This window comes from Nostoc sp. (assembly GCF_036916575.1).
Taxonomy (GTDB): domain Bacteria; phylum Cyanobacteriota; class Cyanobacteriia; order Cyanobacteriales; family Nostocaceae; genus Nostoc.
In genome coordinates, this window is sequence record NZ_JBALGC010000024.1 from 1 (window position 1) to 56,187 (window position 56,187).

Here is a 56,187-nt window from a genome sequence, read left to right on the forward strand (position 1 = left end):
TGTAAATTATACAGCTATGATTACGTTCGTCGAAGACGTTGGCGCAGCCATCGCCTCCATTTTATTATGGTTATAGTTTGAAAACACGCCCTAGTGCTTTCGTTCGTAACACGATTAATCCAGATGGAGACCTTATTGAAGGCCCCATTACAATTGAATAATAAAAAATACAAGTGCGATCGCTCCCTTCGCTAGTTGAGAAACAAAACCCAACATTTATGACCAATGTCCGATTAACAAATGAGGAAGTACAGCTTAACTGTGCTGCAAAAACTCAACCTTGGGCAATAACGGGTCAGTCACAATACCCACACCGCTAAAACCCCAGCGTTTGAGCAAGTTTCCCAACTGTGTACGCGCAATAGATTCTACAGCAAAGCGATTTGCTACTTCTGCCGCATGGGTGTTGAGATAGCTTAAGGCATCAAAGTTTTCCTGAAACAGTAATAAATAACCTGATGTTTCGGCGTCAGGACGAGCTATAAGATAATTACCGTCAGTTTTTGAGCGCACTAAGTAATAGACTTCGGACAGCATGGAGATGAAAAAGATAAGGGAGATGAGGGGGATGAAGGGGCACGGGGGGCAGAGGTGCAGGGGAAGCAGGAGAGGACAACTAAACCAATGCCCCATACCCAATGACTAATGACTAATAACTAATTGAGATTTTCTAGGCGAATACGTGGATCGGCTGCTTTTAACATTAAGTCGGCGATTAAATTACCAGCAATCAGTAACACTGCGCCCATTACCAAGCTTGCCATTAACAAATATAAATCTTGAGCTTGTAAAGCCTGTAGAGTCAATCTTCCTAAACCAGGCCAGTTGAAGAAATATTCAGCAATGAAGGCACCGCTTAATAAATTAGCTAATTCAAAACCCAATAAGGTAATCAAGGGATTTATCGCATTGCGAAGAGCATGAACGTAGATCACACGGTTTTCTGGCAGTCCTTTAGCACGAGCCGTTTGGATATAATCTTGACGCAAAACATCCAATAATTCGCCGCGAGTGATGCGTTGTAAACCAGCAAAACTAGTAATTGAGAGGGCGATCGTGGGTAAAATCATGTGCCAGCCAATATCTAAGATTCTGCCAAACCACGACAGTTCCGAGTGATTAATGCTAGTCATACTACCCACTGGGAATAAAGGTGAGGTGATTTGGGCTAAAACCAGCAGCGCTAAAGCAGTGATGAAACTGGGAAAGCCTTGTCCGGTATAACTAATTACCTGTAAAATCCGGTCTGCTAGCTTATTTTGTTTAACAGCCGCAAAGATCCCTAGAGGGATGGCGATCGCCCATGTGACAATTAAAGATGCGATCGCTAATAGCAAAGTCGCTGGTACCCGTTCCCACAACAGCGATGCCACTGAACGTTGATAAATAAAACTCGTGCCAAAATCCCCTTTTGTCAAGATTCGCCATAGCCATAGCCAAAATTGCTCTGGCCAAGACTTATCCAGACCAAACTGTCGCTTAATTTCCTCAATTCTTTCAGGGGATATCTTTGGGTTTTGTCGCAGCGTATCTACATAATCACCAGGAGCGAGTTGAATAATGAAAAACGACAACGCTGACGCCAAAAATAAAGTCAGTAGTGCCTGGAATAGCCGCTTTGCCACATAAACAAAAGTTTCGCTCGTGACTAGCCTGATTAGCCAATCCCGACCTGTTTCCAAGGAAATTCTCGTAGATGTCATTAGTCATTAGTCCTTTGTCATTAGTCATTGGTCATTGGTCATTAGTCATTTGTCGTTTGCTAATGACCAATGACCAATGACCAATGACTAATATTCAATTAGAGAGATAATCGGCACGTCCGGCAGATATTTACGCCCTTGTAAATCCCGTAGCTCGATAATAAACCCAAACCCCACCAGTTCGCAGCCAATTTTCTGCACTAACTTTGCTGTTGCACTCGCAGTTCCACCCGTGGCTATCAAATCGTCCACAATCAAAACTCGGCTACCTTCGTGTAAAGCGTCTTGATGCACTTCCAGGCAGTCGATACCATACTCTAGTTCATATTCAATTGAGTGAACCACTCCTGGTAACTTCCCCTTTTTGCGGACGGGAATAAAACCAACTCCTAATTTATAAGCCAGAGGTGAGGCAAAAATGAATCCCCTCGACTCCATACCAATAACATAATCTGCCGTTATCCCAGCTTCATTGCATTTTTGTGTTAAAAAGTCAATAGTATAGCGCAGTCCCTCTGGATCGCGCAGCAGCGTAGTAATATCCCGAAATAAAATTCCGGGTTTGGGGAAATCTGGGATGTCACGAACGAGAGACTTCAAATCCATAAAATAGGGTATGGGGAATGGGGATTAGGGATTGGGGATTGAGGATTGGGGATTGGGCATAAGAGGCACACAGAGGTGCAAAGGGGCAAAGAGGAAAAACTTACTGCAACTTCTCCCTCATCCCTCTCATCCCCCAGTCCCCAATCCCCATTTTCAGATACCTGAAAAATCGTACACTATAATGTCATACGCTGGGGGTCGAGGCTGAAGCTTCGCCCTTGATTGACGATAATTAGAATCTAAACCAAGCTAGAAAAAGGATTGCACTCACAAATGAGGTGAATTAACTGATGTTTTAAAACTTTGATTTCAATATAGGGAAACCTTTGAGTAGAAAGAGTTAACTAATGTATATATCAGGTAGTCATGCCTACTGCTACAAGTCTAATGTTGTTGTTTGGCTACCGATCTTAAATTTGTTTTACCTAGTCTGTTGGAACCGCACAAGGTATTTATAGAATGAATGTCTCAGCAAGTTTAACGCCGTTCAACAGTCCAACCCAAGAGTCACTGCCGATGGTTCTAGACACTTTACCAGATCCTGCGATCGCTTCCAAGACATGTCCTCGGAGAACCCGGTTGCAAATTGACCTGATTTTACTGGCAATTGAAGCTTTAGAGCTTGGTGGTTCTGAAGCAATTCTGGCTTTTGCTCAAGAGTTGGATCTAAAAGGAATTGTTAAAGACAGGGTGAATTTATGGCGGATGCGTAGCTCTAACCCGCTACGAAGAGCGCACATGCGCCGTCCTTTAACTATCATGGAAGCAAAAGCTCTGGTGGTTATTGCTTGCTATATAGCGCGACGTTTAACTGTTGTCATCCGCCAGTTACTAATGATATGTCAACAAATGGAAGAAAAACAGATTCCATTAGAACAGAATTTGCGGCTATCTAATTACCTAGAGCGGTTTAGAGCGCATTTTAAGAGCCGGATGAATGCTCGACGTTCTGGTGTACTAGCATTAACTTCCGATGAAAAATTAGATGAGCTAGCGATAAATTTGTTAGGACAACTACTATTTTGTACTGGTACAGCTGGAATGCAGCGGTTCTGGATTAGTCTTTTTGACGGTGAAGTGGAATGAATATTCAACGTAAGTACAGTCTACCTAATTGTACACTGCTTTTAGAAGGGTTAAGTGATGTCACTAGGGCTGCACACTTCCAGGAAATGCGCCCAGAATTATCAATATTGGTAAATGCAGAATGCTATTTATCTGGTTACAATCAACCCTTAACGGGAGGGCGGGAATTTTTTGAAAGTTTGGTGAGGGCTGTTAGTGGCTATGCCCAAGAATTTTTAAGTAGTGTACCCAATCCGCAAGCACATAACCAGGAATCGGAGCTAGTAGAGTTTCAGAAAGTTGACAGCAACCGACACAGGCTAATTATACATTCAGAAGGTGCTCCAGAGGGGTTTGAACACTCTAACAATTCCAAGCGTCCGCCTATTGAAATAGATTTAAATACAGTGCAGTTGTTTGATTTAGTGGAAGCAGTGGATCAGTTTTTTGCTGATACCCAAACTTTACCAGAACTTTCCTTAGAACTACAACCAGTTACTAGACGCTATGGCGGTGCTAGTCAGGCTTTGATCAGGCAGGCTGTACCTGCTGCTGTGGGAGTATCAAGTTTAGCAGTAGCAGCGATCGCCTTTAACTTGATTCCACCTCCTCAAATGCGTCCACCACAGCCTAAAGCAGATGAGCAAACTAGCTCTACAACAAAAAGCATTACTCCTCCAGCATCAGCGGCTGCAACTCCCATAGTCGCTGCAACGCCCATACCAACACCCACAGCTAGTGCAAAGCCAGCAGTTAACGATTTAGAAGCACTTTTAAATACAGTTCCGGAAATTACTGATCCATCCCAACTGCGTGCATTGAATCGCCAAGTGTATAATCAAATTCATCCAGCTTTGACTAATCGCTCAGGATTGCAACAGGATTTGATCTATCGTCTAGGTGTAGCTGCGGATGGGGCGATTGTCGGTTATAAAGCGGTGAATAAAGAGGCGAATCTAGGAGTGGGGCAAACTCCTCTGCCTAACCTACTTTATAATCCTGCTAACCGCGCTCCCATTTCTAATGAACCAATCGCCCAATTTAGAGTAGTATTTACTACACAAGGTGTGCTAGAAGTTAGCCCTTGGAGGGGATATGCTAGCACACCAGAGGTAGTCGGCGCAAAAATTACTGACTCTAATATAGTCAAAGGTTTAAACCAAAAGCTTTATAGTACAGTTCGCCAAACCTGGAGTGGCACTCCCACATTTACGCGAGATTTGAAATATCGGGTAGCGGTCAACAAAGATGGTGTAATTGCTGACTATGAACCACTCAACCAAGTCGCTTTTGACTATTTCCAAGAAACACCCCTTCCCAAGATGTTCAACGCTATCTACGGTTCCAATGTAGCAGCTCCCAACAATAAAGAACCTCTGGCTCACTTCCAAGTGATATTCAAGCCTAACGGCAAACTGGAAGTCACTCCTTGGCAGGGATATCAGTAATTGGGTATTGGGTATTGGGCATTGGGCATGGGTAAGAGAATTAAGTTTCTATTGCCTATTGCCTATAGATTTTAGATAAGCATTGAGCTTGGGTAATAGTTCATCAAGAATTGGTTTAAATCTGCTTACCTGTTCATTTGTCAATAACTGTCTGGCGTAGGCTAACCTTAACCAGTTGATAGTTTCATATAAAGACCCTCTCGCAATCTTGACAAAACGTCGATTGTCTTGATCGTTGTATTTATAGCAGTCGCCAAAGCCATTAGGACAGTTCGTGGGAAACGCGCCTTCAACAGGGTACTATGTGATTTTATTGCTGTCCTAAGCTCCCTGTCCGTTGCTATACCTCTACTTTCTGCGATATTCGCACAAATACTATCAGCAGACCGAACAATTTGCTTGCCCAGTGTATCTTTAGTGAAATTGTCCCATTCTTGAACAATACGCCAAATTTCATTAGCTAGCTTTTGGGCGAGTTGATAAACTTTTAAGTCCTCAAAATCAGGTCTTCTCACAAAAGTCCATTGATCATTTATTGATCAATAGTTCCCAATCCTCATGCCTCATGCCCCATGCCCAATTTACCTTGTAACCCGTCTCATATAATTCCCCCACAACTGAGCTGCTTGAGCGCTGCTACCAGATGTAGGGGAATTATTGTCATTTCCTAGCCAAACACCAGTTACAAGCCGCCGACTGGGGATAAAACCTATAAACCATAAGTCAACGTTTTTATCAGTCGTGCCAGTTTTACCAGCTTCCCCCAGCCCAATGGCAGCACTACGACCAGTACCTCTTGTGATTACGCCGCGCATCAAACTAGTCATCTCATCGGCGACACCATTTGTCAGCACTCGTTTGTTGGCATCCGGATCTTGGTCAAAGGAGTAAATTACACGGCAGGTTTTTATATCATTGCGATCGCGGCAATCACCACTGTCTAAAATTCGGTTAATCGCATGGGGAGGATTCCACACACCACGATTGCCAATAGCGCCAAAAGCACCAGTCATTTCCAAAACATTGACGACACTTTGACCTAGTACCAAGCCAGGAACTGGATCAAGGGTTGATTTTATTCCCAAATTCTGTGCCATTGACACCACTTTATTCAGCCCGATTTCTTTAGCAACTCGTAGGGCGATCGGATTTTCTGAAAGAGCCAGCCCGGTGGCAATATCTAAACTAGTGTCAGCACCAGCACGACAGGGTTTATAAGTAAAGCCTTGCCAAGTTAAAGGGGCGCAAGAATAACTTTTTGATTCTGAAATCCCCTGTTGAATAGCAGCAGTATAAGTAAATATTTTAAAGGTGGAACCTGGTTGTCTTTTGGCTTGAACAGCACGATTGAACTGACTTTTTTTGTAATCAGTGCCGCCTACCATTGCCAGGATACTACCAGTACTGGAGTCAAGAGTGACCATCGCCCCTTGAGAAAAATTAAAATTTGCGCCACCGTTGTTGACTGAATTCCGTAACGCTGCTTCTGCTTGGCTCTGGATCGCTGGATCAAGCTGGGTTTCAATGATATAGTTCCCTTCATTTGCGGCTCCCTCCCCCAAGATTGATTCAAGTTCAGAGAAGACGTAACTGTAAAAATAAGGAGCGATGGTCTTAGCTTGCTGTTCACAGACTTTAGGACTAACTTGAACAGTGGAGCGTCTAGCTCGGTTCGCATCCTCAGATTTAATTTTGCCCATCTCTAGCAACCGCTTAATTACGCGATTTCGGTATTCAGCTGCTTCTAGCTTATTTGCCCCATCCCCACAGAAATCGAAAGCGTTGGGAGCAGGTAAAATTCCTACCAACGTTGCTGCTTCTGCCAAAGTTAATTTTTTAGCCGACTTCTCAAAGTAATACCGGGATGCATCTTCAAAGCCAGAGGTATCTCCCCCCAAAAAAACTCGATTTAAGTACATCAGCAAAATTTCATCTTTGCTGTAAAAGGTTTCTAACTTCAGGGCGACAATTGCCTCCCGCAATTTGCGTCCAAGGGTATCCTGTCTGCCTACATACTCGCGGAACAAACTGCGGGCAACTTGCTGGGTAACAGTGCTGGCTCCTTGTTGTACATCTCCGCTGCGGCTATTGATCAACACGGCTCGTAAAATCCCTAGAGGGTCAACCCCAAAGTGCCAGTAATAACGACTATCCTCCGAAGCCACCACCGCAGCAGGCAAATAAGGGCCAAATTCCTCTAAACGCTTCATGTCTACATGAGAGATAGTCCGAGGCTCTCTCAGGGGGGTGGCTCCATCACGGGCGTAAACAACTACTGGAGCGCGTGTAGCTGTAGGTAAAGGTTTAACTGAAAATTTCAGCCATTCGACGCCAATCACTAAGGCTAACAGGGCACTGGCACCACCGACACCATAAGCTGTCCAACTTGCAGCTTTGACATACCAGGCTGGGGGATCGACGTATTGCAACCGCACAGAAGCGGCGAGTTCTGGGGGTCCCAGAGTAAGAATATCGCCGTGACGCAGTTCTAGGGAATTAACACGACGCTTGCCACGATAAATGCCATTGGTAGAGTTTTCGTCTTTGATTACGAAAACTGGTGTACGCTGAGAAGAATTTCGCGATAGCGACAGGTGAATTTGGCTGACAACAGGGTTACGGATAACGATATCGCTGGATTTGGAGCTACGACCTAGAATATAGCGATCGCCCAACAGTGGATATACCTCTGCCTTATCCGCCCCCGCGTCCTGCACCCAGAGTTCCGGTACTTTGGCATTAGGCTTGAGCGCCAATTTAGAAAAATCGACCCTAGCTTGGATAGTATGTACCGCTTGAGTCAGTTGACCAAGTAACGTTTGTGGCTTTTGAGGGGGTTGGGGAAAACTCATCGGCTATTCACATCACAGTTTTTAGTAAAAAATCGGGCGAATTACAATAATTACAATTTAGATGTTAGTCTTTCATCATTTTACTCATAAGCCAAAGCATAAATTAACTATACGGAAAGACTTGAGCTAATTTATACTAAAAACTATTTTACAACTAGAATTAATTTGTTATTTTCGTCACTTATTTTCAAAAATACAAATCTTTTATACATTCTCAAAGGCTTATTATATCAGTCTTACTAGTTCAATAACTACAACCATAATTTTTGCTATTGTATTTTTAAACACTAATCATCAAGAAACAACAGATTTAATTTTTACCAATTTTACAGATCCACATATTTTGAAACAAACCTAAATATCTTCATTTAGGAAGATTTTCTAAATCTTATTGTCTGTTTTAATAGGGCGAGTGTTCCGTTGAGGTTAATTTTAGAATGTTGGGAAAATCTCTGACTATGATTGGTACAGCTCTATCTTTGGCGCTCACCGCTAACATTGCTGTAGCCGGATCCAGTAAATCCCCCATAGCCCAATCCAGCAGCGACTCCACTAGTACACCAACGGAAATCAAGATGTCGCCAGAAGGGATGAAAATTCTGTGCGAGTATTTTCCGCTCAACTCCCGCTGTCCCGGTGGCACAGCAGCCACGCCTAGCGCTCCTAGTAGCACAACTGCACCAGCAGAAACCACGCCCAGTAGTACCACTACTCCAGATAGTACAACTGCACCAGGAACCAGACCAGGAACTAGAACACCACGTGGATCTAGCACTCCCGAAACCACTCCAGGATCAGGAACCATCACCCCATCTGAACCTAGCACTCCTGGCAACTTAACTCCAGGATCAGGAACCATTACCCCATCTGAACCTAGCACTCCTGGCAACTTAACTCCAGGATCAAGAACCATTACCCCATCTGAACCTAGCGCTCCTGGCAGCCCTACCCAACCAGGAAGCGTTACCCCAGCTCAACCTGGCGTTCCTGGTAGCAATGTCGTACCAGGAAATTCAACTACACCGGAGTCTGGTACTACTGACAGCAATCCTGAACCAGGAACCTCAACTTCACCGGAGTCTGGCACTCCTGGCAGCACTACCGAACCAGGAAACTCTCCCAGTACTCCAAGTTCGCCAACAACTCCTAGCACAGGCAATTAAATTAAAAGCTGAGGCATAAGAATACTAGTTTGCTCTTAGCGATTCTCAGTGCATCTTGATCTCTTGCACCAGTTATACGAACTGGTGTAAGATAATAAATCAAAATCTTTGCAACCTATAGGTCAAGTCTTCGCATATAGGACTGAGCAAAAGTTTCAGTAGTCAATAGCCTGGGATTAATCATCCCAGGCTTAATAGTTTAATGCAACCTGCCAGTTGAAGTCGGCGTTTTTTGCAAGGAACCAATTAACAGGCAAACAATACCGATACTAATAAATGAATCTGCCACATTAAATACAGCAAAGTTAATTAGGCGAAAATCAAGAAAATCAACAACGTAGCCTAAAACAAAGCGATCAATACCGTTGCCCATAGCTCCACCTAAAATCAAGCCATAGCCTAGCTGATCCCACAAATTTAACGTTGGACCAAACAAGGCTAACGCTATCAATACTAAACTCACTCCTAAAGATAGCCAGCGCAACCACTCTACTTTCCCACTTAACAAACTAAAAGCGGCACCAGTATTAGTGACATAGGTGAAGTGAAATATCCCAGGTAAGAGTGGTAGTGTTTGCCCTAAGCTGAAGGTTTGCACCACCCAGTATTTTGTTATTTGGTCTAAGAAAAAAGCTATGAAGGCAGCGATCCAGAAAAGGCGATTTTTTAAACGCATGGCAAATTAGTCATAGGTCATAGGTCATAGGTCATTGGTCATTGGTCATTGGTCATAAGTCATTGGTCATAAGCTTTTGACAAATAACAAAGGACGAAGGACAATAAACTAATAAAACATTAAGTGACGCAATACATACGCTATTACAGTAACGGCACAGACCACAGTTAGTTGCCCTGGTAGTGCAAACCATGAGTATCTGAGGATTGCTTGCATCAAGGATAGATTTTCCGTACCTTTCCACTGAAAAATATAGCTAATAATCAAATAAGCAATACCGCATAGGTGGAGAGTTAACAGGCCACAGATGCAACTAAAGGCGAGAGTTTCTAATCGAGGTCTAGCTTTAAAAGCAAACAAGCCACAAATCCAAGCTCCAGGAATAAAGCCTAGTAGATAGCCAAACCAAGATAGCTTGATATAACCAATACCGCCGCCATCGGCAAATACAGGTAATAAGGTTAACCCCATTACTAAATAGGCAATTTGCGAAAGCGCACCGGCATTTTTGCCCCCTAAACAACCCACCAACAGTACTGCGCCAATTTGAAAATTGACGCCTAAAGAAAAAGTCTGAATTCCGTGCTTACTCCAACTCCAAGGTAAGGTGATGCCATAAGCTTCTAGGAAGGTGCCACCCATTGTTAGAAGTAAGCCAATCATTGACCATAATAATTGATTGGAAGCAGCAAACATTTATCAGGCAACCAGGGAAAGGCAAAACGGAAAACCAACAAAAACCAGTATAAACATTAATATTGAAATGAAATTTGTGCTGATATCTTAAGAACTAGCATATTTCCTTTTGCTTTTTTGGTATATAATTTTTCAGTTCTGCAAATTGCGGCTTAGGTGTCTATTGTCTGATTTTATTGACTGAGGCATGTTCTGATTATGGTATTTTACTTAAAATATGGTAAATTAAATATCATTTAGCTTAGTATTTGTACTAGTTTTTTAGATCACTGCCTAAATTAGGCTACAAAGTGCTGAAAATATTTCTTTAATTCACTTTTTTTAAGCGATCGCCCCGCCTATTCTGCTATACATAAGCAATTTACTGTTTCTTTTCCCCTGCTTTGTCTAACAATAATTTCCCTGTCTAGATGAGATTGTTTAGTTATTTGCTTGATGTCTGCTTTAACTGGTAAGCACAAACAGTTTTCCATAAGCTCCCAAATTTATAAACCTTTTGTTTTACGATGCTTAATTATCTATTTACATAATTTTTTCATGACTTGACCAACGAAATTACACTACCAATAAAGTTTTGTAAATACGTGTAACCAACTTCACTATGGTACTATTTGTAGCTTAAAATGAAAATAAGAGTATAAAATTTATCAAGCATAACTAGAAATAAGGGTTAGGTATTCGTCAAATTACATACTTTTTTTATGACTTGAGCAAAGAAATTATACTAACAATAAAGTTTTGTAAATACCTGCAACCAACTTAACTGTGGTGTTATTTGGAGCTTAAAACTCAAGCAAAAGTATAAAATTTATCAAGTAAAACTAGAAATCAAGGTTTGCTCTTTATCAAAAAAACAAGTATTTTTTTTACTTTGTTAACCCATTGTTAATCTTTATCGTTGTCCTTTAGGAGTATCTTAGAAACGCTCACCTGGAAAGTTACTAAAAAATTGATAGCGATGCTCTCACATCTTAGTGTAATAAAAACTCATCGCCTCACAGGTTCAATTTCAGTGTTAGCACTGACAATCAGCCTAGCTGCTTGTGGCGGACAGCAAACCTCAGATAATACAGCCACCAAGGATAGTCCTTCTGGCACTGCTACAGATACTACTGCCTCTAGTCCAGCTAAATTAGACCTTGGTGGAAACATCAAGTTAACCGGGGCTGGTGCGTCTTTTCCGGCACCTTTGTACGATACCTGGTTCACAGATTTAAACAAAAAATATCCAAATCTGCAAGTTGACTATGCATCAGTTGGTAGCGGTGCTGGAGTTGAGCAATTTATCAAAGGCACTGTAGACTTCGGTGCCAGCGATGTTGCTATGAAGGATGAAGAAATCCAGAAAGTACCACCAGATAAGGGTGTTATTTTACTGCCTGTGACTGCTGGTAGCATCGTACTGGGTTACAACTTGCCAGATGTTCCAGAACTCAAGCTACCACGAGCCGTTTATGCCGATATTCTGCTAGGCAAAATCAAGTCTTGGGATGACGCGCAAATTGCCAAGGCTAACCCAGGTGTCAAGCTTCCTCAACAGCAGATCACAGTTGTTTATCGTTCTGATGGTAGTGGAACCACGGGTGTGTTTACAAAACACCTCAGCGCTATTAGTCCTGAGTGGAAGAGTAAAGTTGGTGAAGGCAAAACTGTCAACTGGCCAACGGGAGTGGGTGCTAAGGGTAATGAGGGTATTACCGCCCAAATCCAACAAACTCAAGGTTCTATTGGTTATGTAGAGTATGGCTATGCCAAACAAAATAGTCTTAAGTTTGCTGCTTTGGAAAACAAAGGCGGTAAGTTTATTGTACCTAGTGAGGAGTCAGCCTCTAAAACTCTGGAATCAGTAACTCTACCGCCAAATCTCCGCGCCTTCATTTCCGATCCAGAAGGGGCTGATTCCTATCCTATTGTCACTTACACCTGGATTTTGGCTTATAAGAAATATCCCAACGCGGCAAAAGCTAAGGCAGTTGAAGCTGCGATCGAATACGCTTTAACTGAGGGTCAAAAGCAGGCTACTGCGCTAGGGTATGTTCCTCTACCCCAAAATGTCATCACAAAGGTGGCTGCTGCTGCTGACCAAATCAGTCCAGAGTATAAAATTTCTGTTGCCAGTGGTAGTAGCGCTAGTAAGTAAGCAATCAAACATGCCTAATCAATAGTAACTTGGAACACGGAGTTGCTATTGTATCAGTTTAAATAAATGAGAGGCGACAATTTTACTAATCTGTTTGCCTCCTACATCTTTCTCTGATTTAATTGTTAAAGTCGGTATTCATGACTACAAATTCTCAAAATCTGTCATCAGCGATAAAAAATCGCTCTGACTCAGAAAAGTCCCTAGATTGGGGTTTTATTTGGCTGACTAAAATTTTCGCCTTTGGGGTTGCTGCTACTTTATTATGGATCGGGTCGCAGGTTGCAATTGGTGCTTGGCCTGCTATCCAAAAGTTTGGTGTTAGCTTTTTAGCCAACACCACTTGGAACCCGGTTAATGATAGCTATGGGGTGCTACCTCAAATTTATGGAACTCTGTTGAGTTCTTTTATTGGTCTAGTGATAGCAGTACCAATTGGGATTGGTACTGCTATTGTACTGAGCGAGGATTTTTTGCCCGCTAAAGTGAAGCTGGTACTGGTTTTCGCAGTAGAACTGCTCGCAGCTATTCCCAGCGTTGTCTACGGCGTGTGGGGTATTTTTGTTTTAGTGCCAATATTAACCAACTTGGGAAAATGGCTCAATAGTTATTTTGGCTGGCTGCCATTTTTTAGCACTTCTCCTACAGGGCCAGGAATGTTGCCGGCGGGAGTCATATTAGCAGTAATGACTTTGCCCATCATCACAGCTCTATCCCGCGATGCCTTAATTTCTATACCCCCCAGTTTGCGCCAAGCTGCTCTAGGACTAGGAGCAACGCGCTGGGAAACGATTTTGCAAGTTCTCATTCCAGCAGCCTTTTCAGGTATAGTTAGTGCTGTGATGTTGGCACTTGGGCGAGCAATGGGAGAAACAATGGCTGTAACGATGTTAATTGGCAACTCCAACAACATTAGTATCTCTCTTTTAGCACCAGCTAATACGATTTCTTCTCTATTGGCAAATCAATTCTCAGAAGCTAGTGGTTTGCAAGTTGCAGCTTTAATGTACGCGGCTTTAGTTCTATTCTTCTTGACACTAGTAGTCAATATTCTAGCAGAGTTAATCGTTCTGAGAGTCAAGCGACTGTAGCTTAGTTTTGGGTTAAGTTATGACTTCTAATTTTCCAGAGCGCAGTTTAACTCGCTCCCCCATGTCTCAGAGAACACTGTTTAATACAGTGATGACCATAGTCGCATTCATCTGCGGAGTATTGGCACTTTTACCTTTGCTAGCAGTGCTCTCTTACGTGATTATTAAAGGCTTTAGCAGTCTGAATCTGGGCGTGTTTGTTGAACTGCCACCCAAAGCTCTACAAAAGGGAGGAGGCTTTGGTAATGCAATCTTAGGCACGTTGCTGATGGTAGGAATTGCTGCCTTGATTAGCATCCCCTTTGGAGTTTTGGGGGCGATTTACATCACAGAATTTAGTTCGGCTAAAGTAGCCAGATGGGTACGTTTTGCAGCTAACGTCCTTAGTGGAGTCCCGTCAATTATTGCTGGGGTATTTGCCTATGGCATTGTAGTTTTGACACTGGTAAAGTTGAACTTAGGATCATATTCAGCTCTCGGTGGAGGGTTTGCACTGGCAATTTTGATGTTGCCAATTATTCTGCGAACTACTGATGAAGCCTTGCAGTTAGTATCACAAGATTTGCGACAAGCATCTGTAGGGTTAGGAGCGACTAACTTTCAAACAGTGAGTCAAGTAGTCTTACCAGCAGCTTTACCAGCAATTGTAACTGGGGCAACGCTAGCGATCGCCAGAGCATCTGGAGAAACCGCACCTTTACTATTTACTGCTCTGTTTTCCAACTTTTGGCCCGATAGCTTATTCCAACCAACAGCTTCCCTTGCTGTTTTGGTTTATAAATATGCCATTTCTCCGTTTAAAAATTGGCAATCACTAGCTTGGGCAGCATCTTTGATTTTGGTGTTGATGGTTCTAATCACAAGTATCATCGCTCGCTGGGCAACTCGTCAAAAAGCTTAGTAAACATAGCCATATACAGTCCAAATACCCATCGCTAAAACTAACACTAAACTTAATTTATGGCTACTAACATTAGCACAGTAAATGACACTGAAACCGTTTTACGCACCGAAAATCTCAACGTTTACTACGGCAAGTTTTTAGCCTTACAGAATATTTGGCTAGATATACCGAAAAATCAGGTAACAGCCTTTATCGGCCCTTCTGGTTGTGGTAAAAGTACGTTGTTGCGATGCTATAACCGTCTCAATGACCTGATTGAGTCATTTCAGGCAGAAGGTAAAATACTTTTTTATGATAAAAACTTGTACGCATCTGATATTGATCCTGTAGAAGTACGTCGTCGGATTGGGATGGTGTTTCAAAGACCAAACCCGTTTCCAAAATCAATTTATGACAATATCGCTTTTGGAGCCAAAATCAACGGTTACAAAGGTAATATGGATGAATTGGTGGAACGGAGTTTGCGGCAAGCGGCTTTGTGGGAAGAAGTCAAAGATAAACTGCGACAAAGTGGCTCGTCTTTATCTGGTGGACAACAACAACGCTTATGTATTGCTCGAGCGATCGCAGTACAACCTGAAGTTATATTAATGGATGAACCTTGCTCCGCCCTCGATCCTATTTCCACCTTGCGGGTTGAAGAACTAATTCACCAACTTAAAGAGCAATATACCATCGTTATTGTTACCCATAATATGCAGCAAGCAGCGCGGGTTTCTGATAAGACAGCCTTTTTCAATGTTCGGACTACAGAGAAAGGAGGTCGTAACGGCTATATGGTAGAGTACGACGCAACAGAACTAATTTTCAACAATCCTCAGCAGCAAGATACTAAAGATTATGTTAGCGGCAGATTTGGATAAATAAATATTTCACATTGTTGATCTGAGAGCAATGAGGGATACTCGAAAATTAAAACTGTGCGATATTCCTCTAATTTTTTTATTTGTTCGCCAATCTTGGCGAACGCTTGAGCAATTATGGCTGTTTATTGGTCAAGAAAAGCAATAATTAAGTTGTTTAACATCAGACTTGCATTGACTGCTGGGCAAGATACCCATTCCACAATAGAGCAACAAATAGTGCAATACTAGTGTTTATTTTACCAAGTCCAAACTTACTTATTGCACTAGTACATCGGGCGCGTAAATAGCGCAAAGTTGAGCCAGTCCGTTGGTGAGGTTCCCCCACTTAAAGGAACTGGCGTTGAGCGGCGGTTCCCGCCGAACAGTTAGCGCAGCGTCAAGTCTGAGCCGTTCGCAAAGCGTCTCTTAGAGAGGCTTCCGACGCTCGCGGACTCGTAAAGCCTGCGGCATAGCTACGCTTAGGGCATAGCCCAAGGTAGAGAAGAAGCTGCACTATCGGTTGGCGTAGCCCGCCGTAGGCATCAGTTAGCGCAGCGTAAAGCCTACGGCATAGCAACTCTTAGAGACGCTAACGCGTAGCTTGCTTAAGAGCAGGGGTACGCTTAGAGCGACGCAGCGCAAAGTCGGAGCCGTACCACTTCGTGGAAGCAAGCTACGCGGAGCGTCTCGTAGAGAGGCTTCCGACGCTCGCGGACTCGCTAACGCTGCGCTATCGGATCAGAACTTTGTAAGAGAGGAGCGTCACTTTGCAACACGAGTAACCATTTAAAAACTTTAAAAATCCCATTCCATAATACTTTTGAATGAGTGACTTTTACTTTTCTACCTTGGGCTGCGCGAACGCTTAAAGCGCAGCCCAAGGTAGAGAAGAGAAGCTATGCCGCAGGCTTTACGGCTACGCTCAATACAAGTGGCTTTTGACTTTTGCCTTGCGGTACTAGTGCATCTCAGGATTTTTTTCTAAGCGGGCGGCGGGAATCGAACCCGCATTAATAGCTTGGAAGGCTATAGTTTTACCACTAAACTACGCCCGCAAATTTATAACCTAACAAATATAACACAGCTTTTGCAAAGATTCAAGCATTTAGTTGGAATTGGCAGGCTGGATTTTGATCCTAACATACAGATTGCTCAAACCTGGTTTTGTGCCATCGTTGTTGTGAGCAGCAATAAAGTTTTCTGTTTTGAAAACTTCACCGAGGACTTGCTCGTATGTGCTTTTTTCACTTTCCAGTGTTGCTGGTTCTATTTCTAGAACTACAGCCTGTTGAAAGTTGCCATTGTTATCAATTATTAAGCTAGCAAGGAGCTGTGCTGGTTCAAGTCCAGAATTGTGGACAAGAAAACTTGAGTCTAATTGTTTTGTGTTGCTTCCCCTGTATAAAGCGATAACGTCGGGTAAAGCATCTTGTCGTAATCTTCCTGATTGGATCAAGTTACTTACTTCATTTTTAAGCAAAGGAGCTACTATTGCTAACGATGCTCCCTCAGTAGGAGTTGCTGGAGTTTCTCTAATTCGAGTTGCTGGAGTTTCCTTAGTTCGAGTTGCTGGAGTTTCTCTAGTTTGAGTTGCTGGAGTTTCTCTAGTTTGAGTTGCTGGAGTTTCTCTAGTTTGAGTTGCTGGAGTTTCTCTAGTTCGAGTTGCTGGAGTTTCTCTAGTTCGAGTTGCTGGAGTTTCTCTAGTTCGAGTTGCTGGAGTTTCTCTAGTTCGAGTTGCTGGAGTTTCTCTAATTCGAGTTGCTGGAGTTTCTCTATTTTCAGCTTCCGAAACTGGTGGATTTGATGGAATACCTGTTGGTAATGGCGTTCCCTTTCCCAGTTTTATTTCTTGACGGCGGTTCCAAAGTAAATTACCGACTGGAACTGTAGGTGTGGGTGTGGGTTTCGGTGTGGTTGTAGGTTTCGGTGTTGGCGTGGGAACTCTCTGTTGCCTAAAGGGTTGGCTATTAGATTGAGAGACGTAAGTTCGGCTCTTTTTTTTGAGATTATCCGCAGAATTGATTGCGCCAAAATCTTTATTTCTGGGCGTAGTTCGTCTTATTTGTGAGGAACGTGCTGGTACAAACTGTTGAGTTTGAGTTGAGAATAGTGGCTTTGGCGAAACTGTTTTGGCTGTTGATTTTGATTTGATTATTGATTTTGTTTTAGGAGTAATGTCTATCAATTCAATGGGAACAGCAGATTGACTTTGCTGGGGAAACCAGAGACTAAATGCATTAGATGAGCGCATCAGCCAGAACACCAGCAAGTGCAGAGAGACTGAACCCATGACGACAGAAATCCACAAACCTGGTGGGTCAGTGTATCGCCTCCAGACCTTGGCTGGAATTGGAGTTTTGTCTGCAACTGATGGTATCATATTAAAAAAACTGGATATGATTAGGCACTCTTACTCATTGGTAATGCTTTAAAAAACCAGTCTAAATTTTAACGATTAATCATTATCTCTGATGTAACAGCGAAGGTCAAAACTGTTTCATCTACTCCTTTAAGTTCTAGCGGACTACCTTTAGTAATTTCTTCTTCCTGTAAATAATCTGCCACGGCAGCAGAAACCAGGATTGTACCGGGAACAGCAGCAGCTTGCAACCTTGCAGCAATATTCACACTTGGGCCAATAGCAGTATAATCGGCACGTTCAGCGCTACCAAACATCCCCACAACAGCTGTACCTTGGTGGATACCGCACCGGAACTGTACGCTAGTAAGTTTGTCGCCATCGAATACACCTTGGTCTTGCCAACGCTGGTTCAAGTCAGCCAGTGAGCGGTGCATTGCTCTTGCTGTATTGATGGCACGACGCACCTGTTCATTAGGGGTTAGTTCTTCCGGCGCTCCGTATAAAGCTAAGATAGCATCTCCCATAAATTTATCTACAGTGCCGCCATTGCCAAATACAACCTTGGTCATAGCTTCTAAATATTCATTTAGCAACTCTGCTACTCGCCGGGATCTGAGAGTATTTGCTAGCTGTGTAAAACCCACGATATCACTAAACAAAACTGTAATTAAGCGGGGTTCTGGGCGCAAATCTAACGTTAAATCTCCGGTTGCGGCTTTTTGCACCAACACAGCCGGCAAAAAACGCTTTAGTACCGATTCTGTTAGATAAGTATTTAACTCCACAATTCGTCGTTCATTTTCCTTCAATGCTAAAAGATTCCGAACTTCTGCCAAAAGTTCCCGATCATTGAATGGTTTTGCTAAATAAGCATCCGCCCCATGTTCTGTACCTTCGATGCGGGTTTCCTCATCTACTTTCGCTGTCAGCAGAATAATTGGTGTTCCTTTTAACTTCTCCTCATTGCGGATCATCTGAATCATCTCAAGTCCGCTCACCAAGGGCATCATTAAGTCAGTCACAATCAAGCTGGGTATAATTTCCTTAGCTATACTGTGCCCTTCATAACCGTTACGAGCTGTCTGTACATGATAGCCGTTGCGGCGGAAAATCTCAGATACATAGGTTCGCAAATCCCGGTTATCATCTACAACTAAAATTGAGGAGCCAGCCGTGTGCGTATTTTCCCCCTGTTGAGCGGTCTGGCGTTGCTGAGTCTTGAGTGCTGAGTCTTGAGTATCGATACTGGGGGAGAAGTTTTTTGTAATATCTTCAATATTGTTTGTTGTTGACTCTACCAGTTCTAAATCAGCCAATTCTACGCTAGCGCGGCTCGTATTCACTTCAGTAGGCGTTTCTAGTACTTGCTGTGCGGGTAAATGAGCATTTCCAGTAACAAGCCATAAACTAAAGGTAGTGCCTTCGCCGTAAACTGATTCCACAGTAACTTGACCACCATGTAATTCTACTAATTCTTCAACTAAAGCTAAACCCAAACCACTGCCTTCATAGGAGCGGTTTGCTGAACCTTCAGCTTGGCGGAAGCGCTCAAATAGGTGGGGAATTTGTTCTTTAACAATGCCAATACCAGTGTCTTGTACTTGCAGTATGCAACGGTTATTTTCAGATTTTAGTCTAATGCTGATCGTGCCACCTTCAGAAGTAAACTTCATGGCATTTGACAGCAGGTTGTAAACCACTTTGTCAAATTTTTCCATATCCAAGTACACCGTAGAACATTCATCTAACTGGGTCGTGAGATGTAGTCCTTTTTTCTCACAGTAGGGGCGAAAAGACTCTACAATTTGGCTCACAAATTCGACTAGATCGCAAGGGCGGAAACTAGGCTGCATTCTCCCTGCATCTAGGCGTTGTAGATCCAGCAGTTGATTTACCAGTCGCAGCAGGCGACGGGAGTTACGCAGGGCGATCGCACATTGGGAGTAAGATAATCCCTCACCAGCCGCCACCGCCGACTCTAAAGGCCCTTGAATCAAGGTGATGGGTGTGCGAAACTCATGAGAGATATTTTGGAAAAATTCGGTTTTTTGTTTGTCTAATTCCAGTAAGCGTTCAGCTTGTTGGCGAGTTTTCTGATATAAGTATGACTGCTGCACAGCGATCGCTGCTTGAGCTGCTACTGCTTTAGCCAAATCAATATCAGATGACAGCCATCTGCGGACTTTGTTGCCTTCATACAAGGTAATGCTACCGATACATTTACCATCAGCCAATAATGGCACAAACATTAGCGATCGCGCTGGCATTTTTAAAGCCAAATCAAAACCCTGCACTTCTGAGTGAGAATGACCTACATTACCAATTATCACTGGTTCATGCGTCTGTAGCATTTGTTGGAGGATTGGATTCTCCTTTATAGATGCATGAGAATAAGGTAATCTCTGTGTTAATAGATTATTATTGCTACTTAAATTTTTGTCTAAGGCTGGCGATGCCTGCGGCGGGCTGTGCCTATGCAAATTTTTTGGATGTTGAAAACTGTCATACAAGCCTACACACTCTACAAACTCATCTTCCTCTGTCCACAAAGACAAAACACAGCCCTCGACTTGTAAAGCTTGTCCCAATTGCTGGGTGATAGCTGCAAAAATATCTTGCGGGTCTAAGCTAGAGCGAATCGCGCTAGTAATCGTATTAATTAGGGCTTCTCGTTTAGCAAGGGCACGTACTTGTTCGTAAGCATAAGCTTGAGACAAAGCTAAAGCTGCCTGATCCGCTACCATCAACACTAGCTGCACCTCATCATCTTCCCAGAAGCGAGGCAGAGAACACTGATGCAGTGCCAGCACTGCCATCAGTTCTTGTTGGCAGATCAATGGCACAACTAAACTAGAACAAATGTTAGCGGCAGCAAAAGCTGCCCCACGCTGGCGCAGTTCAGGAGTATTACCGTGAATACGCTCATCATCTATCACATCGTGAATCACCTGGACTTCGCGGGTTTCCCACACCGTCTGAGCTAAAAGAGGCAGAGAGGGAGAAGAGATGGAGGGACTCAGTACCCCCTTTGGGGATAGTGACGAAACAGAGGAAAGATTTACTGCAACTTCCCCTCTGCTCATCTGCTGTTCTGCTCCCCCAATCCCCTGCTCAAGAGCTTCTTCAGAAAGAGCTTTCTGATAAATGAATCCTTTATCCGCCAACTGCTCATCTTGGAAGGGACGCAACAGACAGACATCCACCTCCAACATATGGCCCACTGTATCTACAATTGCTTGCAAAATTTGGCGATAGTCTAAAGCACTGCGAATCGTATTTGTGACGGTATTCAGCAGCGATTCTTGTCGGAGTGTGCGGGTAAGTTCGCGGGTGCGGGCTTTGAGGACATTGTGGGTATCCAAAGCTTGGCGTACCACTCCTTTTAGTTCCTCTGCTTCCCACGGTTTAGTGACATATTTAAATACCTTACCAGCATTGATTGCTTCCACCAGGTCTTCGACATCGGTGTAGCCAGTTAAAATAATCCGGATAATATCTGGATATTGAGTTGCTGTCAGGCTCAAAAATTCTGTACCACTCATCATCGGCATCCGCTGATCGGAGATGATCACTGCGACCTCTCCCTCTTGAGCCAGCAGATCGAGGGCCGCAGGGCCAGAGGTTGCCCTTAGCACCTTATAGTCGCGATAGAAAGTGCGGTAAAGCAAGTCAAGGTTGTCTGGTTCATCATCGACAACCAAAATTTTAGGCTTACTGTTTGCTTGGGATTTCATGCACCGCTTTCCTGCTGCAACGGCAGTCGGATAAAGAATAATCTGATCAGGTAAGGATTTTTCTGAGTCAGGTGAGAGCAGAGCATTTTGACCAATAAGGCTGTTTGGCTACATGACTGCTGAGTGTAGGAGCGTTTACTCACAGTAATTCGTCTCTATGGCTTGTGCCGATTACCGTTTGCTCTGGTGCAGTGTAATTGCTTTCATAGTCAGTTTTGGTGTTACAGAGTCGATGCTTGCTTGCCAAATTTTCTTTCACCTCCTGTGAGCAATGTCTGATACTACATACAGCGCTCATAGCTAGCTGAAAAATCTAGATGAAGCTGCATATTAAGTTTTCCCCACGCAGCAGTTGTACTAACACTTGCAGGTAAATTTTATTTATGGTAGTCATAATAGAGTCAGTAATATAAAAACAATAAGATTTAAAGCCAAAGTATACTATTAGACAAATACCTCTTTCTAATTTAGCAATCATAACTATCATTAAGACAAGTGGTAGTGGTTAAGAAGTTAGAGATTAGGAACCTTGCAGATTCTTCCCCAGTAACTGTACAGCCTGTTCCTATGACCTAGTAGCAAAGTCCTCTTAGTGTAGCGGCAATTGTATAAACAAGTTCAGTAATACAACCAAAGGTAGTTTGCAACCAGAGTTTGTCAGTAGTGTACTTACTTAATAATTTTGTAGGTAATGCCTACGGACAGGTTATGCTATTTATCTACCCATTCACCTAAATCTGTACTACTTTACAGATGTTTTTGTGGTAAACAGAGTGATATCATCCTACCTAAAGCAAGGGATGCACCTGAATCTTCTGAACTTAAGATTGTAGATTTATGAAGCTGTAACTTCTAAGACTCTTTCAAAAATACAGGCTATAAAGCCCCAAACTAAAGTGTAAAACTTTGTATGCTTCACAAGCAAAAGCGAATTAGCAATCTTAGGTCAGTTCAATCTCCTGGGCAGATATGAAGTTTTTATTCAGTTGAAATGGTGTTTGAGGATATTTGAGAAAATTTTCGTTGAATAAAATCAATACTAAACTAGCCTTGAAATATCGGTTTTTTCATCCATACCAGCAACAGCCAATCGATCCAGCTTGCTGTCAATTTCAAATTCGTACAGCTACACCTGCTGATTTGATTGGCATTGCCCAAATTATTGCTGAAAGCTTTCACTCCCAAAAGGGTATGTGGGGATGGGCCTTTCCATTGCTACGTTTGGGTATTTACGAAGATTTAAGGCATCGCATGGCATCACCTCCGCCGCGTCATATTTGTTTAGTCGCCTTTGAAGCTACTACTGGTGCGGCTAATAACTTAGTGGGAAGTGTGGAACTAGGTGTACGTTACAGTGATTCGTGGAGCCAAGTTGGTATGGGTTTTCCTTACTTATCTAATTTAGCGGTTCACCCAAAATACCGTAGATATGGTGTGGCTTCAGGGTTACTGACTAGCTGTGAAAAAGTCTCTCAAGAGTGGGGATTTCAAGACTTATATCTCCACGTTTTGGAAAATAACCATCAGGCAAGGCAACTTTATTTCAAGGTGGGATATCGAGTGCATAAAGTCGAATCGAATTGGAATACATTTTTACTAGGACGCTCAAGCCAGATGTTTTTGCACAAGCACCTGAGTGCTGATTCCACTATCTGAATTTTATTTTGGCAATTATAACTTTTTATCTTGTAATTACTTTAGAGAAAATCTCTTACCAAGATTGACAATCAAAGCACAAACTAACCTAATTCAAACCTCAGTCAATATTAGCTAAATATAGCTATATCTAGCTAGATAAATCCGAATTTAATAATGATAAAATACGAAGGTAAAAAGTAAAAAGTACGTATTTATAGGCTTTTCAGCCTTTTCCTCTCTCATTAATGATTTAGAACTGCTATAGATTTATCTAGCTGGTGATAATTATTTTAAGGATATTTTATTTAGACTTTTTACGGAGATTTCTATTCGTTATATTAATAAAAGTATAAATTTGGAAAACTTCAACTTAAATGATTAAGTATTATATTTTATCTTGTTTAATCTATCATTAAAAAATAATTATTCTAAAGTATTTTAGATAGATAGATAAATTAATTCTAATAGAAATAGCTGTACAATTACCTTAGGAAATCAGGAATACCTTATAATAACTTTGTAATTAAGATATTCATCTTTATAAAAACTTTAAGAAAACACTCTCAGATTTGGAGACAAATCTACTTATATCTCATAAAATATAATCACTCAATTACTAAACAATGCCTATTTATTACTATCTTAGTTAAATTGACCAAAAGACTCTTGATAATAAAAGAATTCAAAAACCTGATTTGACATAACAGCTTGTTACGTTTTGAAGTGCATACTACTACCAAATTCGTTGAAAGTTTAAAAAACATGGATAGCGAACAGCATCGGCGCTATCAGACCTCTATGGTATCAACTTATTACCCTGAAACTAGTTTCCTTGACTCTCTTGTCATGCAAGATGGAACTGAGCAATCGCAAGGCTCGGATATCCTTACACGTTTACACAGTGGAGAAGTTTTCATCGTCAATAGTCGTAGACGAAATGGATTGATACTCTTTAAACGCTACCATGCAGAGTTTGCTGGGCCTGGGGCGGCTGTGGGTGGGGATTATGATTGTGATTGCCAAAGGGCATTGCCCATAGGTAATCTGTCTTTATTAACTCTCGAATCTAATGAAGAGCGCCAGAAGGCTTACAAGATTAGGCGACAGTGGATTCGATTGATTAAACAAATTACAGAAAACCCAGTACCAGGGCAACGAGTCCAGAAAATTCTCGATCAATTTGAACAATACTTTCCACCAGAAATAGTGGCTCTTCTGCCAGATGTTGCTTTTGCTCTTTTAGTGGGTGTGCTGCCACAAACAGTGGGAATAGTACGCCGTTTAGGCAATGAGGTAGACAGCCGATTTAATTACTGAGTGAATTGCTAAAGTTCCAAATTTGCTAAAGCAGCTTGGACTCGATTAACGGTGCGGGTGTTTTCCTCTATTGTTCCTACAGTAATTCGCAATCCTCCGCTAATGTGTCGCACATGGGTGCCGAGTGTTCTAAGTTTCTGGTGGAAAGTTTTTAACGCAGTATCTTGTGAATTAAAGGCATTTGGTTTAAGACGTAGGTAAATAAAGTTAGCAGCACTTGCGGTAATTTCTAGTTCTGGTTGCTGGGATAAAACTTCGATGAGTTTAGCTCGTTCACTCAGAGTTTGGGGAATTGATGAAAGTAAGAGTGTACGGTTTTGTAAAGCAACTAATGCTGCTGCTATGGAAAAGCTGGGGAGATTGTAGGGTAAGCGAACTTTTTCTAAAATGGCGATCGCTTCTGGATGACCAACGCAATAGCCAACACGGAGAGCTGCCAATCGGAAGGCTTTAGAAAAAGTACGTAATATTACCCAATTGGGATGCTGTGCTAATTCATCTACTAGGGTAGTTTGGCTAAATTCAAAGTAAGCTTCATCAATTACTACCAAAATATCTTCGCTCAAACATCTTAACCATGCCAACTCTGCCACAGTTAAGCTATTGGCAGTCGGCGAATTGGGATGCACTACGAAAACTACACGAATCGGGGGATTTTGAGTTTGTTCGATGGCAGATTGTGCGGCGTTTATATCAATTTCAAAATTTGTTTCATTTCTACCCACCGCCACTACAGGAATGCTCAAAGTTTGTGCCAAAATTCCGTACATAGAGAAAGTGGGATTGGCAACTAGAATTGAACCTTCTCCTCCTAAACAGGTGGCGATTAGTAAAGAGCGGATCAACTCATCTGAACCATTGCCAACAGAAATATTGGTCGCAGTATTGGATAGGGAGAGATCGGCTGATTCATTAACGTATTCGGCGATCGCATCCTTAAGTGTTTCGTGTCCGCCATCAGGATAACGATTTGTTTCAATTACTTGCTGATATGTCCAGGCCAGCTTCTGTTTTAACTCAGGTGGTAAATCATCGGGGCTTTCATTTGTATCCAGCCGATCAAACTGCGCGGGGACAGAATCGGCTGTATCGCTGCTGGGGTGGGGTTTGTACGCGGTAAATTGTGCTAAATCTGACCGGATGAAGGGAAGCATATCAATTTTGGATTCTAGATTTTAGATTTTGGATTTTAAATCAATCCTGTTCACAAAAGACTTATTTTCCCTTAACCATCCTTGATAGTGGGTGAATATAGCCTGCTTGGATCTACGAGTTAAGTAGTACTTACTGAAAAATATTAGGTTAGGTCTGAGTTTAATATTTTACAACTTCAAGGTAACTGGCAAAAGAGGCAAATTGCCTGCCAAATTTCTTCCATAACATTACCCAAGGCGTGATCACTGTCGAGTTCGACTAACTCCACCCAAGGACGCGAATACGCAAAGTCACGACTGGCTTTGATCGGAATGACTTCATCCTTTTTACCATGCAAAATTAGGGTAGGGATAGGACGTTGTAAAAGCTTTTCTTGGTATTGGGCAGCATCTGTAACGAAATCGTAACTTAAAGGAAGCGATCGCTGCTCTCCATAGTGGTAGATCATGAGAAATTTTTCCTGCTGCCAACGCTGTATTTGCTCATCCCCTAGCTTGGGCAACCAATGGGATAAAAACCCAAAAGCGGGTGCTAACAGCACCAGACGTTGTACTTGTAAATATTGCTGACCCAAGTGAGCAGCGGTCAAACCACCCAAACTTGACCCAATAAGTGTTACTGGCGTAGAATCATTGTTGAATTCTGCAGCAACTTGAGTGATCTGACGAGTGATTGTCAACTGCAAAAAATCACTAGCATTTAAGTCGGGAATTTTCAGCTCTGTCTTAATTTGGGCAAAGCGATCACCTATATTCCGCGCTTTAGCAGAATTAGGACTGGAAGCAAAGCCGTGAAGATATATGTAGTGCAAGGCTGTAAATAGTTAGAAGTGAGGAGCAAAGCCGGAGACGCTCCGCCTCCGGTTAGGAGTTAGGAGTGAGGATTGGGAAGTTAACCCTGTTTTGTCACTCTCGAAAAACAACAATCTCAGCAAGATTCTGAAACTTTGATTTAATCAAGCTTTGAGCCAATATTATCTAACAGTAACTAAAATTTCTAGCCAAAACCTGGTGATTAAAGTCCCGAAGGGCTTTCAGCGATTGGCTTCTCCCAAACTAATAAAAGAGAGTTAAGAATTTTAAGTTTTAAGTTATGAGTTTTTTTCTTCAACTCATAACTCTTAACTCCTAACTCTTATTACCGCATTGTGACAAATTCCTCTGCGGCTGAGGGATGGATACCTACAGTGGCGTCAAAGTCTTTTTTGGTCGCGCCCATCTTGAGTGCGATCGCCACACCTTGAATGATTTCAGCTGCATTTTCACCCACCATGTGAGCGCCCAGCACTTTGTCGGTATTGCTATCAACCACCAACTTCATCATTGTCTTCTCTTGCTTACCAGTTAAACTGTGGTACATGGGGCGGAAGCGAGTGCGATAAATGGTCACAGCATCACCGAGTTTTTCCCGTGCATCGGCTTCTGTCCAGCCGACTGTAGCGGCTTCTGGGTTAGAAAATATTGCTGTGGGTACAGTTTCGTGACTGAATTCGCGGCGGTTATTCCCAAATTCACTATCGGCAAAGGCGCGACCTTCGCCAATAGCCACGGGAGTTAAATTGATTCGGTCAGTGACATCGCCAACAGCAAATATATTCGCTTGACTAGTTTGACTATATTCATTGACTGCGATCGCACTTGTGGTAGGGTATCCAGGCCCTTCGATAGAACTAGCGACAACATCAACCCCAGCGTTTTTTAAACCTAGCCCATCTACATTAGGAATCCGACCGGTCGCTATTAAAAAGACATCGGCAATTACTGGTTGTTGATCATCCCCTGATAAAGTCAGTTTTAACCCTTCTGGCACACTTTCAACTGTTTTTACCACATTATTCTTAATCAGCCGAATTCCGTGGTTTGTCATCCCCTCTTCGATTTCTATACGGACATCCTCATCAAACCCGTTCAAAATCTTTTCACCTCTGGTAATTTGTGTCACCTCAGAACCCAAACCGCGCATAATACAGGCAAATTCCGTGCCAATATAACCAGCGCCAATAATAACGATGTGTTTCGGTTGTTCTTTTAGATGAAAGATTTCATCAGAGGTAATGCCATGTTCCATCCCTGATAAATCTGGTTTGACGGGACGTCCCCCAACAGCAATTAAAATTTTGTCTGCTGTAACTTTACGTCCATCAACTTCTACGGTGTGGGGATCTAGCAAGGTGGCGCGACTAGGAATTAGTTCCACTCCGGCTTTTTCTAAAAAGCTTATATGTAGTTGCGACAGTCGCCGAACTTCCTTATCTATAGATGTAATGAAATATTCCCAGTCCAACTCTGCATTACCCACTTTCCAGCCATAGCCTGAAGCGTCACTGAATAGTGCAGGAAAGTGAGAGCCATAGACCATGAGTTTTTTGGGAACGCAACCGCGAATTACACAAGTGCCACCAACTAAATCATATTCAGCGATCGCCACTTTTGCGCCAAAGCTAGCTGCCCGTTTGGAAGCCGCCAAACCTCCAGAACCCGCACCAATTACAAACAGGTCGTAATCAAAAGTCATAAATTTATATATCTCTTTAGCAACAAGTTAGTTCCTGGGAACTTACACAGAGAATGTGATTGAACTATAAAGCATATCCAGTTAACCCTACATAAATCCTATCCTTGATTTAACCTAGCGTTAGCAGACGTTCTCTGGTTAGAGGGAATCTTACTATTTGCTTTGACGGCAATAGAGACAGAAGTTAACACTGATTATAGTTCTGCATCTGGCGCTGAGTATAAATCTTTGCACCTACACTGTTGGAAAAACTAAGTTTATAAATTATTCCTACAAGTCTGAAAGTCCTAGTAAGGTCATGTAGTTCCCTCTGTCCTGAACAAGGGCAAATCAACTGATGAGACGTTCTAATACAAGTTACCTCAGCAGTTTGATGTGGTTAATATTTCCGAATAGTTTGAGAGGGGTTGCTGTTCCCGTTTCAGTAGGCGGTGACTCCTAAGCATCGCTTCAGTTCTGGGAGAGTTTCAAGTGGTTGGACGATTGACTGGAGGAATTACTGGCGGATTTACCGGAGCAATTACTGGCGGATTTACTGGAGTGATTACTGGCGGATTTACTGGAGTGATTACTGGCGGATTTACTGGAGTGATTACTGGCGGATTTACTGGAGTGATTACTGGCGGATTTACCGGAGTAATTACTGGCGGATTTACTGGAGTGATTACTGGCGGATTTACTGGAGTGATTACTGGCGGATTTACCGGAGTAATTACTGGCGGATTTACTGGAGCAATTACTGGAGGTTCGACTGGAGTAATTACTGGCGGATTTACTGGAGTAATTACTGGCGGCTCGACTGGAGCAATTACTGGCGGATTTACTGGAGTAATTACTGGCGGCTCGACTGGAGCAATTACTGGCGGATTTACTGGAGCAATTACTGGCGGATTTACTGGAGCAATTACTGGCGGATTTATCGTCCTACTAGGGTTATTATTGCCGGGATGTTGCCCAGTATTTGACAGGACTTGTCCTCCTTGTTGAAAAGAATTTAATAGGGAATTATTTTCACTAGGCTCTACTGGGGAATCTTTTGTAATAATGTCGTTGCTAGACGAATTAGAAGCACTAGGGGTTAACTGTAAAAAAGATGGGTTTTCAACTACTCCCTCACCTGTTATGGGCGACTGTGTGTTCAAAGCCGCAGCAGTTTCAGCTTGAACGCTAGCGATCGCTGGGTCGGCCGTAGGCGTAGGATTTTGCCTAGTCAAATCAAGTCCCCGAACCATATCGCTCGTTTCATAAAAATTTCTGAGATCAAAATCGTATAACCCCTGAAATTTACCTTTAACTATAACCATCATCTGTCCTGCTTGCAGCGCCTGAGTTTGAGAAGCTTCCTTATTAGAAACTTCAATGCCGCTATTTGTCAGCGCACCCACAATCGTGGTATCCGTTTGTTGGTTGTAGCGTACAAATAATGCTGAACCACGAATTGCTGCTGCTGCATTTGGCGTTTGTATACGTGTTAGCCCCCTTCCAGATGGGATTAGCAGCAATGCGGTTCCGTTTGACAGTTTAAAGTTGCGAGTCTTTGGTAAAAATTGAAATAACGCCTGTTCCCCAATTCGTGCCACAGAACCGTCATTAAAGCGTAAGAATGCTTTGGAAGCTTGACCCGTTGACAATCCATCCCCAGGAATCATTGCATCTGATTTACGTGCAGGACGCTTCTTGAGTTTATCTTTGGGTATCAGTTGTACTATGTTGAGGAGGTACTCAATCTCTGCTCGCGTCAGAGGAGTTATGGCACTTACCCGATTTGGCAAAGGCAGTACTATAACTCCCCATAAACCAATCACTAATAGTGGAAATGATTTATGAAACATAATTTGATAATTTGTAGACTTCAACTAATACTAAAAAAGTTAAAGGTTTAAGCTGCTGCTAATTGGTAGAGTAAGTTTTTTGAAGTAAAATTGTTTAGATTTTACTTGACATTTAATACATAAAATAGACAACAAATAACCGATGTGTTTACTTTATTTAACTTTTTCTTCTGAAACTGACATTGTATACAATAAAGTCTGTGGCAAATTTCAAAGTTAGTACTTGACAGAAACAATTAAATGAGAAGTACCTTATAGATAATCCTTTCTAATTACATCAGACACAGGGTCATCAATTATGCAAGACAAGAATTTGTTAAAGAGCTGTTGTGAAATGACTCACTGGCTGTATTTAACTAAAGTTCAACAGAAATTTGCTCGGAGCATCTCAGTTTTGCAAAAAAGTCTGGGAAAAAATCCGAAAAGCAGCAATTTTAGTTTGTAGTTTCAGTATATACCTACAAAGTTAAAATAGATGCACTCAATTGTATATTCTGAGTCGGAACTTTCGATACAGCTTGTAGGTCTATATTTGCCAAACGCGATCAACGCGATCTAACCAGATGCGACTCAAGAACTGGAAGAATTTGTTTTTTTGTATTTTGTTAGCTTCCAGTGGTGGAAGCTGGTGTTGCATTAGAGTAGATGCGGTAGAATCTGCAAATACAGATATTTGGCGTCCTAAGAATTTAACAAACACACAGGTAAATTATCAGCAATTATGTCAGAAGTTGGAGCAAGAGGCAATTAACTCTTTGTGCAAGCAGTCCAGTGAGTTACATCCTTTAGACTCCCAGATGCCGTTAAATCTGGCACAGCAAACACCACAAACAACTCAAGCCCCAGACCAAACCGAAAAACCTGAAAATATTCAAAAACAAAATGACCCGCCACAGCTAGAATCGCAGCCAAGTAATTTGCCTATATCTTCTCCAGACTCAAAAGAGCAACTGTTGAATGCACCACCTCAAATAAATCAGTCCCAAAGGCTAAAGAGGCTAATACAGCTGCTGCAATCGCCAAAAGAGCCACCTGGGTCTGATAGCAATCGCGAATTGGGGTTGCGTGTGCGGTTACGACCCTTAGAACAGCAGCCACCCCCACCAACAGAACAATCCGTAGTTAGCTTTAAACCCATAGGCTATCTACAAGCTCATGTAGGCTACTTCCAAACAAATAACATTTTTTCTTCAGATGATAATCCAATAGAAGATGGTTTCATTATTTCTGGACTGACGTTAGCCTCTGCATATTTTCCTTTGGGATCTAAGACTTATTTAAACGGTTCAATTGATGGTAATCTCATTCGTTATATGAACCAGTCACAATACCATTACAACCAGGTAAGATTCAATCTTAGTATTTACCAGCAGCTATCGCAGCGAATGTACGGAGAAATAAGTTGGAGCAATCAACAGTTATTTTATGCCAACAACAGCGATCGCCTTGATAGCTTTAAAGCAGGCGATCGCTTTTTAAATGAGATTTCCCTCGAACTGTCTTTAGGACGGCGAGATCCCTTAACTTCAAGATTAACCCTAGATAGCTTCTACGAATTAAGTGTAAATTTTGCTGACCCCCTAAGTCGTGATCGGATAATCAATTCCTTTTGGGTATCTTTGAACTACTACTTGCAAAAGCCTCTCCAGGTTGGTATTGACTACCAGGCGAACTTTTCGGACTTTACACAGCGCGATCGAGAAGACCAACTTCATCGGCTATTTGGGCACTTAAATTATCGAATATCTGATACCAGTAATATGAATGTGCAGGCTGGAGTAAGTTTAGGTAGTTCAACCGCCGAAAACATTGATTTTGATGGCTGGTTCTTCAGTATTAATTATAGTTTCCAATTAGGTCAGTTTTGATAAGAGTTAGAAGTTGGGAGTTAAAAGTTAGGAGCAAAGCCAAAGACGCTCCGCTCCGAACTATAAATAGGAAATCCAATCACTCCAGCTGCCAGCATAAAGTTTACCCTTGTTAATGCCAGCTAATTCTAAAGAAAGTAAATTCACACAAGCAGTAACGCCGGAACCGCAATAAACCAAGATTTCCTCGGCTGTTTCTAACTTTTCCCACCGACGGCTTTGTTCTGGTTGAGGGAGTAGGTAGCCGGAAGAGTCTGTAACTTCTAGCCAGGGATAGTTGACTGCACCGGGAATATGACCAGCAATTTTATCAATTGGCTCTCGTTCACCTCGGTAGCGATCGCTTTCTCTTGAATCTACCAATACTACCTCGTCGCTCTCTTTTCGGCTTTTCACCGTTATAATATCTACCACCTTTTCTGTTTGTACTTGAGCTACAAACGTACCTATCCGGCAGAGAGGAATAACATCTGTAACAGGATATCCAGCTTTTTGCCATCCAGCAAAGCCTCCATCCAATACTGCTACTTGCTCATGTCCTAGATAGTGCAACAGCCACCATAGACGAGCCGCAAAGGCAAAGCGCGAATCATCATAAGCTACAACTAAACTTTTTTGGTAATTTACCCCAATCGCCGCAAATTTGTTAGCTATATCATTAGGCTTAGGTAAAGGATGTCTCCCGCCATGCTTACCCACTGGACTGGAAAGATCCTGATTCAAATCTAGGTAATATGATTTTTCTATATGACTTGTTTGGTACTGCTGTTGTCCTAGTTGTGGATCGGCTAGAGAAAAGCGACAATCCACAATAACGACTTGCGGATCTTCTAAATGTTCAAACAGCCAAGCTGGCGAAACAACAAATTGGGTATTGGGCATGGGACATTAATTATTATTTAGTTTTATTTATAAAATGTCAGACTTAGAGAATTTTACACCCAAGCTAACAGCAGATGGTTCTTTTTTAGTCGCATATTTACTGTGTTGGGTACTAGATATAGCTCAAAAGCCCAAGTTTTTATAGTACATATGTATGATGCGTAAGTTCTATTACTTTCCAGATACTCAAGCAATGAGTTTTTACAAGCCAAATAGCTTAATTATGTGGTAGTATTCAATATTACATACTATTGGACAGTAATTAAGTATTACTATAATTGAGTAAGTTTCAACGTATACGCCTAATGATTACCATAAAAATTTGAAATTTAAAACCCTATATCTCGATAGAAAGTTAGAAAATATAAAGCTTTCTGGAGCCGCTAGGTTAAAAAATTTCCGTAAAAAGCCTGATTTAACATTTGTGCCAATTCATCATACTGGAATTAGAAGCAAAAAATTTGACAATAAGATACACCTTGTTCGTAACATAAAAAATACATGCTGCGAAAAATTCAGATAGTCAGCTTGACATCATGCATAATCCCTATGAAAACTCTGGCTTAGATACAGTCAAATATTAAATTTGTTTTTGAAATTTAACACTGTTAACTTGTGCAAAAATTTGGAGTGCCTTTGTGATTCAATGGAAATCCAACCATACAGGCTTTACAGAACAAATTGTTAGTGGGTCAAACCCCATTAGCAGAGTAAAGAGTATCGGTTCTAATCATGCCGTAGGATCGCAAAATGCGGAGGGTTATTCTTTAGGCTTATCTCAACAAGACCTTATGCTTGAAGATAGCCAAGCAGTGTCTTCTTGGATAAAAACTGATGTTAATTGTGGTGATGATCCATTGGTCTCTAGAACACTACAAGCCAAAGGTTCTAAAGTGAATGGGTTTGATTTAGATCCGCCGAAGGTTTTAATCGTTGACGATCATGCCGCCAGTCGCATGACTGCTGTTGCCCTCTTGGGGATGGAAGGATACGAAATGATTGAGGCGGACAGTGGTTCCATTGTTCTAGGATTGGTAACTCAAAAACAACCAGATTTGATTTTGCTGGATGTGATGATGCCAGGAATGGATGGATTTGAAGTGTGCCAATTGCTCAAACAGGATGAGCAGACTAGGCTAATTCCAGTGATTTTTATTACGGCGTTAAATGACAGGCGATCGCGCATTCGGGGAATTGAAGTTGGGGCAGATGATTTTCTCACCAAACCCTTTGATCGTATGGAACTGGCGGCGCGTGTAAAGTCCTTGGTGCGCCAGAAGCGTCTGAACGAAGATTTAGACCATGCCGAACAAGTACTATTTTCCATTGCCATGTCGATTGAAAGTCGCGATCCCAATACAGGTAACCATTGTGAACGCCTGGTAAAATTGGGACAAGTTTTTGGTGAATACCTCAACCTCTCACGCTACCAAATTCGAGATTTGATGTGGGGTGGTTATCTCCACGATATCGGCAAGGTGGGTATTCCCGATGCAGTGCTGCTGAAAAAAGGCGAACTCACCCCCGAAGATTGGCAGATCATGCAGCAGCACGTTTTGATTGGGGAAAAAATCTGTCGGCCACTACGCAGTATGCGGGGTGTAATTCCCATTATTCGTCATCACCACGAACGCTGGGATGGCTCAGGCTATCCTGATAGACTCAAGGGGAATGATATTCCCTACCTGGCGCAAGTATTTCAGTTAATTGATATTTACGATGCTCTGACCAGCGAACGACCTTACAAAAAAGCTTTTACTTCAACAGAAGCACTTTCAATGATTCAAGAAGAAGTTGATTCCGGTTGGCGTAATCCCAAACTAATGCAGCAGTTTACAGAGTTTATTCGCTCTTGTCAGGAAAAACTTTAGGGAGTAGGGGATTTTGTTGCTGCCCTAATAAATAAGAATTGGTATTATCCTGACTCATTGTATATTTCAGTCTTCTATGATTAGCTGGTATGATTTGAGCCTACATCTTAAAGTATCAACAGCATTAATCACAATTTCACTGATAGCTAATAGCTAATTATGGTAGTTGTAGCAATTCTAGCGGCGGGACGCGGCACACGGATGAAATCACGCTTACCCAAGGTTTTACATTCTTTGGGTGGGCGATCGCTAGTCGAGAGAGTTCTCGAAAGTGTAGAACCACTTTCACCCTCACGGCGAATCGTGATTGTGGGGTATCAGTCCGAGGAAGTGCAAGCCGCCATGCATTCAATTAAGAGCTTGGAGTTTGTCGAACAGACTGTGCAATTGGGGACAGGTCATGCCATCCAGCAATTACTTCCTTACTTGGAAGACTACACTGGAGATTTGCTGGTACTTAACGGCGATTTACCGTTGATACGCACCCAAACCCTCCAGCAGATGTTACAAACTCACGCCCGAAATCAAAACGCCGCCACTATTCTCACCTCGCACCTACCCGACCCCACGGGCTATGGGCGAGTTTTTTGTAACGATGAAAATATTGTGCAGCAAATGGTCGAACATAAGGATTGTACTGCTGCTCAAAGACAAAATCACCGGATTAACGCTGGAGTTTACTGCTTCCGCTGGCAAGATTTGGCAAAGGTGCTGCCCCATCTACAGGCAAACAATGCCCAAAAAGAATACTATCTCACTGATGCTGTGACTCAGGTCGGACAAGTGATGGCAGTAGATGTGGAAGATTACCAAGAAATTCTCGGCATCAACGATCGCCTGCAACTGGCAACAGCATCTGAAATTTTACAAAAGCGAGTCAAGGAAAAATGGATGCTAGCGGGTGTCACCTTCATTGACCCCACAAGCATCACTATTGATGAAACAGTAGAATTACAGCCGGATGTAATTATTGAACCCCAAACTCACCTACGGGGAAATACTGTTATTAAAACAGGAAGTCACATTGGCCCGGGGAGTTTAATTGAAAACAGCCAGCTGAGTGAAAATGTCACGGTACATTATTCAGTGGTAACAAATAGCACTGTGCAGGCAGGAAGCCGAATTGGCCCATATGCTCATTTGCGCGATCAGGTACAAGTGGGTGCTGGTTGCCGTGTGGGGAATTTTGTGGAATTGAAAAAAACTCAATTAGGCGATCGCACGAATGCAGCACATTTGTCGTATATAGGTGATAGCGTTGTCGGCAATCAGGTAAATATTGGTGCCGGTACAATTACCGCCAATTATGATGGCGTCAAGAAACATCGTACCAAAATCGGCGATCGGACTAAAACTGGTGCCAATAGCGTTTTAGTCGCTCCACTCACCTTGGGAGATGATGTCTACGTCGCAGCTGGTTCCACTGTTACAGAAGATGTCCCTGATGATTCTCTGGTGATTGCCCGTAGTCGTCAGATAGTGAAACCTGCTTGGCGGAAGAAAAGTTAAGAATGTAATTCTTCTTTCTGCTTCTGCTTCAAGAGAATACCACGTTCTTTAACAGGCAACTGTCGGTTGCCTCTAACTTCCCTACTAATAATAATTATTCCTATGATAAATAAACATTTAATTTGCTGAAAATCATATCTGATTGCGGTCTTGCTACATTCCACTCTTATTCAGGCTCGTGAATATTTAAATGCGTTTGCCTTGTACTTACTACAATATGACAAATTACCATCCAATCACAATCGTTCAAAAAATCTATCTCACAGATTTTACATTATTATCTCAACACCCTAAAATCCAATATTTATTGGAAGCTCCTTATGATTATGTGTTATATGAATTTTATGACCCAATTTATGAGATTATTTTTCATCCTGACCCAGGAATTAGATATCAACAACATAGAGATATAAATCCTGAAATACATGAAAAAGTTTCCCAGGTAGTGAATGAAGAAGAAAGCTTGTTACAACCCCTTCATGATCAATCTAAGCGCGACCGTTACGGGTATCTTATTGGTGGTAGTCATATAATTTGGTATCGAGTTGAAATAAATTACGAATTAAAGCATTACGATTTTAGAAAACCAGCAGCATTAAGCCATAAGCTTATAAATTTTTCTTGTGATAATCAATCTCATCAAATTGTCTTAACAACTCAATTAAGAAAAAACACTATAAAGACGAAGGAAAAATATGAGAATGTTATAACAGATTGGTTGAATTGGGTTAAAATATTTGATAAGATTGAGTCTATTGGAGAAATAAATTATCAAGAGAATAATGCAAATTTAAATATAATATTTAAAAGAAGTAAGTTTGAGGATTTTTTAGTAATACTAACTATCATGTTAAATGAAAAACTTGGTACTAGTATTCTTAAAAAGATTTGGATTCATTAATTATATTAAAATTATCCATATTAATACCTTCGCCATATTTATTAATGACGGTTTGACCATTATTTTTATGGTGATACGAGAAAGTTAACCGTCAAGAAAAGCTTTTTTTATAGGACTTATGCAGAAATCACCAAAAAGCTTAATTTATCGAACCGCCAAGATGCCAAGAGCGCCAATAATCGTAGAGTGTGCGTAAGTTCTATTTTAGATAATAAAGCTTCTATTATGATAAATCGATAAAAAATAGTAGTTTATTTTTATAGAAAATACGGTGCGTGAAATCAACAAAATAAACAAGCGCCGCAAATCCGGTGGTTTTTACTTGAATCAAGCAGAATTAATCGATATTCTGCAACAAAGATATCAAGTGGCACTGAAAAGAGCGGCACTAGAAGCTTTTGTTCGCACAGCGTTCCGCAGGAAGGGGCTTTATGAAGCCCAAAAATTAGCCGCAATGGTTGATTAGCAAGAAACTTTAGCCGAAGCGCTGAAACTGATTCAACAATAGCCGATCAGTTCGTTGCCAGTCCATTCCAAAGTATCGCCAATTTTTTCGCCATCGTGGTAGGCGGCGAGTAAGATTTCGCTAGTTTTACCCCAAGCGATCGCTCCACTGACATCTAAGGCGATCGCTCCCAAATCCCGCTTGTTTCGGTGGGCTTCCCCAAAGGATCGCTGCATCGCCTCCTTCAGGGACATACCATCAGTCACACGCACTACAATCCGTGGGGCTAAACACTCATCGATGATATCTTCGCCAATGCCAGTACAGCTAACACCAGCATTACTAGTAGCATAATTTCCTGCTGGCATCGCAGAATCACTTACCCTACCAATCCGCTCAAAGCCTTTACCACCTGTAGAAGTGCCAGCAGCTACCCTAGCATAAGCATCTAAAGCGACCACGCCGATGGTACCGCGTCCAGCATTACTGGTTTCTAAGATTTCCGGTTCTGCTACCACGTTAGCCATTGTGCTTTGAAAATTATCCTGGCGCTCTTGTATCCACTCTTGTAACCGCAAATCAGTTAAAGCATTATAGCTGGGAAGTTGCATTTCCCGCGCCAACTCAGCCGATCCGAAATCTGATAGGACTCGATCTGGAGAGTTTTGTAAAAATTGTGCCAACTCAATGGGATTTTTCACCCGCGAGATATTAATCACACCACTAAATCGCCCTGATGCGCCATCCATCAGGGAAGCACTCATGCGGATTTGCCCATCAGATTGCAGTACTGAACCAGTACCAGCATTAAAGCGGGGGTTATCTTCGAGCATTTGGCAACCCTGCACCACCGCCTCAGAGGCAGTTGCTCCGGATAATAGCAGAGAATAGACGAATTCTACTACTGTATGGAGCGATCGGCGCACCGCCTCCAATCCGCCTTTTCCGTGGAGAGAACTACCAGCCCCCCCATGAATAATTAATTTAGGTTGCACGTGTGACTCCATTAATCCCTTGCGCTATTTGCGTCTGTGTTGCGGTTAGTTTCATTTTGAGCTTCAGAACGGCGACGACGACAACGTTCTGAGCAGTATTTCACATCGTCCCAGCAATCTTGCCACTTTTTACGCCATGTGAAAGGACGTTGACATACCGGACAGATTTTTGTAGGTAGGTCAGATTTAGAACGAACACGTCCCATATGAATACTGTGTATATAAGAATTTGATTTCTCAGAGAGATGGAAAATAATTATAACCAGTTTGCTACGAAGGGAGGATACTTTCAGCGAACAAATATATTGTCAATCTATCTTTAGATTTATTTTTAGCTCTCTTTGACACAACTTACGCACAAGCAACGCCAAAACGAACCACGTTCGCGCAGCGCCTCGCAGAGAAGGAAGAAAGAAGAGAAATTAAAGAATTTATTTACTTATCAAAGTTGACTTGACAGACTACTATTTTTTTCCTTTGCGTTTGCGTCCTACCCTGCGGGAAGCCGCTTTGCGTCTATGCGGTTCGTTTCTTGATCCCCTTAAATTTAATGGGACAGACTAATAGCCTAATTCAGAGGGTTATACTCCAAGAGTAAATGATCTAAAAGCTTAACTTCGTAAGGATTTAAATCTGAAGCAGATGTTCCCAATTCCTGTAATTTATGATAAATCAAATCACGTTCAAATGTTTCAATACGTTCTTGTAGGTTTCCATAGAGTTCCTGAAAGATAAACTCAGTTGCTAAAGCTGAGGTAATTTGTTCTCGATTTTTGCCAATTGACCGACTGTTAAATTGATAATCACCTTGAGAATTCTGGGTTAGTAGCCCAAGAGCGATCGCTAACAGCAGGGTTTGATAAGCTAGTTTTAATTCTCTACTAGAACCAATTTCTTCTGGGATTAAATCGGGAATGTTTTCGTCTGGCTCGATTTGTTCGCTCTGAGTCCGTTCATAGCAATCTTGATAATACTCAATTTGACTGAGAAAATAAGCCGGAAAACCCAACGAACGAGTCAAAATACACAAACGCTGCTCATCTTCAGCTACCAAGGCGGTTAAACTACAACTAAATCGACTGTAAAATGCAAAAACTTGTTCTTTATCTTTTGCTCCCACCCACAGGGTAATCTCTCGTTGAGAGGTTGGGTTTAAGTTAATGTCAATATCTTGAATTCGCAGTAACAAATTAGCGCTATCATAAAGTTGATTCAAACGCAAATTAGCTGTATTAGCGGCAATTAAATTTGATTGCTTTAATACTTCGCCAATAGACAAATTACCCAATTGCTCAAACTGCTGGCGAGCAAAGGGGATAAGTTGGTTCTGAAATTCTTCAGCAGAAATTTTCCACGATTGAGAACGGCTAACCTGTTCTTGAGTAAACTTTTCAGTTGGTAATGTGGAAAGGAAACTTTGGTAATAAGTATCAATATCCGCATCAGTTAGAACTGTAAGCCGAATTTCGGAAAACTTTGTGGTCGCTCGATCGCGTTGAGCAACCAAATTATTGTATATCTTAGAGAAATCGGATAGAGTTTGACGTAAGGTTTCAGTTCTTTGTTTAGCTGTTTTAATCAAATAATTTAACGCCTCGACACGGAGATTTTGGGCGTATAAATCGTACTCTAACTTTAATTGTTCATTATAACTGCGACGCAATTCTACGGCAGTTGCTTTAATAGTGCTTTCTAAGCGTTTAATTTGTTTCTGAACCTTCTGAATGCGATCGCGAATATTAGTACTGTACTTCAGCCAAACGATACCCAAGTAAGTCAAAATTATTACCGCAGTCCAAAGCAGATAAGTAACTAAGTTAGCCCAAAACTTTTGCAATAATAGCCATAGTGTTGATTGGCTGAAAATTCCGATTATAATCAGCAAGGCTAATAAAGCACCAGTAACCAAGGTAGGATAAACGATCAGATACTGCGATCGAAAACGGTTTTCTTCTGTTAGTAGTTCATCTAAGTTATCTGTGGCTTTTTCGAGTTGATTTTCAATGGCCGTTAAGTGGTTCTGAGCTACAATGATCGCAGCTTCGGCTTGTTCACGAGCGCGAGCGATCGCCATAAAGCGGATTTGTCGAGCTTGTTCGATTTCGGTATTTAACGCTTGACGATAGTCAGCAACTGCTGTTTCTAGCTGTTTCTGAGTTGTTTGTAACTCTTGCAGTTGTTCTTCAGATTTTCTTTCAGCTAAACCATCTTGTAATTGTTGCTGGCGCAATTTTAAGGATAGAACTTGGTTAAGCAGCTTTTGAGTGGCTTCTCGATCAATTGTTACTTGCAATCTTGAGTCGAGAAATGCTTCAGCCGCACGCAGTTCTGTAACCAGATTCTGGGATTGATCGCCAATGGCATCCGTTTGCAGTTCCAAATACAAAAAGGTCAATATGTTTAATAGTCTAACTCCTTCATGTAAGCCTCTAGGTGTAGCATCAATATAGCGATTTATACTGCGATCTAAGAAGTCGGTTAAGTTTCCTTGTAGTTGTTTGCAACACTTTTCTAGCGTGCGCTTATAGGAAAGTAGCTCTTTATTTTCAAACTGTCGATAAGCACGCTGCAATTCCATCCCATATTCTTGCGCCATCCCAGGATGGATGTCGATACGCGGATTAAAATCTTGCCAAACTGGTTTGCCGTTGTCTCGTTCTAATTGCAGAAAAGCATTACTAAAATATTCGCTGAGGACAAATTCTTTGGCATCTAACAGACATTTACGGCTTGCTTCGGGAGTGAATTCTGCCTTCGGTAAAAACTGCTCCATAATAATATCGGCAGCTAAGGCAGCACTCAAACGATTAATAGTTGTTTCTCCAGCGAAAAACAATTCTCCATAACCAAATGAACTGTAAGCGGGTATTTTCCCCCGTACTTTTTGTACGCCAATCAATAAGCCATTGGTTTCCGGTTCCACGGTCAGAAAACCTGCCAAAGCATCAGCATAACTAGGTAAATTATCCCTCAGTCCGCCAATTCGCCCGTCCATTAGCCAGCAGTTATCAAAAGGCGGTACTTTTTGAGCACCTTTAATCACAACTCCACTGGTCATTTTGTAATCTAACTCTTTCAGGAAGGCGTAAGCAGCACCGTAATCAGCAATTGTGGCTTGGGAAAATAACCCTGGCAGTAACAACAAAGCTTCTAAGCTGTAAGGAATATTGGCAAAGTAGTTAGAAAATAGCCAACGAATCAACCGTACTATGTCAAAGACTACTCCCCTAGCAAATTGATTGCTGACTGACAGCATGAGATATACTTGATGGCTGCTGCTGATTTCCACTCCTTGGCGTTTCGCTGCGATCGCTTCTTTTGATTGACTAGCCGTTTTCAATAATTCAATCAGTGCAGTTTGGATCTCGCCAGTCGCTTCACTGAACTGGGTACGAATTTTGGAAACATAAGCTTGTTTACTATGAGTTTGAGCCAGATCAAAACTCGTGTCAGCAAACCGATCTAACTCGCTACTAAAGCCAAAAGCTTGACCATCCCAAGTTAAGGTATAAGTTTGAATTAAGCAGCTTTCGGCGGCTGGAAATTCTTGGAGTTGCCGTTTAATGGCTGCACAAAAAGCGGCACTGTGAGGATCGAGTGCAAGTAAAATAGTTGGTTTTGGCATGGGAACACTCTCAGAGTGCAAACTATGGGGCTAAATAATCACATCTAAATCTTCCAGGTAAGCTTCAATTTCCTGGATTTCCATTTCTACCTGTTCTTTAATCTGGGCATCAACCCTGCCTCCGTTTAAAACCTGATTCAGGTGATTGATGTAGTTTTGCAAAGTAAATTTAGCTTTGTCTTGGTCTTCGTGGGTAATAAGCTCAACTTTGTCAGTAATTTCTTTAACTAGAGGCAAGTTATTTTTAAAAGCTCTAAATGCTGACTTGCGATCGCTTCCCAAAGGCAAAACTCCGCCCTCTAATCTTTTCGCTTGTTCTGTAGAAACGAAATATTTCCTACCCTGATTGACAACCAATTTATATGGATCGGGTGCTAAGGCTAAAGCAAACCAACGCAACGCCCCACCATCATCTTCTGGAGGAATTAAATTGGGTAAGTTAGTCCAATTGCGATGCAGGTGCTTAAAGACTTTATTCGGATCTAGGTAAGCTGACTCCATATCCCTCATTCCGTTGAATGCAAATAAGGGAACACCAATTTCGACTCGAAACAGCATCACCTTATGGGGTTCACCTGTTGGTACAAAAGAAGGATTATTATTTCCTTTAGGCAAACGACTAGAAAGAGGCGGATCGCTAAAAATTGTGTTGTTGCTCTCTACTCCGTAGTAATAAAATTCTGTAATCACGTGCTGCTGTTGAACGGGAATTTCCGTTTCTTCATACTGCCAAAGAGGAACTGCAAGTTTGCCAAGTTGTTGCAAATCTTGCCCTGCATCTTCGGGATTACTATCTGCTAAAACCTGCTCAACAGTCATACTGGTGAGCGGATAGTAAGCTTCATCGACAAATTTTAGGATTTCGTTCTTAACATCTTCAGCTTTTTTATCAGACCAATTCGTTAAAGTTTGAGACTGTTCTCGATACCAACGGATAAAATCTTCGCCAGTCACTTTGGGGCGTTTTGATTGGAGATTGATGCGCCCAATGGTATGAATAAAGGGATTATCGTTACTTCCTTGACGGTTAACCTCGTGATAACTCTGTTCTAAATCTCGATAAACTTTATCTAAGTTGCTATGTAGACGGTGACACTTTTCCTGGATTTCCTCTACTTTAGCCCGCAGTACACCATAGAGTTCAGCCGCTCTATCACAACGTTTCCAATGTAAATAAGTCTTCCACTTTTGGTCAGCCCGTTCTTTGTATCTCTGACAAGCTGCTTGGATAGTGTTTTTATTTGAGAACCAAGTTTCTGCGGCTTCTTTAATTTTTTCTTCTTGTGGTTCTAATTTCAAAGCATTGAAACTAGATTGCGCCTCTTGCGATTTGCGCTGTACGCTCTGCTGTAATTCATCTAGCTTTTGGGAAAGTTGGGTTAAAAATTGCAAGGTATAAGCTAGTCCATTAGGACGGTTGAGACTTCGCTCCCAGAAAGTTGCGATCGCAGCAGTTGTAGTCTGTTGTAAGCGATGAAAATTCAATCCCAATTCTTGAGCCGTCCGTTGTTCAAATTGATCTAGCTGTCGTTTGTAGAGTTCTTTGATGCTTGGTAAAGCAGTGCGATCGTAACGGATTTCGCCAATTCTAAATTCGGGTTTTATTTGTCCGCCGCGATCGCTTTCAGTCAACGCATTCAAGACAGTAGTCGCTTCTGCTAACTTGCAATCTTCTAAAAACCGGGCGATGTCGCTTTCTAAATCGATTACTGGAGTAGATGCCATTAACTGATTCTTCAGCAAGCTTTGAGCATCTTCTAATTTCATCCGCTCGTATTGCTGTACTGGCAGAGTCAGGGTAGCAAAGCCAAAACTACAGTAATTTATATTGCGCCCTCGAACTTTTTCACCATTTGCCAGATAAGCGCGAATGTTATCAGCAACGTTAGCAGCGTCTAGACCAATTTGAGAACCAATTTGGATGTATAAGCCATCTGCAACTAAATTTTGCAAATCGTCTGGACGACCGACTACAGTTCCATTTTTGTTAACCCCGTCAATTAAAAATACAGCATCAAAAGGAGGGTGATCGGCTTTGATTTTTGTGACACCATAATCAATCTCAATGCTATTAGATGGTGACAATCCCCAAAAATGTTCGATTTCTTTGAGAGCGCCATAAGCATTAGACTTCACCAAGTGAGTTTGGGGAATATTGGCAAACACTCTGGGTAAAACAAATACCCCCGTAATGTTAGAAAAATTATTGAGATGTTGCCGTGTTAAAAAAGCCGTATCTAAGAATGTACCACTCCCCGTCCCACCAGCTAAACTGCCAACAATAAAAACTTCGACACCATCCCGATTGGAAACTTGATAGTTATCTGAAAATGCTTGTTTATTGGCGCGAATTTCGCGGACAGCATTGATTGCTTGAGAAATTAAACTTTTAATATCGCCTACTCTGGCAAATAAAGCGAGCCGTCCCCGCGCCCGAATCTGTCCAGCACCATTGATTAGGGCGTTTGCTGGAATGTCCCTAGGCCACCATTCTGCGATGTGGTCGTTACGTGTTAGCGGTAGTGGATTTGCAACAGAAATTGCATAAAGTTCATTAGGTTCTAAGAAAACCTTAGTTCCATCAGGTGATTTTTCTCGTTCTTGGATATTTTCAGTAGTATCAATAGAAATAAAACGAATAACTTCTGGTACTGAGCCGTAAACATCTATAAATCGCTTTTTAAGTTTAAGTACGACTTCATAACCCGTTCCTCCTAGCCCGATAACAACAGTAGGACGAAAAACAACTGTGGGACGCACAACCGTGGGACTTAACATTCACTTTCCTGTGATATTATTCAAAAGTTTGTTTGCCCACTGCCTGACTCAGAGGGTCTTTGGTGTTCAATCCAGTTAAATTGCAGCTTAACGTTGCCAATCTGGATGATGTCCTCGTCGAAGAGTTCATCTGTATTTATCTTTTTAGTATTGACAAAAATTACACCTTTCAAACACTGCAAATCTATATTTTTTTTACCTGCCCGCCAAACTGTGACTAACTCAGCATCAGAATTTGTAGTCGCAATAGCTGGTATCAAATCACTCAGGCATACTTTACCCTTTTGTAGATGAGTGAGACTAATCTCTTCGTCTTGCAATGATTGTGGCAGTGGTTCTAGCACTACCAACGCTCCTTCTAAGCGGTTGCGGTTGCGGAAATCTTCGACTAATTCCAAGGGGGTTTTGCGTTGAATCAAACAAACTACTATCAGGGCAATTAACAGCACTAATAGCACTAAGAGTAATGAAATAACTATTTTCCGCCATAGTGGCATCAAAATATACAGATGAACTTCTGCACTAACAGGATTAGCAATTGAGTTATCTGGGGTTAGGACTAGGGTGAAGGTGCGCTTGCCTGCAAAACTGCTATCAGTAACCTGTAACTGCACAGGAATTTTAGTTTCTTCTGGTTGCAAGGATATGGCTGCTGAAGGTTCTGCCATAGAAACGTCTTTGAAATTGCCTTGCAGTTGTAACCTAGCTGTTCCAGATATATTGCTACGAACTACCAAAGTTTGAGTTTCAGTGGTTTTGCCTGCTTCTATTGAGCCAAAATCTATCTTTGTAGGTTGTATTTGCAGTTGTGACTTAATGGTTACAGGTAGGTCAATTTTAATTAATGCAATCGCTTGGTCTGCGCTGATTAACACCAAGCGCAAGTTATTTGCGCCCCCTTTTGCCTCCGGTGGTATCTGTAAACGCACGGGAATGACTGTTGCTTGATTAGCAGCTAAGTCAATGGTGCGATCGGGTGGAATTAAGCGAATACCACTTTGCTGAGGGTCTTCCAGTTGCAAACTTACCTTAGCATTGACATTACTGATGCCATTAATATTGATCGGTTCAGTAGTTGTTCCAGGTAATACTGGCTGCAAATTGGCCGTGCGTAAATTGACATCAAGCTTAGGTGTAATCAGCACTGGCCGGATATTTTGAGCCAGCTTGTTGAGTTGAACTCCTCCCGGATCTCGTAATACCTGTCCCTTCCCACAAAGTGCTGGATTACTAGCAAAGTCATTCAGTTGCTTTTCGTGTTCTTTTAATCCTAAAGACACAAAAAATATATAGGGTTTGCATTGTTGCTCTCGTAAAAATTGGGTATTACTAGGAATGAGAACAGGATTAGGAATACCACGTACATCTTCTAATCCATCTGTCAGAAACACTATGCTGACAGTCCGACCAAGAGCATCAGCACGTTTGTTTAACAGGGCGGAATGTTGCAGCGCTTTTTGCACAGCCTTACCTGTATGAGTCCGCACACCCTCAGCTTGAAGTGAGCTAATTATTTGCTTGAGTTTACCTCTGTCTGGATTACTGGTAATCTTGATATCATCTGCATTTAAAGTTACATCTTTGTCAAAAGTATAGATAGTAACGGTATCGCCTAATCTGGCAGTATTAACAAATTCAGTAATAGAATTCTTTACTGGTTCAAAAATATTTTTCGTTCCACCTACACCACGCATGGAAGCAGAAGTATCTACTACTAAAATCCAGTCAATTCCTCCTTTAGGAGTAGTCTGAGCAAATGCACCACATAAGTTAGGAATTGATATTAGAACCAAAACAATGATGTTTTGGACTGAACTAAATCTCAACCAATGCTTGAAGTATCTAAAACTCATTGATAGATTTCTCCAGGCAGATAAATTATATATTGGTCTTCCTGAAAGCGATAGATGAAGGGTTTAAATGTAATTTTTTTAATGCTTGCCAATATATTGTTTTCCCATCCATCTAATTCTCTTTGTAGCAAACTTATAATTAACAAAAAAACAGCTAATGTTTGATGAATTGATTCCATATTATTCCCTAAAACATGAAGGTATAAGCTACTAATAATATATTAAAATTGATATAAAAATTCAGTTTTTTAAATTTATAAATACGATATTTAATTTAAAAAATGTCTTCATTATTCATGCTAAATCCGAAGTGTTTTGGTGATATTTAGCCAATATATTTTGACTTTTTTACCAAATTTTTCTACTAAAACTTCAATCTACTGCACAACAATCCTTAAAAGATTACTGTCCTTATTCTTCACAACAGTTCACTGTTGGTACAACGTTAAGGATAAATTGCTGATTATTATTGTGTGAATCCCATTAATAGCCCGATTTTATAGGCAATTTTGCCGATTTTGGGCTGGTTAATTATTTTTCTGAATTTAAATGTGAATTTATATTACATTCAAAAGGAATGATGTTGATCAGTGTTTTATCAAGTTACATGTTAACTATTTTTAAAATGAATGTCACGTTTTTGTGGATATTCAAGTCATTAAAAACTCAAAGTTGACCTCTTGGTGCAGTCAGTAAATATATACAAATTAATTGAGATAATTGCCAAGATAATTTTAGATTTCCGTTTAATTAGCCTTGACAGTGACAAGAGTAAATTGTTAATGGTTGTAGTTAACAATTTAATCCGCTTGGATTAAGGCTTAACTCTTTGTCAAAGTCAATTTTTTTAACGTAGATGCAAAGCGGTGAAGCAGCGCGGTCTTCTCCCAAAGGGAGAGGCTAGCGCCTGCCGTAGGATGCCGAACGCGAGTGCGTCTCGTAGAGAAGGGCTGTAGGGGGTTTCCCCCATAAGCTACTGCACCAAGCCGGAGGGCTTGCCGTAGGTTACCACCTTTTCTATGAGACACTACGTGAACGCCTTGGTCTGGCAGAGAAGGACGCATTCGCCTCTGGTCTGGTAGAGAAGGATGCGAAGGAAGAAATGCTTAACTCAAGCTCATTTTGATACACTTGTTTTGAAAAATGGTACTAAGAATCATGACCAACTAACGGCAACAACAAGCGGCTAACTACGCGATTATCTGGTAATTGATAGAAATTCAACTCTCCTCCCAACTCTTGCATGAGGTTTTGGCAGATCAACAGATATAAACCTGGCGGTTGGTCGAGGTTGGAGGGAACAAGCAGATCCTTGGGTGTATTATCATGTAGTTCTGTGAGTAACTGTGGTTCGATCGCACCGTTGTATGTAATCGACAGTTCTAGCGATGTCTGATGAGCAGTTCCTAAGCTTGCAGAAGAATGCTTTACATCTACGGTTTTAGATGCATCTAAACGGCGACACCAAATATCAATTCTGCCGCCGATTTGAGAACGGTTACAGGCAGTAACTAACAATTCATGGATAACTAATTCAATTTTGACAATATCACCAGCGATCACCATTGAAGATTGAACGCTGGAGGTAGGAACGCCTTTAGTTAATGAAGAGTTGTTTGGCGATTGCTCCTCAATCGGTTGTCCTAAACCATGTACACCAATCCACAGCTTTTGTTGTTTGACTAAATTTTCGATGCGTTCGAGCGATCGCTTCATTAAACTGGCTATAGGCATAGTTTCCCAACTTATGTGTAGCTGCCAGTGCTCAAGTTTTAACATTCCACTCATGGAAGCGACTGTGTGGTCTAACTGCCGCAGCAATAGCTGGTAGCGCATCTGAGTAAGTTCATTAGCAGGAATCCCCAAATCATGTATTTGTCTAAGGGAGTGCGCTGTTATTCTTTGAATTTCCTCTAAGCGGCGATGTTTGTACCAGTTAAGTTGTCGTAATTCCTCTGTTGTGGATTCTAGTAGTCGGGTAATTTGCTTTTCACGACGCCACCAAGCTAATTGAGAAATTAGAGTTGCTGTTGCACTGAGGTTTTGTTCTGACCAGCGACGCTCTTGATAGTCTGCCAACAATACTATACCTGTGGTTTCATAGTCAGCATTGGTACGTAATGCCATCACCAAAATTTGAGCTTTGTCTGGAGCATTCAACCATTTTCGAGTTTCTGGGGGTAAATTATCTACCTTCAAAATCAGGTAACTCTTCGTAGCAAGTGCCCACTGAATTAAGGCTTCAGCCTGGATAGGAATAGATGCATCAGAAAAAACTCCAAATAGACTATTGTCAATCACTCCAGGGATAATTTTTGCCCAACTTTCACCAGGCGACCAGGATAGCAGTACTGCTAGGGGACAGCCCAAAATTGATGCTATTTGTTCGAGTGCTGTACGTTCTAAATACTTTTTTTCGACCTCGATTTTGCTGTTCTGGGATTGTGTCAAAATGCGTAGGCATTGCTCAAATGCCTGGGAAACTTTTTGCTGCTGGGTGGTGCGGTTGTGTAATTGCCACTGACGAACAATCACACCAATCTGTTGACTGACAGTCCACAGCAATTCCTTTTCCAGAGTTGTCCAATAACGATGGGTTTCGTGAGTGATCACCAAAAGCGCTGCTGGTATATGATCGTGAGTGCATTTACAAACAAGTAGCGATCGCACACCATTTTCTAGTAAAGGGGGACGCCAGTTAAAAAAGCGTAAATCTTCATCTAAGTTCTCAATTTCCACTGCTTGAGTTGAACGTTGCAAAAGCTGTCCATCTAATTCTTTGAGAGGATGAAGGGTAAATGTCAACGGTCGGCGATTATGGGGCTGACTTTGGTAAATAAATTGATAATTATTCTGCTCAGGGTCATACTGCAACAGCAAAAATCGCGTAGCAGCTAGTCGAGCTAAAACTCTTTTAGCACAGCTTTCTAAAGTTTCTTGAAGATCATGTTCGCGATAAATACCTTGGGCAACTTGGCTAGTCAGTTGAGCATCCTCTTGAATCTGTTTAACGGTGCTTTCCATGCTTTCGGTAGATGCAACCAGGGAGATTAAGCCAGCAACACCTTGGACAAAATTTTTGTCTGTCTCCGTCCAGATCCGAGGTTCATTGCTTTCTACCGCCAGAAAACCTAATAGGTTCTTTTGCCAGATGATTGGAGCTGCCAACAGCGATCGCACCTTCAACCGTTGCAGTAATTTTGCCGTAAAATGGCTTTTCAAGGAACTGCGTGCATCACCAATCGAGACAATTTGGTTAACTGCCAAAGCATAATAAAAGTCGCTCAACTCCTGCACAGTCATTCCCGCTGCTTGCTGAGTGCTGGAATTGTGATCGATTTTGACTAGCTGATTGCTCATCCGACACCAAAAGTAGCGTCCTTCCCGCTCAAACCAGTAAACATTTGTCCGGTTGGGGGAGACAAATTTATGAGTTACTTGCACCCCTGCTTCCAGTCTTTGATTAAGGTTAGTGAGGCTGCGTAAATTTTCCAGCAATTCTAATAATGGCTCGTCGGTTCGCCTAGTTTGCTTTTGCTGCAAATCCATCTCATTTTGAGAAAGCACTGCCCCCAGTTCACCTAAAACCATCATCAAACGTGCTTTTGCTTCCCCTGTCAGTAGATAGCCCCAGCGTTCTGAACCCAGTAACAACAAACCCAAGCAACGGTCTTTATAGCGAATTGGTAAAATAATCGTTCCCTTGATGTGGAATTGTTCTGCAACTTTTCGCCATTCGGCGGCGCGGATTTCAGTTTGCAAATCGGCTACACCCAAGGGATGTTGTTCAATCACTACTTGCTCTAATAAATCCCCAGGACTGAGAACAACCCTTTGTCGTAAAAAGCTCGTGTCATGATCAGGTGTGACGCCCCCTTTGCCGAACAATATGTGATTTAGGCGATCGTAAAGAGCAATCCAAATCAGTCTGTAGTCAAACTGTTCCTTGAGATAAGAAATAGTAGTTTCAATCAGAACGTCAACATCATCTTCTTCTCTGAGGCTCTGGAGGACACGTCCCAAAGAGAGGATCTGCTGTTCGGCGGCTATAGGTTTTTGCGGCTGCCCCATCTGATTTTTTGGTTTAAATAGCTTGTAATATATAAGATGCCCAGAAAAGCATCCTGAGTAATATTGCCACAGGTGTTTGCTGAAAGTTCTAGGTAACGGGTTGGTTGAAATTAGATTATGGAGTGGCAGGGAAATGGGCGAAACTTGCTCCAATGATCAAGAGGAGCAAAGACAAGTCTCAGAGGAAAAGCGGGAGTCTGCTGAAAATAGCAGGCTCTCACAAGAGGAGCAGCGAGAGTCTGCTGAAGATGTCAGGCTCTCACAAGAGGAGCAGCGACAGTTTGCTGAAGAAATGAGAAATTCTGCCGAACAAACCCGGCAGCTTGCTGAAGAAGTCAGGGAGACTGCCGAAGAAGTGCGGCAGATTGCTGAAAAAGTACGGCAATATAAAGAAGAACTCCGACAAGCTAAAGAGGAAGCACGGCAGGCTAAAGAGGAACTCCAAAAAGCTAGGGAGGAACTCCAACAAGCTAAAGACCAAATCCCAGAAGCTAATGAGGAAGCGCGACAGTCTACCGAATCCGCGTAGTGTTAAAGATTGAAATGGATATTTATCAACTTGCCATTCGTCCGCTTTTGTTCAATCTGGTAAAAACTGATTCAGAGTGGTTACACCAGCAGACGATTCGCAGTTTTAGCTGGCTATCCCAAGCAGGCGTTCACCAAAGAGCTAGTTGGGTAAACCAACGCTTAAAGCAGTCCTTATGTCTGTACGATTCACGCCTAGAACAAAATTTGTTTGGGCTAAACTTCCCAAATCCCGTAGGGTTAGCAGCTGGCTTCGACAAGGATGGAGTCGCTGCTGGCATTTGGTCTAACCTGGGTTTTGGCTTTGCAGAATTGGGAACTGTAACTTTTCACGCGCAGCCAGGAAATCCCCGTCCCCGTTTGTTTCGCTTGCCGTTGGACAAAGCTGCTCTCAATCGCATGGGCTTTAATAATCGCGGTGCAGCAGCAATAGCGGCACGTTTGGCACAAGAAAAGCATGAGTTTACCCGATCAATACCCATAGGGATAAATTTGGGTAAATCTAAGGTAACTCCCCTAGAAGCAGCCGCACAGGATTATCTTGATAGTTTTCGCTTACTCAAGAATTTCGGAGACTATTTTGTTGTTAATGTCTCTTCTCCCAATACACCTGGTTTGCGATCGCTCCAAGATGCTTCTATGCTCAGTGCCATCTTGGATTTATTGCAACAAGAAAACAATACACAAAAACCAATTTTTGTCAAGATAGCGCCAGATTTGGATTGGGTGGCGATCGCTGACATTATTTCTTTGGCTAAAACCTACCAACTGGCAGGAATTATCGCCACTAATACCACCATCCGCCGTGATGGACTGAAAACCCAGGTGATTGACCAAACAGGCAAATCACCCCAGGATGAAGCTGGCGGAATTAGCGGTGAACCATTGCGCGATCGCTCCACTGAGGTAATTCGTTTTATTTGGCAGCAAACCCAAGGACAAATCCCGATTATTGGCGTTGGTGGCATCTTTTCTTCCTTTGATGCTTGGGAGAAAATTACTGCTGGTGCTAGCTTGATCCAGGTTTATACAGGCTGGATTTATGAAGGCCCACTGATGGTACGCCGGATTCTTTTAGGTTTGCTTACCAAATTAGAACAAAGCGGATTCAATTCCATCAACGAAGTTGTGGGTTTAGAATTCAAAAATCAAAAGTAATTAATATTTTTGAATTTTGAATTTTGAATTGTTATCTTTCTTCCTCCAGTGGGAAAAACTCCTTAGTTTTTTCCGAAAATGACCAGGCAATACCATCAGGGTCTTTACTGCGACTCCACTCTGGAAACTCTGGATCATTTCGCCGTTTATAAACCGTGCTGGAATAGACATTTAGCCGTTTGGCAAGTTCAGATTGGATCAAAGAGCCAAAAACTAACTGTTTTTCCAGCGATCGTTTAGCTGATTCAGGGTTTGGTTGAGGGAGTGATTTGGTTTCTGGTTCTTCCTCCTGTGGGGTTGGTGGTGGTGCTAGGAGCGAACGCGCAGTTTTAGTAACTGGTTGAGTAGGAAGTTCTTTGACAGGCTCACTACTATCAAGAATATTGCCGAGAATGCTGGCAGTTATAAAGTAATAAGACTGCCCTGCATCTTCAGAGTTCACTATACTCGCACCAAATTCCGAGGCTTTACCGTCCAAGTAGCGTTTTGCTATTGTTCCAGGAAAATTGCCCTTGATTGCCAAGTCCATTGGCGTAAGTCTGCCCTGATTTTCGCGAACCAACTGATGAAAAATTGGGTTAACTCGCACAGTCCACTGTTGCCATTGATACTCCTGCCAAAGCTTGAAGCCAATTACCAGGAAAATTACCGCCAGTAAAATTCTCCAGGTAGTAACCAGGAAAATAATCAAAAACGAGACGGGCAAAAGTAGAACGAGAAAAGCCTTGCCGTTATCTTCTATGGGTTTTTCACTCATGCCGATTTTTGCCAAGTGAATTTTGGGAAATAATACTATTATCTTGGCAAAAATTGGGACACTTTTTTGTATCTTTTGGCAAATTTACCGCAACTTTGCCGGCAAAACCTTTCTTCAGCAGGTGTTAGGGACTTCCAGAAAATAAATTATCCAATTTACTCAGATCATATTTTTCTGTCTCCCCCTTGCCTACACAGCGACGGGATATTTTTTTAGTTAGAAGTCTCTTATACCTTTATCACCTTCCTACTTATCTTCAATTAGTTAGCGGTCGGGCAAAAGTTTTTTCAACAGAGAAAACAAGAGGATTTTGAGCGATCGCAATACATCTCGGATAATATCCCCGCAAAATTCTGAGCAACGGCTTGCTTGTACCGCTCAGACTTCTCTTTGCAAAGCAATAATTCTAAATTAGCTTGCCAGCCCCTTGACAACAAAAACTACATATACTACATTAATAATACAAGTCAACTTTCATTAGGGAGTTAGCTTTCACCAGTAGCGGATAGCTCAAATGGCAGAGCGCCCACCTTGCCCGGAAGGGCCGACATTTCGAGGGTTATCGCATATAACTAAAACACCCTTGATCAAACTTCTGGAGGTGCAGGTAAAAATCCTGTTCCGCTACACCAAATTCAATGCTGTTAGCGGTAGCGGGGCGGTTTAGCCCGTCCTGAAATTTCAATTTTGAATTTTGAATTTTGAATTTTGAATTTTCATGTGGTGGGTAGCTCAGTGGTTAGAGCGCCTAAATATCCTTATTCACCCCTTGCCTGAAAAGGCCGACGAATTGAGGGTTATCGCCTGCCAAGCGGGAGGTCGCGGGTTCGATTCCCGCTCCACTACACCAAACTTAGTACTGAGTGGAAAGTTAAAAGTGAGGAGTTTTAAATGTTTAACTCATAACTCCTAACTCTTAACTTTATATGTGGCGGGTAGCTCAGTGGTAGAGCGCTAAACATCCTTGTTCACCCCTTGCCTGAAATGGCCGACGAATTAGGGTTATCGAATTGGGTTCGAGAGGTCGCGGGTTCAAATCCCGCTCCGCTACACCAAATAATTTTGGATTAAATTTAAAATCCAAAATCCAAAATCCAAAATTTTCATGTGGCAGGTAGCTCAATTGGTAGAGCGCCGAAAAACATCCTTGTTCACACCTTGCCTGAAAAGGCCGACGAATTAGGGTTATCGCCTCTTAAGCCGGATGTCGCAGGTTCGATTCCTGCTCTGCCACCTTTCATTTTTGCCCGCAAGGGCCGGGAGATGAAGCGATGAATTACAATTTTTTCACTAACAAAAAGACTACAACACCACAAAATCAGGCTATCCCCGGACGGGAAGCCGAGATGATTAAGGGACGTTCCGGCGGCTTTATGTTTGATGCTGGTATTTGGAAGATGCTGCGCCGTTGTCTGTTGGTTGGCACGGCAAAAAGCACTTACTACGCTGGTAAGCAGGAATTAACTGAAGATTTTGTGACAGTTGTCAGACAAGCTGTTGCCGAAAATCCCAGCCGTGTGGCAGAAGAAATTCTGTATGCTAGCGATGGACGCGCCATCAATAACAGTGCGCCTATCTTAGCTTTGGTGCTGTTGTCAATGGGCGAAGCACCACAAGCAAAACAGGCGTTTGGTGAAATCTTCCCGCAAGTTGTCCGCACTGGTAGCCACTTCTACGAATGGTTGAACTACACCAAATCTCTGCGGGGATTTGGCAAGGTGGTGCGGGAAGCTGGTAAAACTTGGCTTTCCAGGGAAGATGTCAAGGGTTTAGCTTATCAACTGTTGAAATATCAACAGCGTCAAGGCTTCTCCCACCGAGATGCATTGCGGTTGTTCCATGTCAAACCGCCTACAGAAAATCACCGTCAACTATTTGAGTGGGTAGTTAGAGGCTGGGAAGAATTGCCAGCAGACATCCCCTCGGAGGCGCTGGCGCAGATTTGGTGGTATGAGTGGCTCAAGCGGAATCCTACCCAAACCCATGAAGCTATTTCCCAAGGACGCTTAACCCACGAAATGGCTGCACCTGTGGGCAAAATGGATAAGCTTGCTTGGCAGCTACTATTTCAGGAAATGCCAATAGGTGCAATGTTGCGTAACTTGGGTTCTTTAACTGAACTGGGCGTGTTGCGAGCCGACGAAAGCACTAACTTGCTGCAAGTGGAAGCAGTTCTTAATCGCAGAGAACATCTGCGTAAAGGTCGCATCCATCCTATTGATGTTTTGAAAGCACTCAAAATATATCAATCTGGTGGAACATTAGGACGCAGTAAGAAAACTTGGAACCCAGTTCCTCGGATTGTGGATATTTTAGAAAAAGCGGTTGAACTGTCTTTTGATGTTGTGCAACCCACACGTAAAGTGTTCATGCACGCCGTAGACGTTTCTGGTTCTATGGGTAGTTTGGTTGCAGATATGGGACTAAGTTGTTGTGAAATTGCCACCACAATGGCACTAGTAACAGCAAAAGCAGAGAAAAACTACATGATTCGTGGCTTTGCTACGGAATTCCGTGAATTAGACATCACTGCCAAAGATAGTTTTAGTTCTGCGGTTCGCAAAGCTAGCAATCAAAACTTTGGTGGAACGGATGCGTCTGTAGCTTACGATTGGATGATTAAGAATAAGTTCAAGGCAGATGTTGTCTGCTTCTGGACTGACTCGGAAAGCTGGGCGGGAAATAAGCATCCAAGTCAAGCGCTGAAGGAGTACCGCAAAAAGGTAAATCCTAACGTCAAGGCGGTGTATGTCACCTTGACACCTTACCAAATTACCTTGGTAGATCCTGAAGATTCCCTGTCTTGGGATTTGGCAGGGTTCGACCCAGGTACACCTCGGATCATCCAAATGCTGGCTACGGATGAGTTGTAGATATTGCTGAAGGGTAAAGGATGAAACACTTTATCCTTCAGACTTCATGGCGGGTTACCCTTATTCACAACTTGCCTTTCGGGGCCGAAGAATTTAGGGTTATCGGTTACGTCTCCACCATTGTGGGGATTAGCGGGTTCAATCCCCGCACCCGCCTTTGTTTTTGATTTTTACCTGACGCAAAGAAGAAAGCGATTTAATTTTTGAATGGTCGTTTTTCTATTTCAGCGATGGGTAATATCATGTTCGGATAATCACTTATGATAAAAGTAGGGATGAAAACGATGAACTATGCCGAAACGAATCAGTATAACCACGCATTTAGATATTGC

At 42.1% G+C, this 56,187-nt stretch carries 40 protein-coding genes and 5 tRNA genes; 21 read left to right on the top strand and 24 right to left on the bottom strand.

The features are described 5' to 3' along the window. Positions 1 to 255 precede the first annotated feature (255 nt). The 3 genes from V7L29_RS06835 to V7L29_RS06845 all read right to left on the bottom strand — a co-directional run bounded on the left by V7L29_RS06835 (position 256) and on the right by V7L29_RS06845 (position 2,309). Positions 256 to 537 carry a hypothetical protein gene (locus V7L29_RS06835; protein ID WP_334691509.1) on the bottom strand — a complete coding sequence of 94 codons (282 nt, stop codon included), beginning with the start codon at positions 535 to 537 and terminating at the stop codon, positions 256 to 258. Positions 538 to 656: 119 nt separating this feature from the next. Continuing rightward, complete coding sequence (locus V7L29_RS06840; protein WP_334691510.1) at positions 657 to 1,703, bottom strand: ABC transporter permease; 1,047 nt, start codon at positions 1,701 to 1,703, stop codon at positions 657 to 659. Between the two features lie 87 nt (positions 1,704 to 1,790). Continuing rightward, positions 1,791 to 2,309: an adenine phosphoribosyltransferase gene (locus tag V7L29_RS06845; protein ID WP_334691511.1), complete on the bottom strand. Its 519-nt coding sequence runs from the start codon at positions 2,307 to 2,309 to the stop codon at positions 1,791 to 1,793. 459 nt (positions 2,310 to 2,768) lie between these two features. Here V7L29_RS06845 and V7L29_RS06850 point away from each other — a divergent pair, with 459 nt between their 5' ends. Both V7L29_RS06850 and V7L29_RS06855 read left to right on the top strand, forming a co-directional pair. Next, a complete protein-coding gene (locus V7L29_RS06850) occupies positions 2,769 to 3,395 on the top strand; it encodes a DUF3038 domain-containing protein (protein WP_334691512.1) in 627 nt (208 codons plus the stop codon). Next, positions 3,392 to 4,822, top strand: a complete 1,431-nt coding sequence (locus V7L29_RS06855) for a DUF4335 domain-containing protein (protein WP_334691513.1) — start codon at positions 3,392 to 3,394, stop codon at positions 4,820 to 4,822. Before V7L29_RS06850 ends, V7L29_RS06855 begins: the two co-directional genes overlap by 4 nt. 48 nt (positions 4,823 to 4,870) lie before the next feature. Here V7L29_RS06855 and V7L29_RS06860 read toward each other — a convergent pair whose 3' ends face one another. The 3 genes from V7L29_RS06860 to V7L29_RS06870 all read right to left on the bottom strand — a co-directional run bounded on the left by V7L29_RS06860 (position 4,871) and on the right by V7L29_RS06870 (position 7,674). Beyond that, positions 4,871 to 5,029: a four helix bundle protein gene (locus V7L29_RS06860; protein WP_334691537.1), complete on the bottom strand. Its 159-nt coding sequence runs from the start codon at positions 5,027 to 5,029 to the stop codon at positions 4,871 to 4,873. Beyond that, positions 4,990 to 5,337 (bottom strand): four helix bundle protein, encoded by a 348-nt coding sequence (locus V7L29_RS06865; RefSeq protein WP_334691514.1) that lies wholly within the window; start codon positions 5,335 to 5,337, stop codon positions 4,990 to 4,992. Before V7L29_RS06865 ends, V7L29_RS06860 begins: the two co-directional genes overlap by 40 nt. Before the next feature lie 66 nt (positions 5,338 to 5,403). Next, entirely contained in the window at positions 5,404 to 7,674 is a 2,271-nt protein-coding gene (locus V7L29_RS06870) for a transglycosylase domain-containing protein (protein ID WP_334734953.1), read from the bottom strand. Between the two features lie 437 nt (positions 7,675 to 8,111). On the opposite strand from V7L29_RS06870, the gene V7L29_RS06875 reads away from it, so the two are divergent. After that, the gene (locus V7L29_RS06875) at positions 8,112 to 8,837 is read left to right on the top strand and encodes a hypothetical protein (RefSeq protein WP_334734954.1); all 726 of its coding nucleotides are present in this window, start codon (positions 8,112 to 8,114) and stop codon (positions 8,835 to 8,837) included. Positions 8,838 to 9,036: 199 nt separating this feature from the next. Here V7L29_RS06875 and lspA read toward each other — a convergent pair whose 3' ends face one another. Both lspA and V7L29_RS06885 read right to left on the bottom strand, forming a co-directional pair. Further along, the gene (gene lspA / locus V7L29_RS06880; protein WP_334691517.1) at positions 9,037 to 9,513 is read right to left on the bottom strand and encodes a signal peptidase II; all 477 of its coding nucleotides are present in this window, start codon (positions 9,511 to 9,513) and stop codon (positions 9,037 to 9,039) included. Between the two features lie 108 nt (positions 9,514 to 9,621). Beyond that, complete coding sequence (locus V7L29_RS06885; protein WP_334734955.1) at positions 9,622 to 10,209, bottom strand: biotin transporter BioY; 588 nt, start codon at positions 10,207 to 10,209, stop codon at positions 9,622 to 9,624. Between the two features lie 958 nt (positions 10,210 to 11,167). On the opposite strand from V7L29_RS06885, the gene pstS reads away from it, so the two are divergent. The 4 genes from pstS (at position 11,168) to pstB (ending at position 15,207) form a co-directional block, all read left to right on the top strand. After that, positions 11,168 to 12,349: a phosphate ABC transporter substrate-binding protein PstS gene (gene pstS, locus V7L29_RS06890; RefSeq protein WP_334691519.1), complete on the top strand. Its 1,182-nt coding sequence runs from the start codon at positions 11,168 to 11,170 to the stop codon at positions 12,347 to 12,349. 140 nt (positions 12,350 to 12,489) lie between these two features. Beyond that, positions 12,490 to 13,440, top strand: a complete 951-nt coding sequence (gene pstC, locus V7L29_RS06895) for a phosphate ABC transporter permease subunit PstC (protein ID WP_334691520.1) — start codon at positions 12,490 to 12,492, stop codon at positions 13,438 to 13,440. A gap of 19 nt (positions 13,441 to 13,459) precedes the next feature. Continuing rightward, positions 13,460 to 14,341: a phosphate ABC transporter permease PstA gene (gene pstA / locus V7L29_RS06900; protein ID WP_334691521.1), complete on the top strand. Its 882-nt coding sequence runs from the start codon at positions 13,460 to 13,462 to the stop codon at positions 14,339 to 14,341. A 59-nt stretch (positions 14,342 to 14,400) separates the two neighbouring features. After that, positions 14,401 to 15,207 (top strand): phosphate ABC transporter ATP-binding protein PstB, encoded by an 807-nt coding sequence (pstB, locus tag V7L29_RS06905; protein ID WP_334691522.1) that lies wholly within the window; start codon positions 14,401 to 14,403, stop codon positions 15,205 to 15,207. Between the two features lie 966 nt (positions 15,208 to 16,173). Here pstB and V7L29_RS06910 read toward each other — a convergent pair. The 3 genes from V7L29_RS06910 to V7L29_RS06920 form a co-directional block, all read right to left on the bottom strand. After that, a tRNA-Gly gene (locus tag V7L29_RS06910) sits at positions 16,174 to 16,244 on the bottom strand. A 50-nt stretch (positions 16,245 to 16,294) separates the two neighbouring features. Next, entirely contained in the window at positions 16,295 to 17,569 is a 1,275-nt protein-coding gene (locus V7L29_RS06915) for a hypothetical protein (RefSeq protein ID WP_334734956.1), read from the bottom strand. 68 nt (positions 17,570 to 17,637) lie between these two features. Further along, positions 17,638 to 21,285, bottom strand: coding sequence for a response regulator (locus tag V7L29_RS06920; RefSeq protein WP_334734957.1), 3,648 nt, complete (start codon positions 21,283 to 21,285; stop codon positions 17,638 to 17,640). Positions 21,286 to 22,308: 1,023 nt separating this feature from the next. On the opposite strand from V7L29_RS06920, the gene V7L29_RS06925 reads away from it, so the two are divergent. Both V7L29_RS06925 and V7L29_RS06930 read left to right on the top strand, forming a co-directional pair. After that, positions 22,309 to 22,941 (top strand): GNAT family N-acetyltransferase, encoded by a 633-nt coding sequence (locus V7L29_RS06925; protein WP_334691525.1) that lies wholly within the window; start codon positions 22,309 to 22,311, stop codon positions 22,939 to 22,941. 744 nt (positions 22,942 to 23,685) lie between these two features. Beyond that, a complete protein-coding gene (locus tag V7L29_RS06930; protein WP_334691526.1) occupies positions 23,686 to 24,240 on the top strand; it encodes a hypothetical protein in 555 nt (184 codons plus the stop codon). Between the two features lie 8 nt (positions 24,241 to 24,248). On the opposite strand, the gene V7L29_RS06935 is transcribed toward V7L29_RS06930, so the two are convergent. The 4 genes from V7L29_RS06935 to V7L29_RS06950 form a co-directional block, all read right to left on the bottom strand. Continuing rightward, on the bottom strand, positions 24,249 to 25,394 hold the full coding sequence (locus V7L29_RS06935) for a histidinol-phosphate transaminase (protein WP_334734958.1): 1,146 nt from the start codon (positions 25,392 to 25,394) through the stop codon (positions 24,249 to 24,251). Between the two features lie 176 nt (positions 25,395 to 25,570). Next, on the bottom strand, positions 25,571 to 26,206 hold the full coding sequence (locus tag V7L29_RS06940) for a YqiA/YcfP family alpha/beta fold hydrolase (RefSeq protein WP_334734959.1): 636 nt from the start codon (positions 26,204 to 26,206) through the stop codon (positions 25,571 to 25,573). Positions 26,207 to 26,532: 326 nt separating this feature from the next. Then, entirely contained in the window at positions 26,533 to 27,909 is a 1,377-nt protein-coding gene (gene gor / locus V7L29_RS06945) for a glutathione-disulfide reductase (protein WP_334691529.1), read from the bottom strand. Between the two features lie 467 nt (positions 27,910 to 28,376). Continuing rightward, entirely contained in the window at positions 28,377 to 29,741 is a 1,365-nt protein-coding gene (locus V7L29_RS06950) for a FecR domain-containing protein (protein WP_334734960.1), read from the bottom strand. 563 nt (positions 29,742 to 30,304) lie between these two features. Between V7L29_RS06950 and V7L29_RS06955 the strand changes: the two genes are divergently transcribed. After that, positions 30,305 to 31,609, top strand: a complete 1,305-nt coding sequence (locus V7L29_RS06955) for a hypothetical protein (RefSeq protein ID WP_334734961.1) — start codon at positions 30,305 to 30,307, stop codon at positions 31,607 to 31,609. Positions 31,610 to 31,669: 60 nt separating this feature from the next. Here V7L29_RS06955 and V7L29_RS06960 read toward each other — a convergent pair whose 3' ends face one another. Further along, complete coding sequence (locus V7L29_RS06960) at positions 31,670 to 32,491, bottom strand: sulfurtransferase (RefSeq protein ID WP_334734962.1); 822 nt, start codon at positions 32,489 to 32,491, stop codon at positions 31,670 to 31,672. Between the two features lie 638 nt (positions 32,492 to 33,129). Between V7L29_RS06960 and V7L29_RS06965 the strand changes: the two genes are divergently transcribed. The 4 genes from V7L29_RS06965 to V7L29_RS06980 all read left to right on the top strand — a co-directional run bounded on the left by V7L29_RS06965 (position 33,130) and on the right by V7L29_RS06980 (position 37,238). Continuing rightward, positions 33,130 to 34,362 (top strand): response regulator, encoded by a 1,233-nt coding sequence (locus tag V7L29_RS06965; RefSeq protein ID WP_334689675.1) that lies wholly within the window; start codon positions 33,130 to 33,132, stop codon positions 34,360 to 34,362. Positions 34,363 to 34,521: 159 nt separating this feature from the next. Next, positions 34,522 to 35,871: a bifunctional UDP-N-acetylglucosamine diphosphorylase/glucosamine-1-phosphate N-acetyltransferase GlmU gene (gene glmU / locus V7L29_RS06970; protein ID WP_334734963.1), complete on the top strand. Its 1,350-nt coding sequence runs from the start codon at positions 34,522 to 34,524 to the stop codon at positions 35,869 to 35,871. Positions 35,872 to 36,088: 217 nt separating this feature from the next. Next, positions 36,089 to 36,772, top strand: a complete 684-nt coding sequence (locus V7L29_RS06975; RefSeq protein ID WP_334734964.1) for a hypothetical protein — start codon at positions 36,089 to 36,091, stop codon at positions 36,770 to 36,772. Between the two features lie 271 nt (positions 36,773 to 37,043). Further along, positions 37,044 to 37,238 (top strand): hypothetical protein, encoded by a 195-nt coding sequence (locus tag V7L29_RS06980; RefSeq protein WP_334689678.1) that lies wholly within the window; start codon positions 37,044 to 37,046, stop codon positions 37,236 to 37,238. 32 nt (positions 37,239 to 37,270) lie between these two features. On the opposite strand, the gene V7L29_RS06985 is transcribed toward V7L29_RS06980, so the two are convergent. The 7 genes from V7L29_RS06985 to V7L29_RS07015 all read right to left on the bottom strand — a co-directional run bounded on the left by V7L29_RS06985 (position 37,271) and on the right by V7L29_RS07015 (position 50,539). Continuing rightward, entirely contained in the window at positions 37,271 to 38,224 is a 954-nt protein-coding gene (locus V7L29_RS06985) for an isoaspartyl peptidase/L-asparaginase (protein ID WP_334734965.1), read from the bottom strand. Beyond that, on the bottom strand, positions 38,224 to 38,418 hold the full coding sequence (locus V7L29_RS06990; protein ID WP_094350216.1) for a DUF2256 domain-containing protein: 195 nt from the start codon (positions 38,416 to 38,418) through the stop codon (positions 38,224 to 38,226). The genes V7L29_RS06985 and V7L29_RS06990 overlap by 1 nt, the downstream gene beginning before the upstream one ends. Before the next feature lie 362 nt (positions 38,419 to 38,780). Beyond that, positions 38,781 to 41,837: a hypothetical protein gene (locus tag V7L29_RS06995; RefSeq protein ID WP_334734966.1), complete on the bottom strand. Its 3,057-nt coding sequence runs from the start codon at positions 41,835 to 41,837 to the stop codon at positions 38,781 to 38,783. A gap of 30 nt (positions 41,838 to 41,867) precedes the next feature. Continuing rightward, the gene (locus V7L29_RS07000; protein ID WP_334734967.1) at positions 41,868 to 44,615 is read right to left on the bottom strand and encodes a tubulin-like doman-containing protein; all 2,748 of its coding nucleotides are present in this window, start codon (positions 44,613 to 44,615) and stop codon (positions 41,868 to 41,870) included. A 20-nt stretch (positions 44,616 to 44,635) separates the two neighbouring features. Beyond that, positions 44,636 to 46,468, bottom strand: coding sequence for a VWA domain-containing protein (locus tag V7L29_RS07005; RefSeq protein WP_334734968.1), 1,833 nt, complete (start codon positions 46,466 to 46,468; stop codon positions 44,636 to 44,638). A gap of 821 nt (positions 46,469 to 47,289) precedes the next feature. After that, positions 47,290 to 47,532 (bottom strand): hypothetical protein, encoded by a 243-nt coding sequence (locus tag V7L29_RS07010; RefSeq protein WP_334734969.1) that lies wholly within the window; start codon positions 47,530 to 47,532, stop codon positions 47,290 to 47,292. Between the two features lie 85 nt (positions 47,533 to 47,617). After that, positions 47,618 to 50,539 carry a GAF domain-containing protein gene (locus V7L29_RS07015; RefSeq protein WP_334734970.1) on the bottom strand — a complete coding sequence of 974 codons (2,922 nt, stop codon included), beginning with the start codon at positions 50,537 to 50,539 and terminating at the stop codon, positions 47,618 to 47,620. A gap of 76 nt (positions 50,540 to 50,615) precedes the next feature. Between V7L29_RS07015 and V7L29_RS07020 the strand changes: the two genes are divergently transcribed. Further along, positions 50,616 to 51,068, top strand: a complete 453-nt coding sequence (locus V7L29_RS07020) for a hypothetical protein (RefSeq protein WP_334734971.1) — start codon at positions 50,616 to 50,618, stop codon at positions 51,066 to 51,068. A gap of 14 nt (positions 51,069 to 51,082) precedes the next feature. Continuing rightward, positions 51,083 to 52,225, top strand: a complete 1,143-nt coding sequence (locus tag V7L29_RS07025; RefSeq protein ID WP_334734972.1) for a quinone-dependent dihydroorotate dehydrogenase — start codon at positions 51,083 to 51,085, stop codon at positions 52,223 to 52,225. 31 nt (positions 52,226 to 52,256) lie between these two features. Here V7L29_RS07025 and V7L29_RS07030 read toward each other — a convergent pair whose 3' ends face one another. After that, positions 52,257 to 52,982 (bottom strand): hypothetical protein, encoded by a 726-nt coding sequence (locus tag V7L29_RS07030; protein WP_334734973.1) that lies wholly within the window; start codon positions 52,980 to 52,982, stop codon positions 52,257 to 52,259. Positions 52,983 to 53,480: 498 nt separating this feature from the next. Here V7L29_RS07030 and V7L29_RS07035 point away from each other — a divergent pair. From V7L29_RS07035 to V7L29_RS07055, 5 genes are all read left to right on the top strand, one after another. Continuing rightward, positions 53,481 to 53,614: transfer RNA gene (locus V7L29_RS07035), tRNA-OTHER, on the top strand. Positions 53,615 to 53,702: 88 nt separating this feature from the next. Then, a tRNA-OTHER gene (locus V7L29_RS07040) sits at positions 53,703 to 53,832 on the top strand. A gap of 78 nt (positions 53,833 to 53,910) precedes the next feature. Beyond that, positions 53,911 to 54,037 (top strand) — tRNA-OTHER (locus V7L29_RS07045). A gap of 53 nt (positions 54,038 to 54,090) precedes the next feature. Further along, a tRNA-OTHER gene (locus V7L29_RS07050) sits at positions 54,091 to 54,216 on the top strand. Positions 54,217 to 54,253: 37 nt separating this feature from the next. Next, positions 54,254 to 55,855 (top strand): TROVE domain-containing protein, encoded by a 1,602-nt coding sequence (locus V7L29_RS07055; protein ID WP_334734974.1) that lies wholly within the window; start codon positions 54,254 to 54,256, stop codon positions 55,853 to 55,855. Positions 55,856 to 56,187: the final 332 nt, after the last annotated feature.

Coding starts and splice junctions, on each gene's coding strand:
- V7L29_RS06835 (WP_334691509.1), bottom strand. CDS start 537: ATGCTGTCCGAAGTCTATTACTTAGTGCGCTCAAAAACTGACGGTAAT.
- V7L29_RS06840 (WP_334691510.1), bottom strand. CDS start 1,703: ATGACATCTACGAGAATTTCCTTGGAAACAGGTCGGGATTGGCTAATC.
- V7L29_RS06845 (WP_334691511.1), bottom strand. CDS start 2,309: ATGGATTTGAAGTCTCTCGTTCGTGACATCCCAGATTTCCCCAAACCC.
- V7L29_RS06850 (WP_334691512.1), top strand. CDS start 2,769: ATGAATGTCTCAGCAAGTTTAACGCCGTTCAACAGTCCAACCCAAGAG.
- V7L29_RS06855 (WP_334691513.1), top strand. CDS start 3,392: ATGAATATTCAACGTAAGTACAGTCTACCTAATTGTACACTGCTTTTA.
- V7L29_RS06870 (WP_334734953.1), bottom strand. CDS start 7,674: ATGAGTTTTCCCCAACCCCCTCAAAAGCCACAAACGTTACTTGGTCAA.
- V7L29_RS06875 (WP_334734954.1), top strand. CDS start 8,112: ATGTTGGGAAAATCTCTGACTATGATTGGTACAGCTCTATCTTTGGCG.
- lspA (WP_334691517.1), bottom strand. CDS start 9,513: ATGCGTTTAAAAAATCGCCTTTTCTGGATCGCTGCCTTCATAGCTTTT.
- V7L29_RS06885 (WP_334734955.1), bottom strand. CDS start 10,209: ATGTTTGCTGCTTCCAATCAATTATTATGGTCAATGATTGGCTTACTT.
- pstS (WP_334691519.1), top strand. CDS start 11,168: ATGCTCTCACATCTTAGTGTAATAAAAACTCATCGCCTCACAGGTTCA.
- pstC (WP_334691520.1), top strand. CDS start 12,490: ATGACTACAAATTCTCAAAATCTGTCATCAGCGATAAAAAATCGCTCT.
- pstA (WP_334691521.1), top strand. CDS start 13,460: ATGACTTCTAATTTTCCAGAGCGCAGTTTAACTCGCTCCCCCATGTCT.
- pstB (WP_334691522.1), top strand. CDS start 14,401: ATGGCTACTAACATTAGCACAGTAAATGACACTGAAACCGTTTTACGC.
- V7L29_RS06915 (WP_334734956.1), bottom strand. CDS start 17,569: ATGATACCATCAGTTGCAGACAAAACTCCAATTCCAGCCAAGGTCTGG.
- V7L29_RS06920 (WP_334734957.1), bottom strand. CDS start 21,285: ATGAAATCCCAAGCAAACAGTAAGCCTAAAATTTTGGTTGTCGATGAT.
- V7L29_RS06930 (WP_334691526.1), top strand. CDS start 23,686: ATGGATAGCGAACAGCATCGGCGCTATCAGACCTCTATGGTATCAACT.
- V7L29_RS06935 (WP_334734958.1), bottom strand. CDS start 25,394: ATGCTTCCCTTCATCCGGTCAGATTTAGCACAATTTACCGCGTACAAA.
- gor (WP_334691529.1), bottom strand. CDS start 27,909: ATGACTTTTGATTACGACCTGTTTGTAATTGGTGCGGGTTCTGGAGGT.
- V7L29_RS06950 (WP_334734960.1), bottom strand. CDS start 29,741: ATGTTTCATAAATCATTTCCACTATTAGTGATTGGTTTATGGGGAGTT.
- V7L29_RS06955 (WP_334734961.1), top strand. CDS start 30,305: ATGCGACTCAAGAACTGGAAGAATTTGTTTTTTTGTATTTTGTTAGCT.
- V7L29_RS06960 (WP_334734962.1), bottom strand. CDS start 32,491: ATGCCCAATACCCAATTTGTTGTTTCGCCAGCTTGGCTGTTTGAACAT.
- glmU (WP_334734963.1), top strand. CDS start 34,522: ATGGTAGTTGTAGCAATTCTAGCGGCGGGACGCGGCACACGGATGAAA.
- V7L29_RS06975 (WP_334734964.1), top strand. CDS start 36,089: ATGACAAATTACCATCCAATCACAATCGTTCAAAAAATCTATCTCACA.
- V7L29_RS06985 (WP_334734965.1), bottom strand. CDS start 38,224: ATGGAGTCACACGTGCAACCTAAATTAATTATTCATGGGGGGGCTGGT.
- V7L29_RS06990 (WP_094350216.1), bottom strand. CDS start 38,418: ATGGGACGTGTTCGTTCTAAATCTGACCTACCTACAAAAATCTGTCCG.
- V7L29_RS06995 (WP_334734966.1), bottom strand. CDS start 41,837: ATGCCAAAACCAACTATTTTACTTGCACTCGATCCTCACAGTGCCGCT.
- V7L29_RS07000 (WP_334734967.1), bottom strand. CDS start 44,615: ATGTTAAGTCCCACGGTTGTGCGTCCCACAGTTGTTTTTCGTCCTACT.
- V7L29_RS07005 (WP_334734968.1), bottom strand. CDS start 46,468: ATGAGTTTTAGATACTTCAAGCATTGGTTGAGATTTAGTTCAGTCCAA.
- V7L29_RS07010 (WP_334734969.1), bottom strand. CDS start 47,532: ATGCGTCCTTCTCTGCCAGACCAAGGCGTTCACGTAGTGTCTCATAGA.
- V7L29_RS07015 (WP_334734970.1), bottom strand. CDS start 50,539: ATGGGGCAGCCGCAAAAACCTATAGCCGCCGAACAGCAGATCCTCTCT.
- V7L29_RS07025 (WP_334734972.1), top strand. CDS start 51,083: ATGGATATTTATCAACTTGCCATTCGTCCGCTTTTGTTCAATCTGGTA.
- V7L29_RS07030 (WP_334734973.1), bottom strand. CDS start 52,982: ATGAGTGAAAAACCCATAGAAGATAACGGCAAGGCTTTTCTCGTTCTA.
- V7L29_RS07055 (WP_334734974.1), top strand. CDS start 54,254: ATGAATTACAATTTTTTCACTAACAAAAAGACTACAACACCACAAAAT.